34 protein-coding genes and 5 pseudogenes (1 of these 39 cut by a window edge) are annotated in these 45036 nt (G+C 40.1%); 18 read left to right on the top strand and 21 right to left on the bottom strand.

The features are described from left to right. The 3 genes and pseudogenes from V7K73_RS05270 to V7K73_RS05260 all read left to right on the top strand — a co-directional run. A pseudogene (locus V7K73_RS05270) lies at positions 1 to 120 on the top strand (photosystem II q(b) protein); the annotation flags it as partial. 248 nt (positions 121 to 368) lie between these two features. Then, complete coding sequence (locus V7K73_RS05265) at positions 369 to 878, top strand: hypothetical protein (protein ID WP_334877770.1); 510 nt, start codon at positions 369 to 371, stop codon at positions 876 to 878. A 48-nt stretch (positions 879 to 926) separates the two neighbouring features. Then, positions 927 to 1814 (top strand): hypothetical protein, encoded by an 888-nt coding sequence (locus tag V7K73_RS05260; protein ID WP_334877768.1) that lies wholly within the window; start codon positions 927 to 929, stop codon positions 1812 to 1814. 110 nt (positions 1815 to 1924) lie between these two features. Here the strand turns inward: V7K73_RS05260 and V7K73_RS05255 are convergent, their stop codons facing one another. The 4 genes from V7K73_RS05255 to V7K73_RS05240 all read right to left on the bottom strand — a co-directional run bounded on the left by V7K73_RS05255 (position 1925) and on the right by V7K73_RS05240 (position 5964). Beyond that, the gene (locus V7K73_RS05255) at positions 1925 to 2644 is read right to left on the bottom strand and encodes a hypothetical protein (RefSeq protein ID WP_334877766.1); all 720 of its coding nucleotides are present in this window, start codon (positions 2642 to 2644) and stop codon (positions 1925 to 1927) included. A 733-nt stretch (positions 2645 to 3377) separates the two neighbouring features. After that, positions 3378 to 3689 carry an RNA recognition motif domain-containing protein gene (locus V7K73_RS05250; protein WP_334877764.1) on the bottom strand — a complete coding sequence of 104 codons (312 nt, stop codon included), beginning with the start codon at positions 3687 to 3689 and terminating at the stop codon, positions 3378 to 3380. A 396-nt stretch (positions 3690 to 4085) separates the two neighbouring features. Further along, positions 4086 to 4946 (bottom strand): 3'(2'),5'-bisphosphate nucleotidase CysQ family protein, encoded by an 861-nt coding sequence (locus V7K73_RS05245; protein WP_334877762.1) that lies wholly within the window; start codon positions 4944 to 4946, stop codon positions 4086 to 4088. A gap of 124 nt (positions 4947 to 5070) precedes the next feature. Next, on the bottom strand, positions 5071 to 5964 hold the full coding sequence (locus tag V7K73_RS05240) for a sugar kinase (protein WP_334877760.1): 894 nt from the start codon (positions 5962 to 5964) through the stop codon (positions 5071 to 5073). Positions 5965 to 6184: 220 nt separating this feature from the next. On the opposite strand from V7K73_RS05240, the gene rsmI reads away from it, so the two are divergent. The 4 genes from rsmI to V7K73_RS05220 all read left to right on the top strand — a co-directional run bounded on the left by rsmI (position 6185) and on the right by V7K73_RS05220 (position 13086). Next, positions 6185 to 7045, top strand: coding sequence for a 16S rRNA (cytidine(1402)-2'-O)-methyltransferase (rsmI, locus tag V7K73_RS05235; RefSeq protein ID WP_334877758.1), 861 nt, complete (start codon positions 6185 to 6187; stop codon positions 7043 to 7045). 372 nt (positions 7046 to 7417) lie between these two features. Then, positions 7418 to 7696 (top strand): GlsB/YeaQ/YmgE family stress response membrane protein, encoded by a 279-nt coding sequence (locus V7K73_RS05230; protein ID WP_334877756.1) that lies wholly within the window; start codon positions 7418 to 7420, stop codon positions 7694 to 7696. A 154-nt stretch (positions 7697 to 7850) separates the two neighbouring features. Then, complete coding sequence (locus V7K73_RS05225) at positions 7851 to 8687, top strand: hypothetical protein (protein WP_334877754.1); 837 nt, start codon at positions 7851 to 7853, stop codon at positions 8685 to 8687. Between the two features lie 754 nt (positions 8688 to 9441). Beyond that, complete coding sequence (locus tag V7K73_RS05220) at positions 9442 to 13086, top strand: response regulator (protein WP_334877752.1); 3645 nt, start codon at positions 9442 to 9444, stop codon at positions 13084 to 13086. A 308-nt stretch (positions 13087 to 13394) separates the two neighbouring features. Here V7K73_RS05220 and V7K73_RS05215 read toward each other — a convergent pair whose 3' ends face one another. The 3 genes from V7K73_RS05215 to V7K73_RS05205 all read right to left on the bottom strand — a co-directional run bounded on the left by V7K73_RS05215 (position 13395) and on the right by V7K73_RS05205 (position 15649). After that, positions 13395 to 13574, bottom strand: coding sequence for a hypothetical protein (locus tag V7K73_RS05215; protein ID WP_334877750.1), 180 nt, complete (start codon positions 13572 to 13574; stop codon positions 13395 to 13397). 138 nt (positions 13575 to 13712) lie between these two features. Further along, complete coding sequence (locus V7K73_RS05210; protein WP_334877748.1) at positions 13713 to 14408, bottom strand: Uma2 family endonuclease; 696 nt, start codon at positions 14406 to 14408, stop codon at positions 13713 to 13715. Between the two features lie 224 nt (positions 14409 to 14632). Beyond that, a complete protein-coding gene (locus V7K73_RS05205; protein ID WP_334877746.1) occupies positions 14633 to 15649 on the bottom strand; it encodes a ribose-phosphate pyrophosphokinase in 1017 nt (338 codons plus the stop codon). 640 nt (positions 15650 to 16289) lie between these two features. Between V7K73_RS05205 and V7K73_RS05200 the strand changes: the two genes are divergently transcribed. The 9 genes from V7K73_RS05200 to V7K73_RS05160 all read left to right on the top strand — a co-directional run bounded on the left by V7K73_RS05200 (position 16290) and on the right by V7K73_RS05160 (position 26480). Next, positions 16290 to 17264 (top strand): decaprenyl-phosphate phosphoribosyltransferase, encoded by a 975-nt coding sequence (locus V7K73_RS05200; protein ID WP_334877744.1) that lies wholly within the window; start codon positions 16290 to 16292, stop codon positions 17262 to 17264. Positions 17265 to 17314: 50 nt separating this feature from the next. Next, entirely contained in the window at positions 17315 to 17854 is a 540-nt protein-coding gene (locus V7K73_RS05195; RefSeq protein ID WP_334877742.1) for a YqeG family HAD IIIA-type phosphatase, read from the top strand. A gap of 51 nt (positions 17855 to 17905) precedes the next feature. Further along, the gene (locus V7K73_RS05190; RefSeq protein WP_334877740.1) at positions 17906 to 18241 is read left to right on the top strand and encodes an SMR family transporter; all 336 of its coding nucleotides are present in this window, start codon (positions 17906 to 17908) and stop codon (positions 18239 to 18241) included. Between the two features lie 120 nt (positions 18242 to 18361). Further along, positions 18362 to 19927, top strand: coding sequence for a glycosyltransferase family 39 protein (locus V7K73_RS05185; protein WP_334877738.1), 1566 nt, complete (start codon positions 18362 to 18364; stop codon positions 19925 to 19927). 169 nt (positions 19928 to 20096) lie between these two features. Continuing rightward, the gene (locus tag V7K73_RS05180; protein ID WP_334877736.1) at positions 20097 to 21830 is read left to right on the top strand and encodes a protein kinase domain-containing protein; all 1734 of its coding nucleotides are present in this window, start codon (positions 20097 to 20099) and stop codon (positions 21828 to 21830) included. Continuing rightward, positions 21830 to 22510 carry a dethiobiotin synthase gene (bioD, locus tag V7K73_RS05175; RefSeq protein ID WP_334877735.1) on the top strand — a complete coding sequence of 227 codons (681 nt, stop codon included), beginning with the start codon at positions 21830 to 21832 and terminating at the stop codon, positions 22508 to 22510. The genes V7K73_RS05180 and bioD overlap by 1 nt, the downstream gene beginning before the upstream one ends. Positions 22511 to 23022: 512 nt before the next feature. Next, the gene (locus V7K73_RS05170) at positions 23023 to 23925 is read left to right on the top strand and encodes an undecaprenyl-diphosphate phosphatase (protein WP_334877733.1); all 903 of its coding nucleotides are present in this window, start codon (positions 23023 to 23025) and stop codon (positions 23923 to 23925) included. A 243-nt stretch (positions 23926 to 24168) separates the two neighbouring features. After that, entirely contained in the window at positions 24169 to 24861 is a 693-nt protein-coding gene (locus tag V7K73_RS05165; RefSeq protein ID WP_334877731.1) for a DUF4337 domain-containing protein, read from the top strand. A 380-nt stretch (positions 24862 to 25241) separates the two neighbouring features. Next, positions 25242 to 26480, top strand: coding sequence for a M20 family metallopeptidase (locus V7K73_RS05160; protein ID WP_334877729.1), 1239 nt, complete (start codon positions 25242 to 25244; stop codon positions 26478 to 26480). Positions 26481 to 26525: 45 nt separating this feature from the next. Here V7K73_RS05160 and V7K73_RS05155 read toward each other — a convergent pair. The 3 genes and pseudogenes from V7K73_RS05155 to nifJ all read right to left on the bottom strand — a co-directional run. Then, positions 26526 to 26978 (bottom strand): annotated as a pseudogene (locus V7K73_RS05155) (hypothetical protein); the annotation flags it as partial. A 37-nt stretch (positions 26979 to 27015) separates the two neighbouring features. Further along, entirely contained in the window at positions 27016 to 27216 is a 201-nt protein-coding gene (locus V7K73_RS05150) for a hypothetical protein (RefSeq protein ID WP_334877727.1), read from the bottom strand. Positions 27217 to 27649: 433 nt separating this feature from the next. Continuing rightward, the gene (nifJ, locus tag V7K73_RS05145) at positions 27650 to 31243 is read right to left on the bottom strand and encodes a pyruvate:ferredoxin (flavodoxin) oxidoreductase (RefSeq protein WP_334877725.1); all 3594 of its coding nucleotides are present in this window, start codon (positions 31241 to 31243) and stop codon (positions 27650 to 27652) included. Between the two features lie 568 nt (positions 31244 to 31811). Here nifJ and V7K73_RS05140 point away from each other — a divergent pair. After that, on the top strand, positions 31812 to 32468 hold the full coding sequence (locus tag V7K73_RS05140) for a GAP family protein (RefSeq protein WP_334877723.1): 657 nt from the start codon (positions 31812 to 31814) through the stop codon (positions 32466 to 32468). 310 nt (positions 32469 to 32778) lie between these two features. Here V7K73_RS05140 and V7K73_RS05135 read toward each other — a convergent pair. From V7K73_RS05135 to V7K73_RS05120, 4 genes and pseudogenes are all read right to left on the bottom strand, one after another. Continuing rightward, positions 32779 to 33564 (bottom strand): annotated as a pseudogene (locus tag V7K73_RS05135) (DevA family ABC transporter ATP-binding protein). Positions 33565 to 33632: 68 nt separating this feature from the next. Next, positions 33633 to 34112: pseudogene (locus tag V7K73_RS05130) on the bottom strand (FtsX-like permease family protein); the annotation flags it as partial. Then, positions 34096 to 34977: pseudogene (locus V7K73_RS05125) on the bottom strand (HlyD family secretion protein); the annotation flags it as partial. The pseudogenes V7K73_RS05125 and V7K73_RS05130, both read right to left, overlap by 17 nt. Before the next feature lie 192 nt (positions 34978 to 35169). After that, positions 35170 to 35787: a TetR/AcrR family transcriptional regulator gene (locus V7K73_RS05120; RefSeq protein WP_334877721.1), complete on the bottom strand. Its 618-nt coding sequence runs from the start codon at positions 35785 to 35787 to the stop codon at positions 35170 to 35172. A gap of 353 nt (positions 35788 to 36140) precedes the next feature. Between V7K73_RS05120 and V7K73_RS05115 the strand changes: the two genes are divergently transcribed. Beyond that, the gene (locus V7K73_RS05115; protein WP_334877719.1) at positions 36141 to 37253 is read left to right on the top strand and encodes an endo-1,4-beta-xylanase; all 1113 of its coding nucleotides are present in this window, start codon (positions 36141 to 36143) and stop codon (positions 37251 to 37253) included. Between the two features lie 274 nt (positions 37254 to 37527). Here the strand turns inward: V7K73_RS05115 and V7K73_RS05110 are convergent, their stop codons facing one another. The 7 genes from V7K73_RS05110 to V7K73_RS05080 form a co-directional block, all read right to left on the bottom strand. Then, positions 37528 to 38349, bottom strand: coding sequence for a WecB/TagA/CpsF family glycosyltransferase (locus tag V7K73_RS05110; protein ID WP_334877717.1), 822 nt, complete (start codon positions 38347 to 38349; stop codon positions 37528 to 37530). A 117-nt stretch (positions 38350 to 38466) separates the two neighbouring features. Then, entirely contained in the window at positions 38467 to 39618 is a 1152-nt protein-coding gene (locus V7K73_RS05105) for a glycosyltransferase family 4 protein (protein WP_334877715.1), read from the bottom strand. Positions 39619 to 39725: 107 nt separating this feature from the next. Then, a complete protein-coding gene (locus tag V7K73_RS05100) occupies positions 39726 to 40613 on the bottom strand; it encodes a glycosyltransferase family 2 protein (RefSeq protein WP_334877713.1) in 888 nt (295 codons plus the stop codon). Between the two features lie 214 nt (positions 40614 to 40827). Beyond that, a complete protein-coding gene (locus tag V7K73_RS05095) occupies positions 40828 to 41844 on the bottom strand; it encodes a hypothetical protein (RefSeq protein WP_334877711.1) in 1017 nt (338 codons plus the stop codon). 24 nt (positions 41845 to 41868) lie between these two features. After that, positions 41869 to 43140: a glycosyltransferase family 4 protein gene (locus V7K73_RS05090; RefSeq protein ID WP_334877709.1), complete on the bottom strand. Its 1272-nt coding sequence runs from the start codon at positions 43138 to 43140 to the stop codon at positions 41869 to 41871. 156 nt (positions 43141 to 43296) lie between these two features. Further along, positions 43297 to 44124, bottom strand: coding sequence for a class I SAM-dependent methyltransferase (locus V7K73_RS05085; protein ID WP_334877707.1), 828 nt, complete (start codon positions 44122 to 44124; stop codon positions 43297 to 43299). Positions 44125 to 44166: 42 nt separating this feature from the next. Then, positions 44167 to 45036, bottom strand: partial view of an O-antigen ligase family protein gene (locus V7K73_RS05080; RefSeq protein ID WP_334877705.1) — the 3' portion only. 351 nt of this gene lie beyond the right edge of the window; 870 of the gene's 1221 nt are visible here — the last part of the coding sequence; its start codon lies off the right edge, out of view; its stop codon occupies positions 44167 to 44169.

Raw genomic sequence — 45036 nt, 5'->3', positions numbered from 1 at the left:
AACCGCGCTAACTTGGGTATGGAAGTAATGCACGAGCGTAACGCTCACAACTTCCCCTTAGATTTGGCAGCTTTAGATGTTGCTCCTGTAGCTCTTACCGCTCCTGCTATCAACGGTTAATCATAATCTAAGATACAATCTTCACGATTATCTATAAGTAAAAGACGCTCTCCCGAAAGGGGGGGCGTTTTTGCATTGGGTTAATTGGTACATTTTTTTAAAGTGCAAAATGATGGGTGTTGCATCAAAATTAGACCGCTATAGTTCAGAAATTAGTCAATATATTATCAAAAAGTAAATTTTACGGGTAATAATTGCTAGCAGCGCAGATAATTGCCTCAAAGCTCAAGTATAAGGAGAAGCCAGGAATGATTTTACACCGTGGGCGTAGGGTAGTAGCTGCTTTGTTGCTGTCAGTTTTACTACTGACAACAGCCTGTACTCCAAAAGCACCTGGACGTTTTGACCAGGCGCAAAAAGAAAGCACTCAACAAAAAAGCGGTCAAGCGGTTGCTAAGAGTGCAACTCAGGGTAGCGAATTTAATAAACTTTTCCCTGATGCAGGCGATGGCTACCAGCGCGTCTATACCCAAGAGAAAAAAGGCTTTGCGGAAGCGAAGTTGAAAAAAGGCGGTAAAGATATAGCCTTGCTGTCTATTTCTGATACGACAAGCACACCTAGTACAGTAGCAAAGTTCTCAAAAAGCACCAAAAAAATTGGCGGTTATCCCGCAGTAGAAATTGGTAAGACGCAAACTGCAATTTTGGTAGGTAAGTACCAAGTAAAAGCACTTTCCCGCGATCCGTCATTTACAGCTAGCGATCGCGAAGATTGGCTAAAGAAGTTTAATCTTAATGGTCTGGCTAAACTGAAATGATTTGTACTACGAACTTTCAAATAACAAAACCTAAATAAGGAGATTTTTGTGAGCAAATCGATTGTTGATTTAGTTGATCAATTGCCAACCGGTGGCTTGACCATTTCTATGTTGAATTCTCTCGATTTTGTTGCTCCTGGCCAGTGGCAAAATACTATCGGCTTTGTCAACACCATTAAGACTGTTACTGGCGAAGACGACGAAGATTTAATTCAGCAAATTGGTGAAAGAGCGGTTTATCTATTCAACGACAAATCTCAAGGATACCAAACAGCCTTGTGGTTATATCAAACCGTTGATGGTACAGATAAAGCACTTGGTGCAGCAGCTTTAGCTAACAAAGTTGGTGAGAAAATTCCATTATTCGGTTTTTTAAACTCTGTCACTCCCAAACCTGATAAAGCCCAAACGATTGATTTGACATTAAAATTAGTCGCTGAATTGGTAGCCTTTTGTCAAATTAACGGCATTCCTGGAGATAGTATTGGGGATTTTGTCGCCTCTTTAGGTGAGTATAGTGGTGAGTCGCTTATCCGCATGGTGGCATTAGTTTGCGTTGATGGTTTGATCCCTCTCGGGACTGACTTCATCAGTAAAGCAATATCTGGGCTTAATCAGACAAATCCACAGGAGTTAGAACAAAACTCGACTTTCCAAAATATTAAAGATGTGATTCCAGGCAACAATGCTGGTAGTAAACTCAACTTTATCGGCGAAAGTTTTGACTCAGTTAAAGGTTGGATGAGTGGGTTAGTCAACGCAAATAATTTAACGCCACAAAAAGTTGTCCACAACTTGCAAAGTTTTGTCGATATTGCCGATGACAAGTTAGACTACCTCGCAGCGTTCCTAGATGTAGCAACAAATTACTATGAACATACTGGCACGCAAACTTTAGCACGTCGCTTGATTGAACGGGCGGTAGCTGAGATTTAGGTTGATTGGGAGTGGGGAGTGGGGAGCAGGGGGGAGAATAAAAAATTAGCTCTTTCTTCCTCTGCTTCCTGCTAAGAGACGCTCTACCTCTTCCCAATGCCCCATACCAATTAGGGTAAACGCAAATCTGCTGCGATCGCATATAAGTAAGGTTGAAAAATAGCTAAGTTTTCTAGTTTGTCAAACTTACCTGTTTGCGAACCTGGGTCAAAGGCAGTGGTAATTACGTAAAGTTTAGTGCCATCAAAGGCAACATGACCGATATGTTGCTCTTGTACTCCACCTTTTTGCTTGAGTCCGGCGAACCCATAGCGGATTCCCTGAAGCTTACCAACGGTTACTGGTTCGGGTGGGTAGGTTAAGAAAGTAATCTCTTTTCCATATTCCCCCTGACGATCTTTAGCAAACGCCGCGTAGTGGTCTGCAACCCAAGCTTTGAGTGCTGCTAATACCTGGGTTTGGTATTTAGAACTTTGGTAGTCCACTTGAGAACCAGGTGGAATCCCGGCTGCTACGAGTTTCTTTTGGAAATCCTCGTTGTTTGCTAATGGGTAAATGCTAATCTCAACTGTACCCAAAAGTTCTCCTTTGGACCAGACACACAATAAAGGCGCATTTCCCTTACAAGGAGCGACTTGCCAGTTCGTTGGAACAGCAGTATTTCCCAGAATTTTCTGCCAAATATTTCCCTCATTAGCGTTACTAAGTTTCGCAACGGCAGGGGATTCTACCACTTTGGGTGCAGAAAATTGAGAAAAAATAAATTTTGCTGCCACTGGTATTAACATCAGCAAAATAAGACCTAATAATAAATGATAAAGTCGTAACATTTTCTTGAAAATCCAGAGCCAAGGGTTGCAGACTAACGATATTTACAATACTTTATGAATATACAGGAAGATACATTTATATTGCTGCAAGTTCCGCAAATGGAACTCAACAAACTATCGCTCTTTATTACTCTGAAAAAATAAAATATTTGTAGGTTTTGAATATTCGTAGGTTGGGTTCAGCTTAAGCCAAACCCAACAAACACCCCAATATGTTGGGTTACCCTGCCTTAAGCCCCTTTGGGTCTACGTTCCTCAAACGCCACTTGCTTCTTTTTTAACGAACCTTATTAGGCACAGAGGACACTGAGAGAAGAAAAAAATGCTTAACTGAACTGTATTGTATTGTAAGCTGTTCCACAAATAAACTTGCATATACTGGGCGGGCTTTCCTGCCCACCCCACAAGATTTCTATTTAATAAGGGTTATGCAAATTAAGTAAGTGGGCGCAAATAATCATCACTTGCTCGTAGTTGCGCTTTAGCGCTAAAGCGCAACTACGAGCCAAATACAGAGTTTCGTTACATAGTTTGGTTTTATATTGCCTACCTACTTAGATGTTTTTTAGCTTATTGCAACCTACCCTTAGATTTATAAAAACTAATTACAACAAAGGTTTCTAATTTTTATCTAGCGAGAGTCATACGGTATAGTTATAAAATATTCCAGCAGAGTCAAGCCAAAGGCTGCACTCTGCTGGAGACTCTAAATGTGAAATTTTTAGGAATCGACTTAGTAGCGATTATTGTTGCGGCGGGGATTAGCGCCACCCCAGCTACCACGAGAGGAGTTACTTCTTTCCTCACGAGGTTTAGCTTTGTTCACTTTCAAATCACGTCCCATCCACTCAGCACCATCAAGTGCATCAATAGCAGCTTGTTCTTGTGTGTCTGATTCCATTTCCACAAAAGCGAACCCACGCGGCCGGCCTGTTTCCCGATCTGTGGGTAGTTGAACACGACTTACTGTCCCGTATTCTGCAAAAGCCTGCTTTAGGTCATCTTCTGTAACCTGATAGGACAGGTTCCCGACGTAAATTGACATACAAATCTCCGAATTCAGGGAGTGTAGAGAGTTAAATTCGGAGAGACACTTTTTAGAAATCAAAACGAGTTACTCAACCGAAAATAATCTTTATATCCATGAGTCTAGCACGACATTCAGCCTTTGAATATCGTCTTATTGTGAATTTTATTCACAAATCAAACCTTAAAGGTAGGTTTGTAGACTTCTCCAAAGACTAGCTTTTGTTGCTTGTATTATAAAAGTTACACTTTTAACAGGAAATCGCAATCAACTAGCGATCGCCCTGAGATTTAGTGTTTTGAAAATTAAGCTGCGGACTAAGGCGTAAAGATTATTATGGGTAGTCAGGCTAATCATAACATGGCTAACTCTTTTCAAAGCAAATTAAAAAATATTCATCCTCAAATGTCCCATTTAGCTATGCTCCAACTGCGCTAAAATCCTTTCTGCTTCTTTACATAGCACCTCGTGATATTCGCCATTACTAGCCAGCAAACCTCCCCATTGATTGATATCACCGGTGTTATACTGCAACGGAGTGCCGTCAAAGTGGGTAAATTTACCACCTGCTTCTGTTAAAATCAGTTCTGGTGCTGCCATATCCCAATCTTTGGGCGCAGACTTGCCGGAAAGGGAAATGTAGATATCTGCCTGTTGCTCGACAATGGTGGCGATTTTACAGCCTACACTACCCACAGATTTATGATTTTGACAGGGTAAATTTTGTAGTAAATAATCTAAGCGTTGGTTGCGGTGAGAACGACTAACGACTAAGGTTAAGTCCTCAATTCGTTTGCCTGAGGACACTTGTATAGGAACAGAAGCATCACGAGTTTCTACAAATGTACCCCCGCCTTTAGTAGCATAATATAACTTTTTAACCTCTGGTACTGCCACCACTGCCAAAACTGGGCGTGTTTCCTTGACTAAAGCAATGTGAACTGCATAGTCTCCAGTTTTTTCGATAAAGTCTCGTGTGCCATCCAAAGGATCAATTATCCATACCCAAGGGGTAGAAGGCTGCGCTACACCACTTGGAGATTGATAGGTTTCTTCGCTGATATAAGCAAAATCTTCATTACCCAAAGTTGCTTGTAGTCTCTGCAAAATGTATTGACTCACAGCTACATCGGCAACCGTCACAGGCTCATTTTGTTTATATTGTACTTCTAAATCAGGGTCTTTTGCAGTCCCGTGATAATACGAGCGCAGTATATCTGCTGCACCCCAACCTACCTCACGAGCGATCGCTAATATTTCTTTTAAGTCTTTCATTAATTTGGCCTGAACTAAAAATATGTATAACCTGATTCGTGAGGCACAGCGATACTTAGTTTAACGAATTACGAATTACGAATTACGAATTACGAATTACGAATTACGAATTACGAATTACGAATTATCTTAAATCCATCCAGCGCCGAGTGCCAAAAAATTTACAGGAATCAGCAGCAATATTAGCTGCCAGAGCCAGTGCATCAGTAAAGCTTTGTCTTAAAATGTAATTACAGAAAGCGCCGTGGAAAATATCTCCAGCCCCTAATGTATCAACCGCTTGAATCTGCGGTACATCTACGATACCAGTTTTACTGCAACTCAAGTATTCAATTGGTTTTTGTCCGTGGGTAATAACGATGTGAGGAATTTCAAATCCGCTCAGATAGGTAAAAACGTCTTTTCCAGTCTGGCAGTTAGGGGGATAAAAATTAGCCGAACAGATGGCGTAATTTACAAAAGGCAAAACTTGCTCAAATCCAGGCTTCCAACTTCCACCATCAATTACGACTGGGATATTCTTGGCTTTAGCCATTTGGGCTATAGAATAACTAACCGCCATTTGATGTCCATCAATCAGTACTATATCGACATTTTGCAAAATATCTGGCGGGATAGATGCGCTGTTGGCTTGAGTTTTGACAGCATTGATAGAAACTACAGCTCGTTCACCCGTGGTTTGGGTGACAATGATTGAAGAGACGGGCGGCGCTAAATCAGTGGTAGGCTCAAGGTCTGCGATCGCAACTTTGTAATTTGCTAAATCCCCCCGAATTAGCTGTGTCATTGGGTGAGAACCCACTACACCCAAGACTGTAGCGTGATTTCCTAAATGGCTGAAAGTCACAGCTGCGTTTGTAGCTGGCCCCCCTGCTGCCACACTATAGTCAGTAGCAACAATTTTCTGATTATTCTTAGGAGCAGAGTTAGCAAGGTAAATCAAATCTAAAGTTACTAAACCTACAAATAACCCACGAGCCGATTTTGGATTTTGGATTTTGGATTTTGGATTATTCATTTATCATATATTTTCGTATAGGTGCATAAATTATTATTTTTAACTCCAAACTCCTAACTCCCAACTCCCAACTCCCAACTCCCAACTCCCAACTCCCAACTCCCAACTCCCAACTCCCAACTCCCAACTCCCAACTCCTAACTCCTAACTCCTAACTCCTAACTCCTAACTCCTAACTCCTAACTCCTAACTCCTAACTCCTAACTCTTAACTTTTACTCATGCAAACCGATCCAAAACCAAGAACACTTTACGTTGTCGGCACACCAATTGGCAATCTGGAAGATATAACCTTTCGAGCCGTAAGAATTTTACAAAATGTAGATATCATTGCAGCAGAAGACACCCGTCACACAGGGAAACTATTACAGCATTTTCAAGTTAAGACTCCCCAGGTGAGTTACCACGAACACAATCGTACCAGCCGTATCCCAGAATTATTAGAGCATTTAGTTAATAATAAAGCGATCGCTCTGGTGAGTGATGCTGGAATGCCAGGTATTTCTGATCCTGGATATGAACTGGTGAAAGCCTGCATTGAGGCGGGAATTGCAGTAGTTCCCATTCCTGGGGCTAGTGCAGCAATTACGGCTTTGAGTGCATCTGGATTACCAACGGATCGGTTTGTCTTTGAAGGCTTTCTTCCAGCTAAAAGCCAACAGAGACAAGAATATTTAGAATCTCTGGAAACAGAATCTCGCACATTGATTTTCTACGAATCGCCGCACCGTTTGCGAGATACTTTACAAGACTTAGCTCTTGTTTGGGGAAGCGATCGCCAAATTGTGCTGGGGCGGGAGTTAACTAAATTGTATGAAGAATTTTGGCGGGGGACAATTGCCGAAGCGATCGCTCACTATAACCAACGAGAGCCCCAAGGTGAATATACATTACTAGTGGCAGGAATTGCGGACAGTCAGCCCCAACTGACAGAAGAAGAATTGAAAGCCGAATTGAAGCAGTTAATTAGTCAGGGGATATCGCGATCGCAAGCTAGCCGTCAGTTAGCCAAATTTACCTCCCTTCCCCGTCGCCAACTTTATCAACTAGCTCTTTCTATAGTCTTCACTCCCGATCTGTGAGCAACTAGTACCCCAAGGCGGAAGTCAACCCCGTAGGGGAAGTTACGCATAATAATTGTATTCCAAACTCTTAGGCCATTTGAAATGGTATGTTTATTACGCGCCCGGTCTACTAGTACGGCTTTTGTAGAATCACAATATTTGCAAAAGTGATGCTCCCAACTCTAATTTTTGCATAACCGTAACTTAGAGTCAAATACTAAATTTACTAAATTTATATATTCATCCTCAAAGACAAAGGAGTGAATATTCAAATGATATCTAAAGATTTTTGATATTAGTTCTCTAGATAGATCAGGAATTTTGGCTGGAAACTTTAATATGAAATAGTCGAAGGCAAACAAATAAGATTCTCAAGGAAGGAGAAATTCAATGGGTAACATTATTGCTTGGCTGGTTTTGGGTTTAATTGCAGGTGCGTTAGCTAAGTTATTTTATCCAGGAACCCAAGGTGGCGGTATTGTCTCCACAATTGTATTAGGAATACTGGGAGCAGTAGTGGGGGGTTATTTAGGCCAAGCTTTACTGGGAAGTGGTTCGGCAGCTGCCGCATCTGCTGGAGCTTTCTCGCTTGGAAGCATTTTATTTGCTGTTCTTGGCGCTATGCTACTGATTTTCCTTTGGGGTTTAGTGACTCGCCGGGCTGTGTAATTACCTGATATCAGCTAACCCTTTTGGGAATTGCTTTAAGCTGCAATAAACCGATAAAATGACATTAGAAAAAGAGCGAACAACTATAGGAGTTTTCGCTAGGTGTTCCGATATACATTTGGTACTTGAGGAATTAAAAGCTTCGAATTTTCCCATGCACAAAGTTTCAGTAATTGCAGGGAATGTAGAAGAAGAAAGCGATATTGCTAGTGTTGAAGTTAAAGATCGCACTGGCAATAATACATCCTCAGAAGATGCTGAAGCTTTTACAAGTGGTGCTTTAGGCGGTATTACCGGCTTATTAGTCAGTTTAGTTCTATGGGTAATTCCTGGTATAGGACGAGTGATTTTAGCCGGCGCAAAAGCAACAGCGATCGCTACCACTTTAAGAGGTGGGGCGATCAATGTAACCGCAGGTGATTTGCATCATGCGCTGCTAGGTTTAGAAATTCCTAAAGAGCAAGCACAGGGTTACAGCGATTTAATTTGCAAAGGTTATTATTTGGTGATATTAACCGGCGTAGATATAGAGATTCGTCTTGCTAAAAGGATTTTTAATCGCCGTGATATTCAACAGTGGAGTAATTATGAGCCATACTTGACTCCAAATAGTCGTTATAAAAATGCAGTTGCTGTTTTTTCTACACGCCAAGATACAGAAAAAGCACTTACTGAACTAAAAATAGCTGGCTTTGCTATGGCTCAAGTTTCGGTGATTGCTAAGGATACAAACAGACTGAATGGTATTACTGAGGTAAATATTAGCAGTTGCAAAGATAACTATACTAGTTTAGGAATTCCTGAGGATATAGCTAGATATTATGATCATCAAGTGACCCTTGGCAATTACTTATTAGTCGTAAATAGTACTGATATCTACATGGCAGGTGCGAGAGCAATTTTAGAGAATCAGAAAATTGAAAAATTTTGTATCTATAGCCCATCTGTAGTTAATCCAACTAGAAGCGATCGCCAGGTTTTTAGTCAATAGGCTTGGGTTAATACCTAATTATCCTTAATAAGGCTTCACCGATGAGCGTTACTTAAACATCAATCTTAATTGTAAGAGATTTGACACCATCTAGGAATGGTACATATTACCGATGATTTTTAGGAAAGTATTTTGTTTTTACTGTAAATTACATAATCATTTAAATATATTTTAAGAAGAATTCAGAAGTCATAATTAATGGGGGATTCAGAGCCGCGACTTTATTGTTGCCCACCAAATTTACAATTTTGTGGTCGTGCAAAAACGCCGATTATTCATCAGTTTTGTCGGTTAGAATACCCGATTGAATTCGTTTAATAAGTTGTATAAGACTTTAAGTTTGTACCCAAATACTATTTTAAAGAAGTAAAATTAGGGCTAAACTGTATATTTAGCAGGATAATACCAATTCTGACCAATTCTGTAGGATGATGCGCTAAACTATGCTAAACCATATTTAAGTACAAGAAAGAAAAACGAACCGCAAAAGACCGATAGACACGAAGTGGCTTCCCGTTCGCGTAGCGTCTCCGAAGGAGAAGGGTAGGACACAAAGATATAAGAATTTAAAAGGATTTGGTCTCACCAAAAAATTGGATAAGGCACTATATATTATAGATATTCTGGTTGAATGAGCTTAATTTGGACTTTTATATTGCTCTATTATTAAGTACAAGTATCATAGAGCAAAATCAAGAATTTCAAATCAATATAGTGCAAAAAATATCAATTGTTGGAATATCTGCCTGGAATAATGTTGAAAAGTTTGAAGATTGGAACCAAAATTGGAATTAGTTTTGCCCTAAGTTTGGCAACTCTGGCCACTATTGGTCTAATCTCCTATCAAAGCACCAATGAGCTAATTGAAACTTCGGCCAAAGAAAGCCATACTTACCAGGTGTTAAGTCAGCTTGAAGACCTCAATTTGCAATTGACAAATGCTGAGACTGGGCAACGCGGTTACATTATTACTGGAGAACAGCGCTATTTAGACCCTTATAATACTGCCATTCAAGTCCTAGATCAAAAAGTCAATGAACTTCAGAGATTAACGGCAGATAACCCCAAGCAACAGAGTCGGCTTGATATTTTACAGCCACTAATCACCCAAAAGCTGGCTGAACTTAAACAAACCATTGACTTACGTCAAAACTTTGGGTTTCAAGTTGCCCAGAAGGTTGTTTTAACAAACCAAGGCGAGCGGCTGATGACTGAGATTAGCAAAGTTATCCAGGCGATGAAAACTGAGGAGAATACACTGCTGAAACAGCGCTCTGAAAAGGCACAAGCAGCTGCTCGGCAAACGATCGCTAGCATTGTATATAGTATTCCCTTATTTTCTTTAATCTTAGCTTTGATTGGATTCGCCTTAACCAGACATATCTCAGCACCGCTAAAGCAAGTTTCTGATTTAGCAGAAAAAATGGCGGATGGGGATTTATTGGTGAGTTTACCAGATAGCGATCGCCACGATGAAATCGGTGTTTTGACACGCACTTTCAACCAGATGATCGTTAATCTGCGAAACACAAATAAAAAAAATGACGAGCAAAACTGGCTAAAGTCTAATTTAGCTGAATTTACCCAGATGCTCCAAGGGCATCGAAATCTAGAAACTGCGTCTCGCCTGATTTTGTCAAACTTAGCACCACTAGTTGGGGCATCGCAGGGTGTTTTTTATTTCATGGACTCAAGAGACGACGAGCCTGTACTGAAAATGTTGAGTAGCTATGCTTATAAAGAGCGTAAATATCTGGCAAATCAGTTTCGTTTGGGTGAGGGATTGGTGGGACAATGTGCCTTAGAAAAACAAAGAATCCTGCTAACAGAAGTTCCTAGTGACTATATCCGTATCAGTTCCGGGTTGGGAGAAGCCCCACCGTTAAATATTATTGTCTTGCCTATCCTGTTTGAGACAGAGGTGAATGCTGTAATTGAACTGGCATCGTTTGGGCCTTTCAGCCATCTGCATCTGACATTTTTAGAGCAATTAAGTGAAATTCTGGGTGTATTTTTAAATAACATCGCCTCACAATTGCAAACTCAGCAACTACTTGAAAAGTCTGTTGCTTTAACAGAAGAACTGCAAAACCAGCAAGAAGAATTACAGCAGAGCAATCAACGCTTGGAAGAACAGGCGCAGGAGTTGGAAGAATCGCAATTTGTTGTCAAGCAGTCTAACGAAGAATTACAGCAACTAAATGAGGAGCTAGAAGAAAAGGCAGAATTGTTAGAAGTTCAAAATCAGGAAGTTGCCCGCAAGAACCGCGAAGTTGAGCGAGCGAGGCAGTCTTTAGAAGAAAAAGCTGAACAACTGGAGTTGTCTTCTAAATACAAGTCGGAATTTCTAGCGAATATGTCCCACGAGCTACGGACACCGCTAAATAGCCTGTTAATTTTAGCAAGGCTGCTAGCAGATAACTCCCTGAAAAACTTGACCGACAAACAGGTAGAGTACAGTCGGACTATCTACTCGGCTGGCACTGATTTGCTGGAATTGATCAATGACATTCTAGATTTGGCAAAAATCGAGTCGGGTACTATGTCGCTCGATATTGAGCAAATTGCTTTTGCAGATTTGGAGACATCTTTAGAGCAGACTTTCCGGCAAGTTGCCCACAATAGAAAACTCAGGTTTACTATTGAACGAGATGAAAAGTTACCACCGACAATTTATAACGACTCCAAACGTCTGCAACAAGTGCTAAAAAATCTTTTAGCTAACGCCTTTAAGTTTACCGAACAAGGAGGGGTGAAGTTACAAATTGGCATGTCTTCTGAGACAGCCGAAGTTGATAATCCCATGATTGCTTTTGCAGTTAGCGACACAGGTATAGGCATTCCAGTCGAGAAGCAAAAGATTATTTTCGAGGCATTCCAGCAGGCAGACGGCACAACCAGCCGCAAGTACGGGGGAACAGGCTTGGGGTTGTCCATTAGCCGCGAACTGGCTCAACTGTTGGGCGGGAGAATTGAACTAGTCAGCCAACCAGGACAGGGAAGCACCTTCACCCTCTACTTGCCCAGGCGACATGAAGGGAAGGGTAAAAATACTCCCACTCCATCACCTTCTGGGCAAATCACCTCCCTTAACGCACTATCGACCATAAAAGAAGTGCCTCTAGTCGAAAATAGACCTACAACTCAAGACATCTCTCCATCAGCGAAAGTCGTTCCCAGCTTACCCAACGATATTCCAGATGACCGGGAAATCATTCAACCGGGCGATCGCATTTTGCTAATTATCGAAGATGACGATAAATTTGCCCGCATCTTACTAGATATGGCCCGCGAACAGGGCTTTAAAACTATTGTTGCTTTACACAGCAAACAAGGTCTAGCACTAGCGCAACAGTTTAAGCCCGATGCAATTATGCTAGATATCCACATGCCAGAGATGGATGGGTGGACAGTGCTAGATCGTCTGAAACATAACCCAGATACTAGACACATAGCAGTGCATATACTTTCTGTTGATGAAAGACAGCAACGGGGATTACAACTAGGAGCGATTACATATCTCCAAAAACCCGTTTCTCCAGAAGCGCTAACTCAGGTTTTAACTGAGATTAAAGGGTTTATTGAACGTCAGGTAAAAAATCTCCTGATCGTAGAAGATGATCCCGTACAAGCCCAAAGCATTATTGAACTGATCGGTAATAGTGATGTTCAGAGTACAGCAGTGGGTACAGGGGCAGAAGCCCTGTCGATTTTGCGATCGCATCACTTTGATTGTATGGTACTCGATCTCGGTCTGCCGGATATGACCGGCTTTACACTAATTGAGCAAATAAAGCAAGAACCCAGGCTTTTAAAACTGCCGATCATCGTTTACACCGGCAAAGAACTCAGCCGACAAGAAGAAACGCAATTGCGGGGACTAGCAGAGACAATTATCATAAAAAATGTGCGATCGCCAGAGCGGTTGTTAGATGAAACTGCCCTGTTTTTGCATCGGGTGCAAGCAAATTTGCCTCCACCAAAGCGACAAATGTTAGAGCAACTACACCAAAACGATCCGGTGCTGGCGAATCGGACAATTTTGATTGTGGATGATGACCTCCGAAATATTTTTGCCCTCACCAGCTTTTTAGAAAGCTATCAAATGCAAGTGCTGTTTGCCGAAAATGGCAGAGATGGTATAGAGAAGCTGCAAACTAATCCTGAGATTAATTTAGTTTTGATGGACATCATGATGCCGGAAATGGATGGTTACGAAACCACCCGCGCCATCCGCCAGCAACAACAGTTTCGCTCATTACCAATAATTGCTTTAACTGCTAAAGCCATGCCAGGCGATCGTGAAAAGTGCATCGAAGCTGGGGCTTCTGACTACATCACCAAACCTGTAGATACAGAGCAACTACTTTCACTACTCAGGGTTTGGTTGTATCGTTAAACATAAGAAAAAACCTCACCCTCAATCCCTCTCCTTATTAAGGAGAGGGAAGCCGGAGTCAAACCTCACCCTCAATCCCTCTCCTTATTAAGGAGAGGGAAGCCGGAGGCAGGGTGAGGTTTTATATTTAATTTGACCCACTTACTTAAAATTTTGATATGCAAATTAGATGTATTTTAGCTTATCATCTTTTTGTTAGCCTTTTCCAAGAGAGCTTTTCCATAATCATCACATTCTAAAGAATCCTCAAAAACAGGAACTCCCATTTTTTCAAGATACCTTATGTATATTCCATTAAGTTGATCGTCTTAAACTAAAAATGTCACAATTTTCTTGTCATAAGATAAACAATATATTATCCCACTATTTAATTTAGGTGTACCGCAAATATAATGATTTTCTATTAAACCGAACTGCGTAAGATAATCATGAATAAGCTCATCAGTAATCCCAGGTCTAGTCTTAATTTTAACTTTTTTAGCTTTCATATTTTTAACTTCCTATGAGAACGAAGAAAGCCTCGTAGGGGCAGAGAGAGAAAGAGTTTTCTGTAAACCAGTGTTGGGTTTCACTACCTTCAACCCAACCTACAAATATTCAAAACTTACGCAGTATTGAGTACACATCTATTCCCTATTTCCGATATTCTCATTTAACTTTTGCATAAATTCTTGATGTTCTGTGGCAGCTAAACCGGCTTGTAACACAGATAACACTGTTACCATTTCTCCTGAGAGTAAGGCAAGTACTGACAACCACAACCCCGGAAACACCTGAGAGCGAATAATTCCCTGCTCATCGGTTGGTAGCGAAACATACTCGTCTGCTTGCAGCGTAAACCAATCCAACTGATTATCTAATGTTCGCCAGACAATATACTCCTGTACTCCATTCCGGCGATAAGTGCGTTTTTTATCATGTAAATCGATGGCTGCACTGCTTGCTGCCACTTCTATTACCAGTTCGGGTGCGCCTTGGATATAATCATCCTCACTAATCAATGCTTGTCTACCCGGAATGAATAGTACCGCGTCAGGCTGTGGTTCATTATCTGGATCTAAACGCACTGTGGGTTCAATTCCCATAACAACCCCAGGCGTTGCCGTTTTATAGTTCCACAACCACCCGATCAAGTCTGCATGTGGCTCGCCATGACTTTTAATTCTCAGTGGCGATGCCATGATATACACAACTCCTTCAACCAGTTCAGCTTTTCTTAAATGCGGCATTGCCTGATAGCGACGCTCAAATTCGTAGCGAGATAAGCGATCGCCATTTTCCAGAGGTAAAACTGAAATCACTTTTTTAGGAGTTGTAACCATCCTTTTGTCCTCTTTAGCCAAACTGAATTAAAGTATTCTAATTTGGCAGTGCTGTATCCATTTTACTACTGCAAATGGCGCTCCATTTTTGTTAGATTATTTAGTTTTCAAGGTTCAGGTTCCTAAAGAAAGACAGTAATAACTAAAAACCCACGCTGCACCCGATCGAGAGGACAGCGTGGGTAATTTATGCTTGTAACACAAATGATAGTCTGTGTATCTGGCTAGCGGAACATACTACTAACTGAAGTATCTTCATGAATCCGCCAGATAGTTTCTCCTAAGAGATTAGCTACTGACAGCACCACTAGTTGGGGAAAGCGATTGTTTTCTGGTATAGGAATTGTATTGGTGACAATCACTTCCTCAAACAAGCCACTGGATAACCGCTCCATAGCTGGTGGAGAGAACACTGCATGAGTTGCACAGGCGTATACTTGACGCGCTCCTTCTTCACGCAGTAATCGCGCTCCTTCAGCGATCGTTCCTCCAGTGTCGATCATGTCATCCACTAACACTGCCGTTTTGCCTTTAACATCGCCGATGATATTTAAAACTTCGGCAACATTATGTGCATGACGACGTTTGTCAATAATTGCCAGTGGGGCATCATTCAGTTTTTTCGCAAATGCTCTGGCTCGCGCTACACCACCAACATCGGGGGAAACAACCACAAGATCGGGCAGTTCTTTGCTTGCTAGATAATCCAGCAAGACTGGCGAACCGTAAACATGGTCAAAGGGGATATCGAAATAGCCTTGAATTTGAGCCGAGTGTAAATCCATTGCTAGAACGCGGTTGGCACCTGCTTCAGTGATCAGGTTAGCAACTAGCTTGGCGGTTATTGACTCTCGTCCTGCGGTTTTGCGATCGGCACGGGCATAGCCATAGTAGGGAATTACTGCCGTTACCTGTCGCGCAGAAGCTCGACGACAGGCATCAACCATAATCAATAATTCCATAAAATGATCGTTGACGGGTTGACAACATGGCTGGATTAAATAGACATCACAACCCCGAATCGATTCTTGGATTTGAACGTAAAGCTCTCCATCCGCAAATCTTTTGCGAATCATTGGCCCCAAGTCCATGCCCACATAACGAGCAACTTCTTGAGACAGTTGTATATTGGCAGAGCCAGAAAACAGCCGCAGGCGATGATTCTCGCTCAGTCCTGTTGCAGATGGTTGCACTTTGAAAGTTGCAGAACTGAGCACAGCAGATCCTCTATGTGCATTCATAGCAATATTATCATTGGAGATTTAATAGGTTTAACCGAGAAATCGCCTAAAAAAACATCTGTGAGTTTTATTGAATCTTCTATACAAAATTTAAACATTTTTCCATAAAATTATCATTCGTTAACTGTCTAATTTTTTTGGCAAGCAAACTATTGATAGCTTAACGGACATTTAGTCCGTCCACTAGGTCTATAGTTCAAATTTTTTGGGTTGAGTTAAACATTGGTGTAGTAGGTTCTTCTAACTACCTCATTTATAGCTAACACTAAAGCATTTACAACTTAAGTGATATTGAAGCTTGTTCTCATCCAGTATAGCAGTATAGCACCTGCAACTAAGTACCGCAATAGTAGCTTATTATTCAAAACCTTACGCATTGACAAAAACGGCAATTACATAAACTAGAAGACGATAGCAGTGGATACAACGGACTCACACACAATCAAATTTTTAGATAAAGATTGGATAAATTTTAAATAAAGATTTAATAAAAAGATTCTTCATGATACCAAAACATTAATCAAGAAGAGTATTATCATCTAGGTAAAGATTTGTAAGTATTATTACTAAAAAAGTTTTAATTAAATCTAGAAAAAGTGTTCAATATAATTCTCCTGAGACATAAAAATGGGAAATACTTATGGACTCTCGACGTAATTCAGTAGCAGAAAAATCTTTAACTACTTCTAAGAAGTCGGCGCACTATTTAGCTGCTATGCGACCGCGACAATGGACAAAAAACCTGGTAGTGTTTGCAGCGCCCTTGTTTGCATTTAGCATCAACGTGCAATCTATGCTAGGTAGCCTATTGGCATTTGTATTATTTTGTTGTGCATCAAGTGGCTTCTATTTAATCAATGACATCGCAGATGTTGAATCTGACCGTCAGCACCCTGTAAAATGTAAGCGGCCAATTGCTGCGGGATTGGTTAGCACCCGTGTTGCTAGTGGTATGGCATTGGTGCTGTTGGGTAGTGCTTTAATTTTTGGGTGGTTGCGATCGCCCCAGTTGGGTACAGCCATAACTGCATACGCCGTGTTGCAGATCGCCTATAATCTGCGACTCAAACGGATAGTGATTTTGGATGTTGGAGCGATCGCTACCGGATTTGTCCTACGAGCTTATGCTGGTGCTGCTGCTACTGGCATTGTTTTATCTAGTTGGTTTTTAATTTGCACTGCAATGCTGGCGCTATTCTTGGGTATTGAAAAGCGGAAAGCAGAACTACGGTTAGCACAAATTAAAGGCAACAAGCCTCGTTCTGTCCTCAAATACTATTCCTTGCCCCTACTGGCTCGCATGGAAAATGTCGTCACTACTTGTACGGTTATCACCTATACTCTTTGGAGTGCAGGCCCTTACTTGCATGGGGCCCGCACCTCTTGGATGCTACTCACTTTGCCGTTTGTTTTGTATGGAATTTTTCGCTATCAACTGCTGAGTGATCCTCAGGAAATTACCAGTTCCAGTGACGACAATGTTGAGCACGGTGGACGCAGTGAAAGACCGGAAGAAGTTTTATTAAAAGATTTACCCATTCTATTAACTGTACTTGGTTGGGTGATCACTTGCTTTGTGATTCTCTTGCTGAAATATCAAGGGCTGATCGAATAAATCTAGTAAATCTGTTAATAAAATTTTCGGCAAGGGAATTTTTGGATGAAATGAAAGATAAACGCCATAAACTTCCACGACATGTCCATACACTAGCTGAGATAGAAATTGAGAAAATTAAGATTTGCGGCGTTAAAGGAATTATTCTCGATTTAGATAACACAATTATTTCGGAAGACGATCGCTACCTATCTCCTTATGCAGAAGATTGGATTACGCAAGCAAAGTTAGCCGGATTACAATTTTTTATCCTTTCAAATGGCAAACGTCGCTATCGCGTCAAATATTGGTCTCATCGGCTTGATATTCCAGCACTTAGTCCAGCGAAAAAACCCTTTCGTCCTGCATTTAGACACGCAATAACTTATATGCGCCTACCCGCAAAACATGTAATCGTCATTGGTGATAGTTTACATACAGATTTTGTCGGCTCACTACTTTGTGGATGTGGCTTCATGCAAGTTGCCAGTCTACCGCACCCGCCCCGATGGTGGGAAAGACTCGCTGGTAAATGGGTGCAAATACCTTATCCATATCGAGGCGAACTTTGGGATTTTGAGGGTGCTACTGGCTATGAAAGCTTCTTATAAATTGCTCTTTTTCTCAAAAAATTTACCTTATAAAGTGACTAAATTTTCCCCATGAATAACCAGATAGTTTTTAGTTTACTGATTCTAATCACAGTCGGGTTAAATACACTGGCTCAAAATCTATTGAAACTAGGATCTGGACAAAATCCGTTAAATATCTATTTACTAGGAGGGATTTGTACTTATGGACTGAGTACAATTTTTTACGTGGTAGTTTTAGGAAAGCTAAATTTATCTGTTGCCTATCCAGTAGTAATAGGATTAACAATTATATTTACAATGATCACTGGTGCTGTAATTTTGCGAGAAAAAATCTTATTTTTGCAATGGTTAGGAGCGGGTTTGATGTTGAGCGGTATCGGGGCAATTGCTTTAAGTAAGCAGTGAAACTATGCTTAACTGATTATATTGATTTGAAGCAGTTGCTTAATTGTTTGTTTTGAAAGTTTGATGTAAATAAGCTGTACAACAGTAATTCCTGTAGTGTGATGAGGAGGAAATAGAATTATGATTAAAAGTTTCAACCAGAAATGGTCGAGATATTATCTATTTGTTTTAATAGTGATTGTTTTGAGTGTTTTCCTGCGCTTTTTTCTGTTGACAAAACAGAGTCTTTGGTATGACGAGGGTTTGACCTTAAGTCTGACTGATGCCTCGACACTTCAAGAGAGCATTACGAATGTAAGAAACGTCAGAAATAGTGATAGATTTCAACCACTATACTTTATACTTTTGTTTTTGTGGCGTCAGATGTTTGGTGAAAGTGAATTTGCCCTTCGTTCACTCTCTGCTCTTTTAGGAATTGGCTCAACTATCGCTATCTATTTTACTGCTTTGCGGATATATGGAAAAAAGCACGCTTTATGGTCTTTAATAATCATAACATTCAGTTCTTTCTGTGTTTACTACAGCCAAGAAGCAAGAATTTATGCTTTAGCAATTTTTATTTCTTCACTTCAACTATATTTTTTCAGCGCAGCATTAGTTAAAAATGAAAAGAATCAAGGTACTTCAATATGGCTATTCAGTCTTTTTACTGCCATAGGAATTTTTACTAATATTAACTTCTGCTTTTCCACTGTAGCTTTATGTCTCTCTCATATTGCCATCTATAGAAATTTCAGGCAATGGCTGCAATGGTGGCTTCCTGCTGCGTTTTTATCTTTACCGCCAGTTTTATATTACCTGACTTTACCTGGAGCAACTGATCCAGAAAGCATTGAAGTTTCTCGCTTAGGATTCCCCATAATTCAAAATATTATTTTTGTGTTGTATGGAATTTTAGTGGGAACAACTTATGGGCCTTCAACGGAGCAATTACATGGCGATAATAAAGTACAGGTTGCGCTTAGTTACTTGCCTCACATACTTTTATTAGTGATAGTCAGTACTGTAATTGTTTTGGCTTTAATAAAAGTTTTATTGAAACACATAAAAAATCACAGAGAGCAGCATCCTGATTTATTCTTTGCTTCTGTTTTTGTCATAGCATTTTTACTAGGATTGCTCTTAGCTATAGTCACCAAATTTAATTGGGTACCGCGTCACTCTTATTATCTTTGGTTACCACTTGCTATGCTTATACCATCAGTTTTGAGTCAAAGGAGTGGTATTAGCTCAAAGCGCTATGGAGTGTCTCAGTTTGCTCAAATAGCTGTCATATCTCTGATAGTTATGAATATTTATTCTATTTTTAACTATTACTTCAACGAACGCTATCAGAAAGATGACTACCGCTCTGCGATCCAGTACATTATAAAAAATCGTACCTCTTCTACAAAATCTGTAATTTTATTTGGCCATCCCAGATTATTTAGATACTACGGTGACTTTCAAAGTCTGAATGGACACGAATTTGGAAATCCATTAAGAAAGGGAATTAATGATGAAAATTTTGCAGAAAAAATTGATAATTTAACAAATCGTGCGGATACAGTTTTGATAGTAGTTAATCGGGAACATCTATTTCCCAAAGGATTGATTGAAAAAGACATGACCAAGTTGTATAAACTGGATTCTCAAGTTAATTTTCCATATTTCAAAATCTCTCGTTTTTCCAAGAAGATAAATTGAATTGAGGGTTGGGGGCTGTTAAATGGACTACGAAATAACCTAGCTCTGGTGGGGGTGTACCCATTGGGTATAGTAGAATATTGCCGCAGGTAACTGTCCGTCGCCTCTTGGACTTAAATCTTTGTGGGTGATTTCCTCCTCAGTTGCTACTACACTCAATCATTCGCTCATGCAACCACCCTTTACAGTTGGCACTGTCTTGCAAAACCGTTATCGCATAATTCAAATTCTCGGACAAGGAGGATTTGGTAGAACCTATCTGGCAGAAGACCAAAGGCGCTTTAACGAACTTTGCGCGATCAAGGAATTGATTTCAACAGCAACCGAGGCTTTGGCTTGGGATAAGGCACAAGAGCTTTTTCACCGAGAAGCGGCGATTTTATATCAAATTGAACACCCACAAGTCCCGAAATTCCGGGAAAGATTTGAGCAAGACCAACGTTTGTTTTTGGTGGAGGACTACATTGCAGGTCAAACGTACCAAACTCTGCTGGCTGAACGCCAAGCTGTGGGTCAAACCTTCACAGAAGCTGAAGTATTGCAGTTGATAAAGTTGTTGCTACCTGTTTTAGAGCATATTCACAATCGAGGGATTATTCACCGAGATATCTCGCCAGAAAATATTATTTTGCGAGATAGTGACGCTAAACCTGTGTTAATTGACTTTGGGGTGGTAAAGGAACTGGCAACTCGTTTACGATCGCCTCTTAGCGCAATGCCAGAAACCACTGTGGGAAAATTAGGCTACTCTCCTAGTGAACAAATGCAAACAGGGGGAGCTTATCCTAGTAGTGATTTGTATGCATTAGCAGTGAGTGCAATTGTTTTGCTGACTGGTAAAGAACCAAGGGATCTATTTGACCAAAACCAAGTAACTTGGAATTGGCAACGGTGGGTAACAGTTAATCCGCTCTTTGCCATAGTGTTGAATCGAATGTTAAGTCATATACCCAGCGATCGCTATCAAAGCGCTGTTAGTGTATCTCAAGCACTACAATCTTTAGAGCAAGTCAATCTTCCGCCCTTGAATAGGTCTAACTTGCAAACAATCGCTGTTGGTCGCCGTCCTGACTCAGTACCCCCAGCAGCATCGCCCAAAAAACAACCCGATCCTGTAATTCCACCAAGTTCGGCTAGCTCAGTCTTGGATAATCCCTTAGCGATCGCAGCAATTGGTACTGCTGTAGTGATCGTAGCCGGATTTGGTTCTTGGGCGTTGGTAAGTTCCATCCGCAGTCAGTCGAAAACACCAAATGAGACGCTTCCACAAAATTTCCCTTCACCAGTTATTTCTGGTGGTACTACATTCACATCTACACCCACACCCGAACAACCTATCATATCTAGTAGGCAGCTTAATCTTAAAGCATCTAACCCAATCACAGTTACAGATACTCTCAAAACAAATCAAATCATCCAATATACTTTTTTTGGTCACAAAGGTGACAATTTAACTGCCTTTATTGACCCAGGAAGCAACGTTTTGCTAACAGTGTTCAGTCCCAATCAACAACCAATTGATCGGAATGTTCAACAAGTAACATCATATAAAGGCCTATTGCTGGTTACTGATAGATATACTATTGAGTTAACACTGGTTTCAGGAGTTGCCGAAAGCAATTACAGCCTGACTGTTGGATTAGAAACACCATCCAAAGCAATACCTACACAAACACTTACCCCAATTCCAAAAGAGACACCCACTCCTATTTTTACACAAATACCTACCCCAATTCCGACAGAGACACCCTTCCCAATACCTATCCCAATTCCCACAGAGACACCCTTCCCAATACCTACCCCAATACCTACACAAACACCTACCCCAATTCCAACCACTGGTGAAACGCCAAGTTTTCCGCCAGTTGATGGAACACAACCATTTTCTGGCCAAAGGAATTAATGTTAAATACACTACTGATTACTGGAACTGATACCGAAACTGGTAAAACTGTTTTAACAACAGCGTTAGCAGCCTATTGGCAAAAATATTATCCGCAGCGTAGCTGGGGAATTATGAAACCGATTCAATCGGGGATTGGCGATCGCGAGTGGTATCAAAAGCTATTTACACTAGAACAATCTTCAGAAGAAATTACACCTTTGTACTTTCAAGCACCTTTAGCCCCGCCGATCGCCGCAGCACGGGAAAATCGCCAAGTAGATTTAGCAGTAGTTTGGCAAGCTTTAGTTAAATTGCGATCGCAACGTGATTTTGTGCTTATAGAAGCCTTGGGGGGATTAGGTTCGCCTGTAACTGAAGAATTAACGGTAGCTGATTTAGCAGGAAAATGGCGTTTACCAACGGTATTGGTAGTGCCAGTGAGATTGGGTGCGATCGCTCAAGCAGTGGCGAACGTAGCATTAGCTAGACAATCGCGCATCAATCTCAAAGGCATTGTGCTCAACTGCGTACAACCTAGAACTGATGCAGAAATAGCCGACTGGACACCACCCCAATTAATTCAATCACTTACGAATACACCAGTTTTAGGCTGCTTACCATATTTAGATAACCTGAGTGATTTAGATAAACTTGCTCAAGTAGCATCAGATTTAGATTGGGAAACGCTGACATTTTAAATTGAGCATTGGTGTCAAGTTAAGCTGAAATCTTCGGAGTGTATGAGTTTTGCCCTCACCCCCAGCCCCTCTCCCAACTATGGGAGAGGGGAGACATAATTCTAGTTCCCCGAATCCCATATGATGGGATTCGGGGTTAGGGGATGAGGGCAAACACAAAGTTTTTGCACCTGACGGGATGCTCCCAGAAAATTTACGGATGTTTTTTTATTTGTCAGTCCCTTACAACCGTGCAGTCACAGTTATGACATAACTTGGTAATAGCTTTGTCAATAAGACGTGCAATGGTAAGGAAAGATGAAATTAACCTAACTTTGGTGACACACAGGGCAGGATTTACCTGCCTTATTTAATATTTTGAACTACAACACCACTTCATTCTTCCGCTTTCGTCTGTGCCAAACATGAGTTTTAAATGTCATTCAAGTGGCATATCTTAGTCATAGAAACGTCATTGGCATAAGTTAATTTATCGGTGTTTGATTAAAAATAAATTATTTACGCCTGACATCATGATGCTTTCTTTTGCGGTGACGAATGCAGTCTGTAGCACAGGTAGTGAAGTGAATCTAGACTTTGCTAACCTTAGCTGGATTGACGTGATTATTTTAGGCATCGTTCAGGGAATTACAGAACTATTACCAATTAGCAGTACTGCTCATTTGCGGATAGTACCAACTTTACTGGGACTCAAAGATCCGGGGTCTGCTTTTTCAGCAGCAATGCAATTAGCTAGCTTGACTGCTGTTTTAGTCTATTTTTGGCAAGACTTAAAAAAATTAACAGGAGAGACAGTTAGAGCAATTAGCGGGCAAGATTATCAATCTAGTTCTTTGCAACTGATGTTAGGTTTATTGGTAGGAACCTTGCCTATTGCTGTGGCTGGTGTGCTACTCAAACCAATTCTTAACGCCTGCAACTCACCGATGCGAGGGTTAGTAGTTATTGGTGCAGCTTCAATTATTATGTCAGGATTGTTGGCGATCGCCGAAAAACGTGGAGGACGCGATCGCACTTTCGACAACCTCACCCTCTGGGATGGCATTTGGGTAGGAATTGCTCAAGCTTTCGCCCTAATCCCTGGCGTTTCTCGCTCTGGTTCCACCCTCACTGCTGGGTTATTTTTGGGCATGAAACGCGAGACATCAGCCCGATTTTCTTTTTTGTTGGGCTTACCAGCCGTGATTTTGGCGGGTGCTGTAGAACTCCACACTCTTAGCACAGCAGGGCTGAGTGCATCTGGTTGGTTGACTTTATTGGTAGGCTTAATCTCTGCCAGCATTTCCGCTTTTCTAGCAATTTGGGGACTTTTACGCTACCTGGAAGAACACAGTACCTTGATTTTTATTTTCTACCGCTTGGCAATGGGTGTATTTTTGATAGTTGCAGTGATGGCTGGTTGGTTGCAGAATTAATTTTAACTAATAATGCTTAAAACTCTATTTTTTTATGGGTAGAGTATTCTGAATTCAATACGGTTCACTTAAGAAAATTGCTTTGTTGGGTAGAACATTCATGTTACCCAACAAAGTCAAGAAAGTGTTGTGTTTCGTTCCTCAACTACGTAGAAGTTGAGTTTTAGGCTTGAACTGTATTGATTATTAATTCTGTATGCTGACTCCTGTTTTATTATCTTTAAGTGAAATTGGTATAACGATATGGACATAAACCCAATCGACCTGGTTGAAGATGAAAATGATGAACCCGAAACCCCAGCTAACCGCGAAAAACGCAAAAGCCGTCTAAATAGTGCTGTTGCAATTGCAGTTGCATTGCTTGCAACTTTTATGGGCATCTGCAAAGTCAAAGACGATAATATAGTTCAGGCAATGCAGCAAGCTCAAGCAAATAAAATTGACGATTGGGCGTTATACCAGGCTCGTAATATTCGTGAAGAAATAGCCAAATCAAATGTGGTGCAACTCAAATTTCAATCTGTTTCTCAACCTTCTGCTGTCAGGGCTGAGTATGAAAAACAGATTGCCGCTTATCAACTAATTGCCGATAAAGAAGACCAGAAAAAACAGGAACAGAAGCTAGTTGCCGAAAAAGATCAAACAACCTATGACCAGCTTAATTACCATGACGACCAGTTTGATTTAGCTGATGCTTCCTTATCGCTCTCGGTATCGCTATTTGCTATTACATCTTTATCTCAGAAAAAATGGTTGTTCTACGCCGCCTTAGTTCCAACTATATTTGGTTTAGTCATGGGGTTATCGGGATTATTAAACTGGCAACTACACCCCGATGCTTTGACCAAATTACTATCCGAAAATTTCTTAGAAAAACCAGCCGAAAACAAAATACTGCTTTCCACTCGCACTTCCCCAAATCCCAAAGTGTTTTAACAAATTCTGGGGGTTTAAGTCTATTACCCCTAAGATACCTCACCCTGCCTCCGGCTTCCCTCTCCTTAGTAAGGAGAGGGATTGAGGGTGAGGTTTATTATATGTTTAATTACGTCTGCCTACTTACCTCACCCTAGTTTTAGGTAGTAAATAAAACCTGACTCTCCGATACTTTGGAGAGGGATTGAGGGTGAGGTTTATTATATGTTTAATTACGTCTACCTACTTACCTCACCCTAGTTTTAGGTAGTAAATAAAACCTGACTCTCTCCGATGCTTTGGAGAAGGATGTCCGATAGGACTCTTTGAGGTTTTGAAATTCCCTACGATAAACTAAGAAAATAAACTTGCGTTAGCTGTACTTAAACTCGTTTGTCATAATGATTTCTACCTTTCCCAATTCTTCTTCTGTTGATTTATCTCGCATCCGATTGGCAATCCGTTCATTGCAACCGCAATTAGTAGAGTGGCGGCGGCGATTGCATCAACAACCAGAGTTGGGTTTTCAAGAAAAACTAACGGCTGAGTTTGTCTCACAAAAGCTGCAAGAATGGGCAATTAACCACCAAACTGGCATTGCCCAAACTGGCATTGTTGCCACCATCAAAGGTAACAAACCCCCCACTCCTCACTCCCCACTCCCCACTCCCCAAGTTTTAGCGATTCGGGCAGATATGGATGCTTTGCCAATCCAGGAACTCAACGAAGTACCCTATAAATCGCAGCATGATGGAGTAATGCACGCTTGTGGACATGATGGACATACTGCGATCGCATTAGGTACAGCTTACTATCTTCAGCAGCATCGCCAAGACTTCTCCGGTACAGTGAAAATTATCTTTCAGCCAGCAGAAGAATCACCAGGAGGCGCAAAGCCGATGATTGAAGCTGGAGTGCTAAAAAATCCTGATGTTGACGCGATTATTGGTTTGCACTTGTGGAATAATTTACCCTTGGGAACAGTAGGTGTCCGTTCTGGGGCGTTGATGGCTGCTGTGGAGTGCTTTAACTGCACAATTTTGGGCAAAGGTGGACACGGCGCACTACCCCATCAAACTATCGATTCCGTGGTAGTTGCTGCCCAAGTTGTAAATGCTTTGCAAACCATTGTCGCTCGGAATGTGAATCCCATTGATTCAGCAGTGGTGACAGTGGGCGAACTTCATGCTGGAACCAAGCGGAATGTGATTGCTGATACAGCGAGAATGAGTGCCACTGTCAGGTATTTTAATCCTAGTTTAAAAGGCTTTTTCAACCAGAGGGTTGAGCAGATTATTGCTGGAATTTGTCAAAGTCATGGTGCGAGTTATGACTTAAAATACTGGTCACTTTATCCACCAGTTATTAATGATATGAAGATGGCGGAATTGGTGCGAACTGTAGCAGAAGAAGTGGTAGAAACCCCGTTGGGTATTGTGCCAGAATGCCAAACTATGGCTGCTGAAGATATGTCATTCTTCTTACAAGAGGTTCCTGGTTGCTATTTCTTTTTAGGTTCTGCAAATCCAGAGAAAGATTTGGCTTATCCCCATCATCATCCCCGGTTTGATTTTGACGAAACCGCCTTGGGAATGGGTGTAGAAATATTTGTTAGATGCGTGGAGAAATTTTTGAATTAATTGAGTGGGTGTAAATTAGATGTTTTTAATCAAGCGGACATGATATTATGCTTGCAAGACAAAATCTGATGCTGTGAGAGTTGGCGCACCAGTTAGAGTTGCAAATAAACCACCACAGCCAAAACCCGCCGCGCTGCCATTTTGATTGTAGAACAACTGCCCATTCACAGGATCGTAGACAATTTTTGCCGTGCTAGTCGCCACTGAAGAAGTTATTTTAAAATCATTGGCGTTGCTAAAACCTGTTCCTGCAACAGAAGTAATTGCATTAAAGGTAGTCTTATCTAAGATAATCTTGTCACCTTGAGAACTGTTAAAGTCACTAATGGTATCTACACCAACAGCAGAAGAGGCAAAGGGAGCATTGGTATTGTAAAGGAAATTGTCAGCACCCGCACCACCGACAAGAGTATCATTACCAGCACCGCCGATGAGAATATCATTGCCAGCATCACCTCGTAGCAAGTCATTGCCACTCAAGCCATTAATTTTGTCGTTACTAAAGTTCGCCTTTAATACAACTTAAAGCACAGCGTTATTCATCAACATCACGATGTTTCTTATGAACATCACGATGTTTCTTATGAACATCACGATGTTTCCCATGAACATCACGATGTTTCCCATCAACATTACGATGTTTCTCATCAACATTACGATGTTTCTCATCAACATTACGATGTTTCCCATGAACATTACGATGTTTCTCATCAACATCGCAATGTTGTAATATCATGTCCGCTTGATTACTTATTAAACCCGAAGAACCCCAGCCAAAGCTGCGTTTTGTCTCCCCTCCCCGCCTGCGAGGAGGGGATTAAGGGGTAGGGTGCAATGACTATGGGAATCACAATTAATTACCCGGACATGATATAATATGTCATTGCGAGAAACGAAGCAATCCCACTCATTGCGATCGCAATGAGTGGAGACGGTACGCCTAGCTTGGTTCTCTGTAGGAGTACGTTCTTCTCTACAACACGCTACGCGAACGCAATAACATTAGGGACTTCCAAGAAATAAACATATCCATCTTGTGGGGTGGGCATCCTGCCCGCCCGAATATGGGACGGGTGTTCGCGTAGCGGCACGTAGTGCGGACACCCATCCCACAAGAAAATTTGGGATGTTTTTTTATTTGTCAGTCCCTTATATTTATACGCATGTACTTAGTCATTAACATCACGCTTTGCCAGATATTGGTACATCTGCCAACGTGTATCTACCTCAGCTTGGGCTTGTTCTAACAAGTGCTTGGCTACTTCGGGTTTGCTCTTGGTGAGCATCTTGAAGCGATTTTCTTGATACATCGAATGTTCTACCGATTGTTTAGGCGATCGCATATCCAATTGCAAGGGATTTTTACCCTGGAGGAGCAACTCTGGATTATGCCGATACAGCAACCAACGTCCTGATTCTACCAGAGTTTTTTGATGATTCATCCCTGTGGTCATATCAATACCGTGAGCGATGCAATGGCTGTAAGCAATAATTAATGATGGGCCATCATAAGCTTCTGCTTCCAGAAATGCTTTCAGGGTATGTTCATCTCTAGCACCAAGGGCTACACTCGCTACATAGACATTTCCGTAGGTCATGGCAATCATTCCTAAGTCTTTCTTAGGTGCTGGCTTACCACTGGCGGCATATTTAGCAACTGCGGCTCGTGGCGTAGCTTTAGAAGATTGACCGCCTGTATTAGAATACACTTCTGTATCCATCACCAAAATGTTGACATTTCGACCACTAGCAATTACATGATCGATGCCGCCAAAGTCAATATCATAAGCCCAACCGTCACCGCCAACAATCCAGACGCTTTTTCTCACCAAGTAATCGGCGAGGGATTTTAGATTTTGGATTTTAGATTTTAGATTAGGATCGAAAGTGACGATTTCATCTAACTTCTGCTGCAAAAGTTCTATCCTTTCGCGCTGTTCCCAAATGTCAGCCTCAGATTTTTGTTCAGCTTTCAGGATGGAGTAGACAAGGTTTTCATCTATTTCACTCCCCAATTTTTGCAACAATTCTGCCGCAAACTCAGCTTGTTTATCGAGAGAAAGACGGAAGCCAAAACCGAATTCGGCGTTATCTTCAAATAAATTATTAGACCATGCAGGGCCGCGTCCTTGGGCGTTGGTTGTCCAAGGTGTTGTGGGGAGATTCCCACCATAAATTGAAGAACAACCTGTAGCATTGGCGATGACGGCCCGATCCCCAAACAATTGTGTTAATAATTTTAAATAAGGTGTTTCACCACAACCTGCACAAGCACCAGAGAATTCAAATAAAGGTTCTTGCAGTTGTTGTTGGCGAATCTGGTTTAATTTTAGCGATCGCCTGTCAGGATTAGGTAAACTCAAAAAGAAATCCCAGTTTTTTCGCTCTTGTTCCCGCAATGGCAATTGCTGTGCCATATTAATCGCTTTCCGCGATGGCTCAGATTTATCCTTCGCAGGGCAAATATTTACACAAATAGTGCATCCTGTGCAATCTTCTGGGGCAACTTGAATGGTAAATTTTTGATTAGCAAAGTCTTTATCTTTTGCACCCGTTGACTTGAAGGTTCCTGGTGCATTAACTAACTCATCTGCTTGATAAGCCTTTGCCCGGATGGCACTGTGCGGACAAACCATCACGCACTTACCACATTGAATGCAGACATCCGGCTCCCAAACAGGTATCTCTTCGGCAACGTTACGTTTTTCCCACTTGGCAGTACCTACGGGAAAAGTGCCATCAACAGGTAGGGTGCTAACAGGTAAATCATCACCTTCCCACACCATGATTTTGCCTAGAACTTCTTGGACAAATTCGGGAGCAGAGTTAAGTGAAGAGTTAGGAGTTAGGAGTGAGGAGTTAGAAGTTGGGATTGTTTGTGGTATATCTACTTTATGCAAGTTGTCTAAAGTCTTGTCTACAGCTTGCAAGTTCATGCGGACAACTTCAGCGCCTTTTTTACCGTAAGTCTTGTCAATGGCTTGTTTGATTTTAGTGATCGCTTCTTCTTGTGGCAAGACACCCGCTAAGGCAAAGAAGCATACTTGCATAATAGTGTTAATTCTGCCACCCATGCCACTGTCGCGGGCAACCTGGCTAGCATTGATTACGTATAACTTCAAATGCTTATCAATAATTTGCTGCTGTACCTTTATCGGCAGATATTCCCAGACGCTATCTGCATTGTATGGACTATTAAGCAACAAAGTCGCCCCAGGAATAGCAGCTTTCAAAATATCTATGCGTTCCAGAAATCCCCAGTGATGACAACCAATAAAGTTAGCTTGGTCAATCAAGTAGGTAGAACGAATTGGTTCTTTACCAAAACGTAGATGAGAGACGGTTATTGAGCCAGATTTCTTGGAATCATAGACAAAGTAGCCTTGGGCGTAATTGTCGGTTTCTTCACCAATAATCTTGATAGAATTTTTATTAGCCCCAACAGTGCCATCAGCACCTAACCCATAGAACATTGCCCTAACAACATTATCCGATTCTGTAGAGAAATTAGAGTCAAAGCTTAGAGAAGTGTAAGTAACATCGTCATTAATCCCAATAGTAAAATGCTTCTTCGGCTGGCTTTGCGCGAGATTATCGAAAATACTCTTCACCATCGCCGGGGTAAATTCTTTGGAAGAAAGACCGTAACGACCACCAATAATTTTAGGGTATGAGAAAGTATTTTCTCCCCCTGCTCTCTTATCTCCCCACGCCTCATGGATAGCAGCTACAACATCTAAATATAACGGTTCCCCAGCGCTACCTGCTTCTTTGGTGCGGTCAAGGACAGCGATCGCTTTTACACTAGTTGGTAATACTGCAACAAACCTTTGGACATCAAAGGGGCGGTAAAGTCGCACTTTCACCACGCCAAGTTTTTCACCACGGGCGTTAAGGTAATCGACTGTTTCATGGACGGTTTCACAACCTGAACCCATAAGAACGATAACGCGCTCGGCATCGTTAGCGCCGTAATATTCATAGATTTTATAATGCCTTCCCGTGCGTTCTCCAAATTCATCCATGATCCGCTGGACAATATCTGGACAAGCGTTGTAATAAAGGTTAGCGCCTTCCCGTCCTTGGAAGTAGACATCGGGGTTTTGGGCAGTACCGCGCAATACTGGACGATCTGGGGTCAGCGCACGGCTGCGGTGGGCGAGTATTAGGTTATCGTGGATGAGCGATCGCAAATCCTCATCTGAGAGCAATTTGACTTTCTGCACTTCATGGGAGGTACGGAAGCCATCAAAGAAGTGCATAAACGAGACTCGCGTCTCCAGCGTAGCAGCATGGGCAATCAGAGCAAAATCTTGACTTTCCTGCACCGAAGCGGAACACAGCAGAGCAAAACCAGTCGCACGGGCTGCCATCACGTCGCTATGATCGCCAAAAATTGATAACGCATGGGTAGCCAAAGAACGGGCTGCAACGTGAACTACAGCGCTAGTCAGTTCACCAGCAATTTTGTAAAAGTTGGGTATCATCAACAATAATCCCTGAGATGCCGTGAACGTGGTACTCAAGGAACCTGTTTGTAATGCCCCATGCACAGCACCTGCGGCTCCTCCCTCGCTCTGCATCTGCACGACGCTGGGAATAGTACCCCAGAGGTTAGGACGACCTTCTGCTGACCAAGCATCTGCCCATTCACCCATAGCTGAAGAGGGGGTGATGGGATAAATGGCAATTACCTCATTTAATTTGTAAGCGACACGGGCGACAGCTTCATTTCCGTCGATGGTTGCAAAGGTTTTGTTCATAATTTTATTTTTGTCTTTGTCTCTAAACTGCATTATCAGAACACATGAATATAACAATCAGAAATAGCCAGAATTAGAAAGTGAGAATTAAAGTTTGTAGTAAGGACTTTAGTCCTGATAATCTTTGCTCTGAGCGATAAATCGCTCACTACAAACTAAGATTCTTTATATTTAGTTATGTCTACCTACTTATTTTCTGCATTGAAGATTTAACGGTAGGATTTACTCCGCGTTTAAAGGATAGTTTATTGATGGATTTCTGGTTCTTAAGTTAACCTTCAACCAATACTGCATCTCTTAATATCTCATCTGCAATACTGCATCTCTTAATATGTATTAATAATGTACTCAATAATCAAAATCTATGTTTGATAAGACTTTAAGGAAATTTATTTTTTTCTGTGGGGTATAGGTTCGGGAATCTCTGATATATTTTACTTAACCGTCAGAAGTCATTTCTAAAGTCAAAATAAAATTTCTGTAGGATAAACAGAATGAGAGGTAGCTTATTTTTTCTCTCCTACTTAAGATTGACTAACAAAACTCAAAACCAATTTGCTATTCAAATATGACCTTTTTTTTACTTTCTCTGGCAGCAATCTCAGTATTTGGTAGTATTAATCCTAACGGCTTTGTAGTGCAAATTTATCTACTGAGTACACCGAAGCCTGTTATCCGTGCATTAGCTTTTACACTTGGGGAATATGTTGGACTTTTCATTTCAGGACTGTTAATTTTTTGGGGTATGAGACAAGTAATTGAAGAAGTTTTAAATTCTGTTGGTAAGAGTATTTATGGATTACAATTATTTGCAGGAATAGGACTATTGATTGTAGGATGTAACGCACCAAAAATTTTTAATGCTTCTACAAAAACTTTACACCCTCATTCACTCAAGCCACTGCACACTTTTTTCTTAGGTTTTACGATTGTCGCCGTGGAAACTCCAACTGCATTGCCTCATATTGCTGCCCTCAAGCAAATGAATGATGCCCATCTTTCAATCCCAATATTTATATTAATTTGGGCATTATACGATTTTATTTTTATTTTTCCATTATTAATAATAGTTGCTGTCTATCTGGTATTAAATGACAAAGCTATTAGTTATTTAGAAGTATTTTATTATCGAATAAATCGTTGGATCAGTAAAATATTACCCTTCCTTTTGAGTGGAATTGGCGTTTTCTTTATTATTAACAGTCTCATTGAGTTTTTTAGTTAGATAGTTTTTGTCACAGTATAATTTATTTCACTTTTTTGCATTGCCACCATAAAGTTTAACCTAATCAGAGCTAGAAACCTAATTTATACGACTATATTAGGACAGCAAGCTGTTGAACGATTCTTGGCGTTCTTCTCTAACGATACGCTGCGCGTTGGCAAAGCCTCTCGTAGAGATGGCGTCTTGGCGGTTCGATAAATTAAGCTTTTTAGCACTTTTTGCGTAAGTCCTAATTTTGAGAAAGCAATTAAGTATTTTGCTTATTGAATTCGACTTAATCTTTACTTTGACTTTATGTAAGTTTGACGAATTACGAATTGGTATTACTTGCTTGTAGTGTAGATTCTGTGTCATCGGTCTTCAACTGACCATCTTCCATATAAATAATCCGATCGGCAATATCGAGGATGCGGTTATCGTGAGTAACTAGCAAAATTGTACAACCTTGTTCTTTAGCTAACTTCTGCATTATTTCCACAACATCGCGCCCAGATTTTTTGTCGAGTGCAGCTGTGGGTTCATCTGCTAAGACAATTTTAGGATGACTAACTAAAGCACGAGCGATGCCTACGGCTGGCTACGCCTACGCAACCCGTTGCTTTTGCCCTCCAGATAGTTTCTCTGGGTAATAATCGACACGATCGCCTAAACCGACACTTTCCAAAATAGCGATCGCTTTGGCATCGATATCCTGATTCAGAAAATTGTCATGCAACTCTAGAGACATTCGCACATTTTCTCTTGCTGTCAAAAAAGTCATCAAGTTATGCGCCTGGAAAATATAGCCAATCTGGCGACGAAGCTTCGTTAATTGTTGCTTTTTCGCACCACATATTTCCTCTCCTAAGATTTTGAGACTACCTTCTTGAGCAGAACGCAATCCACCCATTAAAGTTAACAAGGTGGTTTTCCCTGATCCAGAGGCGCCAGTCATGATGACGATTTCCCCAGCCTTAATCTCTAAATTAATGTCGAATAATACTTGTTTGCGAAGCCCACCTTCATCAAAGTAGTGGTTGAGGTTACTAATAGAAATTACAGATTCTAAAGTAGAAAATGTTGAATCTGAATTTACTGGTAAAGATTTTTGCAACATAAGATTTTATAGGGCATTGGGTATGGGGGAGATAATTACTAATTTTGTACAGACGCGATTAATCGTGTCTAAAAAACATCGGCAGGGTCAGCAGATCGTAACTTCTGCATTGCGATCGCCGCGGAAACACTACACATAATCACAGTCAAAATCCAAACCTGGATCGCTCGTTCCATTTTCATGAAAATAGGAAGCATCGTTGCAGCGTAGGTGACTTGATACAACCCAAAAGAAAGGATGAATCCAGGCAGAAAACCTAAGATAGCCAATAATAAAGCTTCTTGAATTAAAACTCCCAAGAGATAGTTATCGGTATATCCCATTGCTTTGAGGGTGGCATATTCTGGCAAGTGATCAGAAACATCAGAGTAAAGGATTTGGTAAACAATAACGATGCCAACGATAAACCCAACTCCAGTACCTAAACCGAAAATGAAACCAATGCCAGTACTAGTTTCCCAGTAACTTCTCTCCACTTTGGCAAACTCTTCTAGAGTGAGGACTCTGACATCTTTAGGTAGTCCATTCACAAGTTGCGATCGCATTTTCAACTTCTGTCTTGGCTGCGGCTACGTCTACAGGTCGGACTTCTGCAATACTGGTCAGCGTAGCTTTAGCTTCACTGACTTGTTTGCTGCCAGTGGCATTAGTGCGGGCGAGTGTTGCTTTGGCTTCGGCGAGTTCTTTGCTAGCAGTGGTGTTAATGCGATTAAGAACTGCTTTGGCTTCGTCTACTTGTTGTTTAGCAGTTTCTACGGTTAAGCCTTTGCTGTCATACAAAGAATTAGAAACTGCCCCTTGAGAATATAGCTGCTGATAACGTTGATATTCGGCTTCGGCATTTTTGAGTTCTGCCTCTAGCTTCTTAATGGTTGCCTCTTGCGCTATTCTGTCTCCTTGCCACTGCGCCTCTATCCGAAATATCGCTTCCTGTTGCGCTGTTTTGTCTCCTTGGGATTGGGCCTGGAGACGTTCAACGCTTGCCTGCTGGGCCTGAATTTCTCCTGCCTTTGCTCCAGCTTGCACTTGAGCGAGTTTAGCTTGAGCAACTCTGACTTGTTGTTGGGTTTGTATTACAGCAGTTTGTAAGCGATCGCGTGCGTCTAAAATTGCTACCACCTGTCCGGCTTGAGGGCGATCGCCTTCTTTGACTAGAATTTTGGCAATGCGATCGCCATCCAATGCTAAGGGTGCAAACAAGCTAATTACCTCTGCTTCCGGTTCTAGCCGTCCTAATGCAGTTACTTTTTGGCTTTTGGGCGTGGTTTCAAGTGGCTCAGATTTCTCAGTTTGACCAACTAACCAAAACTGAGAAATCCCATAAACAACAATTCCACCTGTAATAGCAGTAGCTACAATTACTAATGTAATTAACCCTTTTTTAGAAGTTTTTTCTGATACCTTTTGAACCATGTCTTTTCCTTTTAAAAAAACACATTTTATCTATATTAAATAAGTGGTTCAAATTAAATATAAAACCTCACCCTACCTCCGGCTTCCCTCTCCAAAATATCGGAGAGGGATTGAGGGTGAGGTTTTTTATTATATTTAATTACCTCTACCTACTTACATACAGCAGTTTGCAACAAGCATAAAGTACATAACCTAGCTCTCAAAACCTGATATAAAAACTGTTTTATTTTTGATTAATGCTGTATTTTGCGGCAAATATGCCGTCAGCATTTTGCCTAACAACGCACATTGTTCAATAAAATCAATTGTTTCATTCCCCCATAACTTCTCCAGAATTAAACCGTTTACAAAACTCAAGACAAAAGAAGCCAATACCAAATCTTGAATACCCAAAAAATCGCAGACTGCCTCTTGATAACGCTGATTAGTCCGCTTGAAAACACTATTTTTTAACATTTCTTTAGAGCCTTTGTGTTGGCAAAAATCAATCCAAATATAAGTCCATTTAATGAAGTAATCTTCGTTTTTGACTAAATATCTTCCTAGTGCTTCCATTGACTCTTGTAGCGTTTGCGCTCCTTCTAGTTCAGCTAATGCCCCACTTAAATCCTGCTCACATATCTCTTGGGCCAATTGCTCAAATAGAGCTTGTTTGCTAGGAAAATAGTGGTACAACGTACCAGTAGAAACCCCTAATACTTCAGCAATTTGACGCATAGTGATGGAACCATAGCCTTTTTGGCCAAATAAATCAAAACACTTGTCGAGCAGTTCTTTACGGTATTGCTCATGGTCAACAATCTTAGGCATGATCCGGATAATTTATATCGAACAATCGTTATAAATTAACCTAGCATCTTTATTGCTGATATCTAAAAACATAGTTGACTGATTTAAATTGAACATGCGTTATATTTTAACCTAGTTTTGCGCTAGATGTAATACTGATCAATTTTGATCTTTGCCAGTTAGTATAAGAGTATGATTTGATTTTGGAGAAAAACCGTAGATTCTGGGGGAAGAACGGTAAAATAATAATCAATATGTTTTTTATCCGGTAAAATAATAATCAATGTGTTTTTTATTAACAAGTATAATTTATGCCTTATCGGAGAAAATTTTTAACAAGAGCAGGATATACTACCCTTTCTGCGTTATTGACTATGGGGTTTTTACAAAAGGATAAGCAAAAAGAAGACCATAGCACAAATAAAGTCGTAGCAAATTATACTAATAATGCAAATTGTCCTCTGCGGGAATTAGCTGCATCCAAAGGAAAGCGTTATGGCGCAGCAATTTCTAGTGATATTTTGTTAAAAGAGAAAGATTACGCTAACCTGATCGCTCGTGAATGTTCGATTGTGACACCGAATGGTGAATTAAAATGGAACGCCACTGAACCACAGCCAGGACAATTTACCTTTGAATCAGCAGATGCGATCGCTGATTTCTGCCAAAAGTATAATATAGACATGCACGGGCATACCCTTTTCTGGCACATGGGAAGACCAGACTGGGCAACATACCCCCCCACTCTTAAAATGATCGAACAGCATGTTAAGGGAGTCATGGGGCATTATCGTAATAGCAAGGTTTTAAAGTCTTGGGATATTGCCAATGAAATTATCGCTGATAATGAGCAGGATACTGACAACCCTACATACGGTTTGCGTAGAGGGGTAAAACCAGAATTAATTCGAGACTTATTTTTAATTGCCGCTTCAGTTGATAACAGCAAGAAATTTTACCTAAACGATTTCGGCATCGAAGGCGCTACATGGAAATCAGACCGTTTCTTAAAAATGGTCGAATATCTGAAAAATAGCGGCGTTAAAATTGATGGGGCAGGTATCCAATCGCATCTATGGTTTTCTACTGCATATTCTTTTGACGAGAAAGGATTTAATTCTGTTTTAAAACGCCTTAATGATATTGAAGTGAAACCAATAATTACAGAATTAGATATTATTATTGATGCCCCACTACCCGATAGTATCCAAAAGCTCGACCAGATGGTAGCCGACAGTTACAAGCGATATCTTGACCTGTGCTTTGCGGCTAAAGTCGATACTGTAATTACATGGGGGCTTACCGACCGTCATACCTGGATACGCCATCCCGATTGGATGCCAAGACAACCCTTTAGAGACAATCCAAATCTCTGGAAATTTCTGCGTCCGCTTCCCTTCGATGAGAACCTGCAACCTAAATCTGCCCGTAATGCTATTGCCCAGGCTTTTGAGCAAGCAACTTATACTCCACCCACATATAAATAGAGCTTTTAACTATTATTCCAACCGAAATAGATACAGGACTTACGTTTTCAAGGCAGTGAAAGCCCTGATTTTCCGTAGGTGCAATTCATGAATTGCCCCTACATTTCGTACCTAATGCGTAAGTCATAACATAGAAAGATTCTTCGCTATTCACAAGCACGAAAGTTGAATCAACCGTGCTCACTAATTAATGATTAAGCCTAGCCTTAAAACAGTAGATCGATCAATTCGTCACGAATTTATCGATCTACTGGTAAGGCTTGGCAAGACTCAATCAAGCTAGAAACTTATGAAATTTTGTACTCAGAAATAGTAGCATTTTATTTTTTTGTTGACTTGGCATACTCCAAATTTCTCGTAAAAATAAAGTGGCTAGAAACCAAGGCTCAAGTAAGTAACGTCTCCAAAGTCTTTTAGGTTCAGATAACAAGCGATACAACCATTCCAAGCCCACCTTTCCCATCCAGCGAGGAGGAGTGGGTACTGCTCCTGCTACATAGTCAATACAGGCTCCACTGGTCAAAATACTGTTGGTATGAATATGCTCAAGATTTTCATAAATCCAACGTTCTTGGCGTGGCATACCCATCCCCACCATCAATACATGAGGTTTGTAAGCATTAATTGCAGCCAGAGTAGCAAGATTTTCTTGACTATCTTTATCTATGCCAATATAGCCATGAGCGCAAGCAATTTGTAACCCAGGAAATCTGCGGCACAAAATACTTGCTCCTTTTTCAGCGACTCCTGGTTTTGAACCTAAATAAAATACACGCCAACCTTTATCAGATGCTTCTGCCATCAAAGGCCATACCCAATCAGCATAGGTTACCCTTTGTTCTCGTTTCATAGGAAAACCCAAGAGCTTTCCAATGAACAATAGAGGCATACTATCAATATGGGTATATTCTGCCTTAGCATAAAAAGCTTGCATTCTTGGATCATTATGGAAGAGATAAAGACTATGCATGTTATGATTAGCAATAATCCATTTCTGATTCTTCTCAATAGATTCTTCAATCAATAAATTTAACTCTGGGATAGAGAGTGCATCCACTTTAACACCGAGAAATTTATAAGAAAATCGATTTTTCATGAGTTAATTGTTATTTTGGAAGTATGAAAGGTTAGCTCACAGCCAAGGTGAGTATTTTAAAACTATTTTTTAGCATATTTAAATATGCTAATTAAATTTTTTGGTAAATAAATAGAGCTAAGAGCTACTGACTTCAATGAGTATTGTTGCGATATTTTGCGCTCTTGCATTCCAGGAATATTTTTCTGTAATTAAGGTATATGCACTATCTACAAGTGATTGATATTTAGCAATATTTGAAGCTGCATCCAGCACTGTATTAGCGACTTCTTCAGTAGAGTATCCTGTTACTAAAAGATGTTCTAAATGGCGAAATTCTTCTAAACCTCGCAAACCTTCTGGTGTTGATACAACTAACTTTTTACTTGCAAAATAATCTAATGCTTTATTGCGAGCGCCACCTGCTACTGCCTGTTTTGAGAAAGGCAGCAAAGCAATATCTGCATATTTAAGATGAGCAACAAAAGCCTCTCTTTTAGGTAAAAACCCTAAAAAAGAAATATTAGAAGGTATCGGTGCTAAAATTTCATTACTATCTCTACCAATAATAACAAAATGTACCTTCTCTTGATGATTTTCAAGATATTTAGCAACCTCAATAGTCATTAATACAGACATATTATTGCTTGGAAATTGAAATGTCTTAGGAGCAATAAGAACCACTATTTTTGCTGGTCTGAATGCTAGATAGGGATCTTTATCCAGGAACAATTCAGCATTTAGTAAATCTTCAGTCACACCATTCCCAATACTATAAATCTCCTGTGGACTTTTACCATACCACTGAGAAATTAATTTAGGGATTGAGTCACCGGCAGCAATAATTGGAACACCAGAGAATATCAAAATTCCCTGAGCAATATATGTCTTAATACATTGTACAAACTCCTTGAAAGGATTGACAACTGAAAATAAGCGCATCCAGTATTCGTATGCGGAAAATGTATGAAAATCTAATACAAGGTAGGGCTTATTGCGTTTTATAAGCTTCAGTGAAATTAAAGCAGCTAATCCAGGTAATGTTTCTTGAGCATAAATGATATCTGGACAAAACTCATCAATGCACTTTTTTATACTTTGAATATATGACTTCAAACTTCTTGATACGATTGAAATAGAAGGTGCATATTTAACAGATGAACAATCTAATCCTATTTGAAAAACATCAAAATATTTAGTAAGGTATTGTCCGAGATAAAAAGGTCTAGTAAAAGCACCAAATGGCTGACTAGAATCGAGTGTTGAGACAATTAGTAAGCGTTTACCCATAATGAGAATTGCTGATTATTCTAATACTTAAGAACTTCATCTTTGAGGCGGCATTCGTAACTTTATGCAGATATTCTTGGAGAATAACTTTAGTGCAACGATAAAGCTTATAAATTACTTTGGTTAATATCCTCAGAAAATGTGGAAGAGATTGCCAAATTTTTGTAACCAATAATTGCTCTGATATAGGGTAAAAACCAGTAAAATATCCAGGTTTTCCCAGAGTGTCTGCTACAAAATATAGTCCAAGATTTCAATGGAAATGCTTTAATTTGTAACACCTTATTCAAGCGTTCTAGTATACTTAAATTGGTATCTACCCAACTATTTCGGATAGGATTTTTAGTACAAGTACCAACATATCCAGGAGCTACCCATATTTGACAACCCAATTTACGCGCTCTGAGGGCATAATCTAAATCTCCTAAAGTGTGAACAAAAGCTCTATCAAGATTGCCAACTTTGGCGACAACAGTTTTAGGGATTAACACACAGTTGCCATACATAGCATCGCATTTTTGGATAACCGAACTTGGTTTTAAAAATTCAAACTTATTAGAATACCACTTTTTAGATTTTACTGCTCCTCCATAGGTTGCTTTTCCTGTTATTGGGTCTTTAGTTGAACCAACTACAATTGAGTCTGAATAACCTTGTTCAGTCAAATTTTGATGAATCTGTAATAATCTACTAACAGCATTGGCTTCCAAAAATGTGTCATCATTCAACCACAGATAATAATCATATTGATTTCTTATCGCCCTACCAAAGGCGAGATGCATTCCTCCTACCCAGAATAAATTGCCATTACCTTGAAGAATGTGTACCTCTGGATATTCTGCTTTGATAGCTTGTGCAGTCCCATCAGAGCTACCATCATCAGTTAAATAAACATCACAATAATTTGTTTGCTCATACAAAGCATGTAGACAGGCAAGAGTTGTATTACGCCTGTTGTAGCAGGTCATAATTACAGCTAAATTTGCTTGTTTCATCTCATTTACCTCATCTAATTTTTATGAAATATTCAATGCAAATAATTTATGCGTAACTTTTACATCAGGACTTACGCAAAACTATAAAAAAGTGAACCGCAAAGGAAACAAAAAATACGTTCGCGCAGCATCTTGCAGAGAATAAATAAGAGTTCCAGAGAGTTCTTATTTTTATATTCAAAGCAACAAATACTTATTTGATTTTCGATTAGGTTTAAAGTTTAGCCATCCTTTCTATCCAGCCACTCAAGTTAATATCTAAACTAAAGTTTTGTAATTTTTGTTCCATTCTTCTGACTACCAACATATATCGATGCAAAACTGATACACGAGGCATATTGAGTCTGACAACCTCTTGACACAACCATCGATATTTTTCGGAATTGTTATTAAGTTTTTTCAATTTTTCGATTTGTGTATTCCAATCGTTGTAAAAGAATAAGTTGAAATAATGAATGGATATAATTTCATCCCAATGTTGAATTTGTAGTTTTTTTGACAAACGGTTATGTAAAGGTAATGGATAACTATAATTAGGAGGAAGATGTTCGACCGTTTCTTCTAAGGCACATAAAGTTACAGACAAAACAGACTGCTCAACAAAATAAATACCCTGAGGAGGACTAATATCCAGCCGCATTACTTTTTCAAAATTCTCTTTCCAAGCTGTAAATATACCTGCGCTCTTTCTTACAACAACCAAACCAGAATTCCAGTAGGCTCTGATTCTTTTATTACCAATTGGTGTCTCAACAAATACTTCACGCTTTACCCCCAGCACTTCATATAGTTTTTGCCAGTACCATTCTTGAGGATCTTGCAGTCCTGTAGAACCAATTCCTTGACCATACTCAGGACGCATTCTTACATTAGAATTGACTGGCAATACAAATTCTTTTGGTTCAGAGAAAAAGCATTTGTCACTGTCTAAAAAAACTAATATTTCTGCATCGATATTTTGTTCTGCATAGGCACAAACTAAGGGTTTATTAGCTAAATAATATTCATGAAATTCTTGGTTTATAGGAAGTTGTTGATGAATCACCTGCAACGCTTCAAATGCTTGTTGAGTTTGCTTTGATATCGGTTCACCTACTCTAGGGTGAAAGCTATATATAGGTGTGTTTTTCAAATCGCCGCAGAACTTACGAATACTTTCTGTAAGCATTAAAGATTGATCTTCTAAACGACCAGGTTCTGTACAAATTATAAAAGCTATAGGTATTGACATATTATGAAGTATTGATTTCTTAAGTTAATGACTAAATGAAGATTTATTCGCTGTCATCAATATTTCCTGAAACAAAGCTGAATAACGACGTGCTTGAAGTTCCAGAGTGAATTTTTGTTCGGCTTTCTCACGAGCATAGAATGACAGCTTTTGCAGCCTCTGTTCATTTTCAAGTATCCAGGTAATTCCTTTGGCAAAATCTTCAATTTCATAAGATTTAGCCAAATAGCCGTTTTGCTGATGATCAACAATATCTTTTAAGCCAGTAGAATTAAACGCCACAACTGGAGTACCACAAGCGAGTGATTCAGAAGCTGTCTGGCCAAAAGATTCTTGAAGAGACGGTACAAGCATGACATCAGCTGCTGAGTACACAGTTGCTAAAGATATATCATCGTGTAAATGTCCCAAATAGTGCGTTCTGAAACCCAAGTCAGGTGGCTTTTCAGGTTTAGATGCACCAAAAATAACAATCTCCAATTTATCTTTCCAGCCAGATTTGCTTAATTCTTGTAGTGCTGGTTGCAAGTAATGAAAACCTTTTCTAGAGTCATTGGTTGCATCTAGCGCTCCAAAGAGAATGAGTTGTTTATCCAGAGGTAAATTCAATAATTCTCGCGCTAAACCTTGATGAACAGGTTTATATTTCTGAGTATCCAGCCCATTGGGAATTACTTCAATTCGCAAATTTTTAAACAGAGAACTAGACTTAGCACATTCCGCTAACCAAGAACCTGGCGAAACAATTGTCAGATTCAAATTTTTCAAAGCTTTGATTTTGCGTTGCCATACCCAATGGGATAAATCCCCATCCTTTTTGCTGTTCAGTTGAGGGCAGGCTCCACAAGAGATTTGGTAGCGATCGCAATCTCCCGCATAGCTGCATCCTCCAGTAAATGCCCACATATCATGAATTGTCCAAACTAAAGGGCGCTTTAGTTTAGCAAGGGTTTCTATTTGCATAAAAGCTGCACTAATCCAATGCAAATTGATGATATCTGGATTAATTTGAGCAACTTTAGAAACAACAGTATCTGGCAACCATTGAATAAAAAATGGAGTATTTTGCTTTTGTGAATAAAGCTTTAAAGGTAAAGTTTCAAATGTCAATTTGGCCTTGGCGATACCTTGAAATAATCTGAGCTTAGGTGCAATTACTGTTTTGTCATCAATAGATTTTTCTTGCACCAGCATTTGTGATTGTAAGTCAATATTTTGTAAACCTTTGTGCAAGCGATATGCAGCACGAGCCGCACCACCAGCCACATCCTGGGTGCTAAGGAGCAAGACGTTCATATTACTACTATTTTTCAAAAAATCTACTTGATATAGCGGTTATTGATTGGATGAGAACACCAAAGTCGTTGCTGTTAAATCATTTCAGCAAAGTTTTTGTATCTCACTGAACTGCACACCGCTATAATGCTCCTTCCGTATCGCAGATAATCAGTATTATTTGTTTGGCTTAATGCCCTCACAATATAACGAGCCTGGTAGATATACTGTTCCATCAGCATTAATATCTAAGACTTCATTACTAAAGTTTGGAATCTCACTTGTATGGGCATCCAAAAAATTAATATCCGAAAAACCAACTCTTTCAAAGAGGGTTTTCATACTATAGCTATCATACATCCACTTATGTTTTTCCCCAAGGGAAGTTTCATCTATAAGAGACTTACGGACATACCGTGGTATCAACCTTTTTACTATGTCAAGATAGAGGTATTTGAATTTATTTTTTAGTTTATTTTCATTAATACTAAATACCTTTTCTAACAAAGAATGAGTATCATGGGTTGCTATTTCTTCTTTAATATTTACACCTGTTCTTGCTTCTACATAACTTCTGGATGATTCATCATTATTTTCAAGCAATTGTCGCCAATAAGTTTTCATCAAACCACCATGCTCTGTTCTAACCAATTGGTCGATTAACTCAATAATAATCCATTCATATTGTTTCTTTCCTTCCTCATTCTGAATACTATCGATAATTCTTAAATATTCACGGCATGTTCGCTCTAAGTCAGGAACAACGATACGTAAAATCCCTTGAGGTTTTAGAACTCTATAGCATTCTTTCACAAGCATTTCTCCCGTGTCTTTAGAGAAATGCTCTAAAACATGACTGCTATAAATCACATCGAAATAATCTTTAGGGTATGGAAGTGGTTGCAGTAAGTTATGAGCAATCACTTCAGGATGCTCAGAATTAAAATCTATATTTATCCATCCCGGCGAAAATCTGTGTCCACATCCAAAATTTAACTTTTTCATGTTTTTTCTCCTTTTAGTTATGCAAGTATGTAAACTATTTACCTATTTATATATTGGTGTCCTCTGAAAACTAAGAGTTAGAGATAGATAGGTTGTCAGATACATCAACCAATTCCAACTGGGAGTTAATAATCTTGCTTCTGAGAAATTCACTATGACAATGATAATTAGCATTTGCATTGGCCAATAATCTTCAGGTTTTTCTGCTACTGAAACAATTCGAGTCAGCGCCATTACGAAGAACCGGATAAATCCTGCTACAAAAGTTAATAAACCTAAAAATCCTAATTCTAACAATAGTTGCAAAAAGCCATTATGAGCATTACTTGCCCAATCATAAGTAGCTCTCAGATTAGATGCAGCATTACTAGTCCAAAATCCAGAATATCCATAACCTAGCCAAGGTCTTTCCCAAACCTTAGCTATCACTAATTCCCAGAGATCAGAGCGCCCATTCAAGGTAAGGTCTTTACCAGAAGTACCAACTACAGTTTCAGCATTATTGATCAGTAATATTGAAACAATAATCAGTAACATTAAGGCTGAAGTTATCATAATAACTTGTAATTTATAATTAGTTTTTTTAAAAGATTGGTAAAAAGGTAAAAGTAATATCATCGTCAATAGGATAGCCAAAGATGTTGTTGAACGCGTGAGGATAATTAGACATATAGATAACCCGCATAGTGTCCACATCAACGAGCGATATCGATAGCTACTAAGGGCAAGATGTAAAAAAACTCCTGCACTCCAATTCATCATGTAACCTAATTCATTTTTATGACCATAAATTCCGCTCCACATATTTAGTAATTCAGGTGATGTGTGAATATAACCTGGTATGAATGCAGAAAATATCATAGATAATAATGCTGCAACACCAAGCGCCCAAGCTATTAGCCTCATTTGTTC

It is taken from the genome of Nostoc sp., from assembly GCF_036916975.1.
Classification (GTDB): Bacteria; Cyanobacteriota; Cyanobacteriia; order Cyanobacteriales; family Nostocaceae; genus Nostoc.
The sequence above is the reverse complement of the archived record's forward strand: the minus strand, read 5'-3'. Positions and strand labels throughout refer to the sequence as shown.

Excerpts from the sequence above, each read along its gene's own strand:
- V7K73_RS05265 (WP_334877770.1), top strand. The coding sequence starts at position 369 with ATGATTTTACACCGTGGGCGTAGGGTAGTAGCTGCTTTGTTGCTGTCA.
- V7K73_RS05255 (WP_334877766.1), bottom strand. The coding sequence starts at position 2,644 with ATGTTACGACTTTATCATTTATTATTAGGTCTTATTTTGCTGATGTTA.
- V7K73_RS05250 (WP_334877764.1), bottom strand. The coding sequence starts at position 3,689 with ATGTCAATTTACGTCGGGAACCTGTCCTATCAGGTTACAGAAGATGAC.
- V7K73_RS05245 (WP_334877762.1), bottom strand. The coding sequence starts at position 4,946 with ATGAAAGACTTAAAAGAAATATTAGCGATCGCTCGTGAGGTAGGTTGG.
- V7K73_RS05240 (WP_334877760.1), bottom strand. The coding sequence starts at position 5,964 with ATGAATAATCCAAAATCCAAAATCCAAAATCCAAAATCGGCTCGTGGG.
- rsmI (WP_334877758.1), top strand. The coding sequence starts at position 6,185 with ATGCAAACCGATCCAAAACCAAGAACACTTTACGTTGTCGGCACACCA.
- V7K73_RS05230 (WP_334877756.1), top strand. The coding sequence starts at position 7,418 with ATGGGTAACATTATTGCTTGGCTGGTTTTGGGTTTAATTGCAGGTGCG.
- V7K73_RS05225 (WP_334877754.1), top strand. The coding sequence starts at position 7,851 with ATGCACAAAGTTTCAGTAATTGCAGGGAATGTAGAAGAAGAAAGCGAT.
- V7K73_RS05220 (WP_334877752.1), top strand. The coding sequence starts at position 9,442 with ATGTTGAAAAGTTTGAAGATTGGAACCAAAATTGGAATTAGTTTTGCC.
- V7K73_RS05215 (WP_334877750.1), bottom strand. The coding sequence starts at position 13,574 with ATGAAAGCTAAAAAAGTTAAAATTAAGACTAGACCTGGGATTACTGAT.
- V7K73_RS05210 (WP_334877748.1), bottom strand. The coding sequence starts at position 14,408 with ATGGTTACAACTCCTAAAAAAGTGATTTCAGTTTTACCTCTGGAAAAT.
- V7K73_RS05205 (WP_334877746.1), bottom strand. The coding sequence starts at position 15,649 with ATGAATGCACATAGAGGATCTGCTGTGCTCAGTTCTGCAACTTTCAAA.
- V7K73_RS05200 (WP_334877744.1), top strand. The coding sequence starts at position 16,290 with ATGGACTCTCGACGTAATTCAGTAGCAGAAAAATCTTTAACTACTTCT.
- V7K73_RS05195 (WP_334877742.1), top strand. The coding sequence starts at position 17,315 with ATGAAAGATAAACGCCATAAACTTCCACGACATGTCCATACACTAGCT.
- V7K73_RS05190 (WP_334877740.1), top strand. The coding sequence starts at position 17,906 with ATGAATAACCAGATAGTTTTTAGTTTACTGATTCTAATCACAGTCGGG.
- V7K73_RS05185 (WP_334877738.1), top strand. The coding sequence starts at position 18,362 with ATGATTAAAAGTTTCAACCAGAAATGGTCGAGATATTATCTATTTGTT.
- V7K73_RS05180 (WP_334877736.1), top strand. The coding sequence starts at position 20,097 with ATGCAACCACCCTTTACAGTTGGCACTGTCTTGCAAAACCGTTATCGC.
- bioD (WP_334877735.1), top strand. The coding sequence starts at position 21,830 with ATGTTAAATACACTACTGATTACTGGAACTGATACCGAAACTGGTAAA.
- V7K73_RS05170 (WP_334877733.1), top strand. The coding sequence starts at position 23,023 with ATGATGCTTTCTTTTGCGGTGACGAATGCAGTCTGTAGCACAGGTAGT.
- V7K73_RS05165 (WP_334877731.1), top strand. The coding sequence starts at position 24,169 with ATGGACATAAACCCAATCGACCTGGTTGAAGATGAAAATGATGAACCC.
- V7K73_RS05160 (WP_334877729.1), top strand. The coding sequence starts at position 25,242 with ATGATTTCTACCTTTCCCAATTCTTCTTCTGTTGATTTATCTCGCATC.
- V7K73_RS05150 (WP_334877727.1), bottom strand. The coding sequence starts at position 27,216 with ATGATATTACAACATTGCGATGTTGATGAGAAACATCGTAATGTTCAT.
- nifJ (WP_334877725.1), bottom strand. The coding sequence starts at position 31,243 with ATGAACAAAACCTTTGCAACCATCGACGGAAATGAAGCTGTCGCCCGT.
- V7K73_RS05140 (WP_334877723.1), top strand. The coding sequence starts at position 31,812 with ATGACCTTTTTTTTACTTTCTCTGGCAGCAATCTCAGTATTTGGTAGT.
- V7K73_RS05120 (WP_334877721.1), bottom strand. The coding sequence starts at position 35,787 with ATGCCTAAGATTGTTGACCATGAGCAATACCGTAAAGAACTGCTCGAC.
- V7K73_RS05115 (WP_334877719.1), top strand. The coding sequence starts at position 36,141 with ATGGGGTTTTTACAAAAGGATAAGCAAAAAGAAGACCATAGCACAAAT.
- V7K73_RS05110 (WP_334877717.1), bottom strand. The coding sequence starts at position 38,349 with ATGAAAAATCGATTTTCTTATAAATTTCTCGGTGTTAAAGTGGATGCA.
- V7K73_RS05105 (WP_334877715.1), bottom strand. The coding sequence starts at position 39,618 with ATGGGTAAACGCTTACTAATTGTCTCAACACTCGATTCTAGTCAGCCA.
- V7K73_RS05100 (WP_334877713.1), bottom strand. The coding sequence starts at position 40,613 with ATGAAACAAGCAAATTTAGCTGTAATTATGACCTGCTACAACAGGCGT.
- V7K73_RS05095 (WP_334877711.1), bottom strand. The coding sequence starts at position 41,844 with ATGTCAATACCTATAGCTTTTATAATTTGTACAGAACCTGGTCGTTTA.
- V7K73_RS05090 (WP_334877709.1), bottom strand. The coding sequence starts at position 43,140 with ATGAACGTCTTGCTCCTTAGCACCCAGGATGTGGCTGGTGGTGCGGCT.
- V7K73_RS05085 (WP_334877707.1), bottom strand. The coding sequence starts at position 44,124 with ATGAAAAAGTTAAATTTTGGATGTGGACACAGATTTTCGCCGGGATGG.